Source organism: Mesorhizobium sp. WSM3224, from assembly GCF_000427725.1.
Classification (GTDB): Bacteria; Pseudomonadota; Alphaproteobacteria; order Rhizobiales; family Rhizobiaceae; genus Mesorhizobium.
In genome coordinates, this window is record NZ_ATYO01000007.1 from 167,648 (window position 1) to 222,963 (window position 55,316).

Sequence of the window (55,316 nt, forward strand, 5' to 3'; positions counted from 1 at the left end):
ATGTCGCGCTCGACGGCAAGCCGCTCAATGTCGGCTCGGCGGCCGACGCGGTGGCGAACGGCATCTTCCTCGTGCCGGAGGACCGCAAGCTCACCGGCATCCTGCTCGACCTGTCGATCGCGCAGAACATCTCGCTGCCCAACCTGCCGGCGCATGCCAGGCGCTCGCTGGTCTCGACCGGCGCCGAACTTGCGACGGCCGAAAAGCAGAAGAAGAACCTCGGCATCAAGGCGCCCTCGGTCCTGACCCGCACCGGCACGCTGTCCGGCGGCAACCAGCAGAAGGTGGTCCTGGCCAAATGGCTGGCGATGAACCCCAAGGTAATGATCCTGGATGAGCCGACGCGCGGCATCGACATCGGCGCCAAGGCCGAAATCTACGGGCTGATGCGGGCGCTGGCCGATGCCGGCGTCGCGGTGCTGATGATCTCCAGCGACATGGAAGAAGTGATCGGCGTGTCGGACCGCATCGCGGTCATGCATGAGGGGCAGATCTCCGGCATCCTCGACAAAGACGATTTCAGCCAGGAAAACGTGCTCTTGCTGGCGGTCGGCAAGAAGCCGAAACTGCTGCAAGCGGCGGGAGGAGTGCAATGAACAAGAAAGATCTCGGCCTGCTGATCCTGATCCTGGTGGTCGGCGCCGTCGTTGCCATCATCAATCCGCGCTTCTTGCTGCCGATCAACCTCGCCAACACCTCGAACCTGATTGGTCTGTTTGGCATCCTGTCGATCGGCCAGGCCTTCGTCATCATCACCGGCGGTATCGAATTGTCGGTCGGCTCGGTTGTCGCGCTGCTCGGCACGCTGTTCATCGACTTCATCGCCGTGCGCGAGGTGGGCTGGCCGCTGGCCTTCGTGCTGATCATCGTGCTCGGCGCTGTCATCGGCTTCGTGCATGGCTGGCTGATCACCAGGCTGAAGCTGCAGCCCTTCGTGGTGACGCTGTGCGGCCTGCTGATCTATCGCGGCGTGGCCCGCTTCTACACCGCCGACGGCACGGCCGGCTTCGCCTTCGGCCAGAATTTCCCAACGCTCGAATTCCTGACCGCCGGCCGCTCGTACGGCGTGCCGAACAGCTTCATCGCGCTGATCGTCATCGCCATCGTCATGTGGGTGGTGCTGCACCGCTCGGTGTTCGGGCGCTACCTCTATGCCATCGGCAAGAACGAGGAAGCCGCGAAATATTCGGGCATCCGCACGGGCCGCATCGTGATCGCCGCCTACGTCATCTGCGGCGTGCTGACGGCGCTGTCGGCGATCTATTTTGCCATGTACACGCGCTCGATCTCGCCGGCGAGCCATGGCCAGTTCTATGAGCTTTATGCCATCGCGGCGGCCGTGCTTGGCGGCTTCTCGCTGCGCGGCGGCGAGGGCTCGCTGGTCGGTGTCATCCTCGGCACCGTGCTGCTGCAGGAGCTGCAGAACCTCGTCAACCTGCTCGGCATCCCGTCCTCGCTCAACTTCGCGGTGATGGGCGGTGTGATCCTGATCGGCGTGCTGGTCGACCAGCAATGGGGCGTCTTCCGCGCCCGCCGCCGCATGATGGAAGCGACGCGCCGCAACGTCGCCGGCGCGCCGGCGGAGTAGCCTCGCTCTTCCGTTTACGGTCCTGATTGGATCAGCTCGCGACGAAGGCCGCGGGCCAAGTCCGGATTCGTGTTCGTATTGCAACAACGCGTGAACCGGAAAACAGCCCTTGTCGGCGAATCGGGGCTGGGCTAAGCAATTGGTATCTGAGGGTTCCAAGAACAAGTAATGGGAGAAACTACCGTGACATCATCACGTTGGATCGCGCTTGCCGCGCTGGCGCTGACCTGCTCGACCCCGGCAATGGCCAAGGACTGGAAGACCGTCACCGTCGCGATGGAGGGCTCCTATGCCCCCTGGAACCAGACGGATGCCAGCGGCAAGATCGTCGGCTTCGAGGTGGACATATTGAACGACGTCTGCGCTCGCGCGAAGCTGGAATGCAACATCGTGGCGCAGGATTGGGACGGCGTCGTTCCCGGCCTGACGGCAGGCAAGTTCGACATCGTGATGGACGGAATGTCGATCACCGAGGAGCGCATGAAGACGATCGACTTCTCGATCCCCTATGCCTCTTCGCCGGTGGCCTTCCTTGCCGACAAGAACGGCCCGCTGGCGCAGCTGTCCAACAGCGGCAAGACGATCGACCTGTCGAAGGACGACGCCGAATCCAAGGCGGCGCTCGACACGCTGCGCAAGGAGCTCGCCGGCAAGAATGTCGGCCTGCAGGTCTCGACCACGGAGGCGACGTTCGCCGACAAATATCTCAAGGACGTCGCCAACGTCCATGAATACAAGACCACCGACGAGCACGACCTCGACCTGATGGCGGGCCGCATCGACGTGGCTTTCGCCGACACCACCTATTTCCTCGGCACGCTGGCCAAGCCCGATGCCAAGGACCTGGAATTCGTCGGGCCGCAATTCAAGGGCGGGCCGATCCTGGGACCGGGCATCGGCGCCGCTTTCCGCAAGACCGACAAGGATCTGCAGGACATCTACAACAAGGCGCTCAAGGCCGCGCTCGATGACGGCTCGGTGTCGAAATACTCCATGCAATGGTTCAAGATCGACATTACCAAGTAATGTCGCAACGGGAGCAGCCAAGGCTGCTCCCGTTTTGCATTGAGTGCATGTCGCCCGAAAGCTAAGCAGCCGTATCTCGTCCCCCGGAGGCAGGCGTAAGTGGAGTTTCTCAACAGTCTGCAGGAACAACTGTCGACGGCCTACGAGCTCCTGGCCGCCGGCTGGGGCGTGCAGCTGCTTTGGGGTATCGCATGGACCCTGGCCGTCACAATGGTCTCGATGCTGATCGGCGCGGTGCTGGGGTCGCTGGTGGCGGCGGCCAAGCTCTCGCATCGCGGCGGATTGAGGTTTATCGGCGAGAGCTACACCACCGTCTTCCGCGGCGAACCGGAACTCTTGATCATTTATCTTTTCTACTATGGCGGCACGCAGGTGCTGACCGGCGTGGCAAGGTCCGCTGGCTCGATCGGCTCGACCGACATTTTGAACATGCCGAGCTTCCTGGGCGGCGTTCTCGCGGTCGGCATCATTTCGGGCGCCTACCAGGCCGAGGTTTTTCGCGGGTCGTTCCTGGCGATCCATCGCGGCGAGCTGGAGGCGGCCCGCGCCTATGGCATGTCGGCGTGGCTGCGCTTTCGTCTTGTCATCATGCCGCAGGTTCTGCGCCTGGCGGTGCCGGGGCTGGGCAATGTCTGGCAATTGACCATCAAGGATTCGGCGCTGATCTCGGTCACCGGCGTCGCCGAGTTGATGCTCACCGCGAACAAGGCCGCGCGTTCGACGCATCATTCGCTGCTTTTCTACACGCTCGCCGGCATCCTCTATCTGGTGATGACCTCAATCTCGACGCCGATCTTCGACAAGGCCGAGCGTTACACTTCGCGCAGTTTCTTGCGGCCGAAATGAGGGGTCGCGGTGGATTTTGATTTCTACCTCTCGACCATGTGGAGCGTGCTGAAGGCGCTGCCGCTGACGCTCGAGATCTGGTTCTTCGGCATCGCCTTCGGGCTCATCATCGCCACCGGCCTGACCTGGCTGCGGGCCTCCGGCCACAGATTGGGCGAATATTTCACTCGCGGCTATGTCTTCATCTTCCGCGGCTCGCCGCTGCTGGTGCAGCTCTACCTGATCTATTTCGGCCTCTCGCAGTTCGATTTTGTCCGCCACAGCCCGATCCTGTGGCCGATCCTGCGCGATCCGATGTATTGCACCATCGTCGCCATGGCCTTGAACACAGCCGCCTATGAGAGCGAGATTTTCCGCGGCGCGCTGCGGGCGGTGCCGGTCGGCCAGATCGAGGCTGCCAAGGCGTTCGGCATGTCGGCGTTCACGCGCTTCCGCCTTGTCACGCTGCCGATCGCGCTACGGCTCGCCCTGCCGGCCTATTCGACCGAGATCATTCTCATGACCAAGGCGACCGCGCTCGCTTCCGTGGTCACCATCATGGAGATGATGGGGACGGCGCAGAAGATCCAGCACGACACGTTCCGGCCGATCGAGGTGCTTACCTGCGCCGGCGTTATCTATCTTCTGCTCAACCTGTCGATCGCCCGGTTGTTTGCCTGGGTCGAATACCTGCTTTCACCCCACCTGCGCCCCGCGCCCGAACAATCCCAGCAGGTCAAACCCGTCCCGGAGGTGTTGTGATGCCGGCAAGTTCTGCCGCTGCCGCGAAAGCAGCATCGTCCCCGGATGACAAGGCAGCCATCAGCGTCAAGGACATGCGCAAGTGTTTTGGCGACCACGAGGTGCTCAAGGGCATTTCGCTCGAGGCTCACAAGGGCGATGTGATCTCGATCCTCGGCTCCTCGGGCTCCGGCAAGAGCACGTTGCTGCGCTGTATCAATCTCCTGGAGACCCCGGATTCCGGCGAAGTGCGGGTGGATGGCGAGCTCATCCGGATGAAGCAGGGCCGCGACGGGCATCAAACGCCAGCCGACACCCGCCAGGTGGAACGGATCCGCGCCAACCTCGCCATGGTTTTCCAGAGCTTCAATCTCTGGTCGCACATGACCGTGCTCGAGAACCTCGTCGCCGCGCCGACGCATGTGCTCAAGCGCCCGCGCGCGGAGTGCCTGGAGCAGGCCGAGGCGTTGCTGAAGCGCGTCGGGATATGGGAGCGCCGCAACTACTATCCGCCCCACATGTCGGGCGGCCAGCAGCAGCGCGCGGCAATCGCGCGGGCTCTGGCGATGAATCCCAAGGTGATGCTGTTCGACGAGCCGACATCCGCGCTCGATCCGGAACTGGTCGGCGAGGTGCTGCGCGTCATGCGCTCGCTTGCCGAAGAAGGGCGCACCATGCTGGTCGTGACGCATGAAATGGGTTTTGCCCGAGACGTGTCGAGCCAGGTGATGTTTCTTCACAAGGGCGAGGTGGATTCGGTCGGCGAACCGAAGGAAATGTTCGCCAGGCCGCCGACGCAGCAGTTCAAGCAGTTCATCGCCAACTTCAACAAGTGAAGCGCTGCCCTCCTTCTCCCCTTGTGGGAGACGGTGGATCGGCGCGAAGCGCCGAGACGGATGAGGGGTGTTGGAAGGATCGCTGCCTCCGAACCTTAAGCGCTTCAAGTTCTTCGATTTTCCACGCCTCGCTCCGTCCAGCACCCCTCATCCGGCCGCTTCGCGGCCACCTTCTCCCACAAGGGGAGAAGGGAAAGGCGCTAAATCATGTCCGACAGATCCGAGCAGGCCATCGCCTTGCGCAGCACCTCGGCGAAGCGTTCGCCGGCGGTTTCCTTGTCGCCGCTGTTGTCGATCGACGTGACGTCCGGTCCTGTCAGCTTGACGCTCGTGCTGCGCGCCAGGCGGGCAAGCACTTCGCCGCGCGATTCACGGCCGCGCGCCGCGAGCCGCTCCGCGAGGATCTCCGGCGCCGCGGTGATCTCGACCACAGCCATATTGGCGTAGCGTTCGCGCAGCGCCGGGATGACCGCGCGGGAGACATTCGCCACGGCGACATGGCCGTTCGCCACGGCCCAGTCGACATCGGCCGGCAGGCCGTAGCGCAGGCCGTGCGCGTCCCAGCACAGCGAGAAGGCGCCGTCGGCCTCCGCCTCGGCAAAGGCGGCATCGGCCAGCGTGTCGTGGTCTTCGCTTGCCGCGTCGCTGGCTCGGGTGATGACACGGCGCACGAACTCCAGCCGCGTCTCGCCGGCAAAGCGCGCCTTGGCATAGCCGATCACCGTATCCTTGCCGGCACCGCTCGGGCCGACGACCGCGACGAAGACGCCGTTGCGGATCGGCAGGCTCTCGGCCAGCTCGCGCTCGATCAGGGCCGAGACCATCATGCGACCCGGCTGCCTTGGCGCCACACTGTCCGCACCACCGGCACATGGTCGTCGACGCGCACGCGAACCAGGTCGGCGCGGCGGCCGGGCTCGATGACGCCGCGATCGGCGAGGCCGACCGCTTCGGCCGGGTTCTTGGACACCATGGCGACAGCCTGCGGCAGCGTGATGCCTTCGACGACATCGCCGAGGAAGAAGGCCGACTGGATCAGGCTGAAGGGAATATAGTCGGACGACAGGATGTCGAGCAGGCCGTCGGCGGCAAGCGTGCGCGCCGAGACGTTGCCGGAATGCGATGCGCCGCGCATGACGTTCGGCGCGCCCATCAGCACGCCGAGGCCCGCCGCCTTCGAGGCCTTGGCCGCCTCTTGCGTCGTCGGGAACTCGGCGACGCGCACACCTTGCTCGATCGCTTCGTCGACATGGCCGGAGGTCGCGTCGTCGTGGCTCGCAAGCACGATGCCGCGCTCATGGCAGGCGGCCGAGATGAAGACCCGGTTCGGACCGGAATTGCGGGCCGATTCCGCCATCCGTTTCTCGCAGAATTTCTGGAAGTCGCGGTCCGTCAGCTTGAGCTTGCGCTGGTAGTAATAGGCATAGGTTTCGAGGTTGACGAACTGGCGCTGTCCAGGCGCGTGATCCATCAGCGAGGCGAGCTTCACCCTCTCGTCGGTCTCGAAATTGGCAAAGGCCTCGAGGCAGTCCGGCGCCGAGACCTCGCAGCGCAGGTGAATGAAATGGTCGGCCCTGAGCCGATCTTGGCGCACGCTGTCCTCGATCGCGTCGGCCAGCTTGCGAACGTCGTCGGCCTTCAAGTCGGCATCCTCGTCCATGCCGACGCGCAAGGCGTCGAGAACCGTGGTGATGCCCGCGGTCGCGACCTGGGCGTCGTGGGCAAGCACGGCGGCGATCGGGTTCCAGCGCACCTTCGGGCGTGGCGCGTAGTGGCCTTCGAGGTGATCGGTGTGAAGCTCGACCAGGCCGGGAATGATGTAGTCGCCGCCCATATCCTCGCCGGTGCGGGCAGCACCGGGTTCGACGGCGGCAATCAGGCCGTCGCGCAGCAGCAGCGAGCCCTCGACGATTTCGTCGGCCAGCACGATGCGGGCATTGGTGAGGACGGTTTCGGTGGTCATCTCAGGCGGTCCTATCTCGAACGGTCAATCAAGCGGTCTTGCGGGCCGGGCCACGGCCAAGCGCATGCTGCGAAAGCGCCATGAACGGGGCGCCGGGCTCGCTTTCGACGAACAATGTCAGCGCATCCACCGGCACCGGCTGCCGCAGCACCTCGGCGAACAGGCTGTCGATCGCTGCACGAAGACGTGGGCTTTCCTGTGGCCCGACGCGCCCCGAAAGCGTCATGTGGAAGCGGAAAGTGTCGAAAACGTAAGGGTAGCCCCACTGGCAGAGGTTGCGGAACTCGTCTGGCCTCAGCGAATCGGGACTGCGGCGCTCGATCTCGGCCTCGGTCAGCGGCGCCCTGAAGCTGTCGAAGACGCGCACGACCTCGTCGGCGAAATCGTTGAGCGGCGCAAACTGCGCTTCCGGCACCAGCGCGAAGAAGCCGTCGATCTGGCCGAGGGCGAGGCGCGGGATGACGACCGGCGGTGTCGCCTCGGCAAAACTGTCGAGCGCGGCGCGTAGCGACGCTTCCGTCTCGCTGGACGCGAGCCGGAACGGCGCCTTCAGCGTGGCATGGAACCCGTAACGCCTGGCGGAGGCGGTGTGGAAGGCGACTTCCGCCGCCGACAGATCGCCAACGGCCTCGACCGGGCGCGTCGCCGCGCCAAACGGGTCGCGGCCCAGCCAGTTGGCGGCGATGCGCGCCAACTTCTCGTCCTGCCTTGGGGTGAAATAAATAGCGTAGCGCATGATCGTTCCTCAACAAAGCGCGCTGCGCCCGAAGGATTATGCGACGCGCTCAAGTCCCTGTTTTTGGCAAGTCGTGTTCCAAAAACGCCCAGGCGCTCGCGGCGACGTGCATCAGACCCGCTGCCATAGGTGATTTCCATGACGGATTGACGAAGCTTTCATGGGTTTTCGAAGGCAAGTCCAGCATCGAGGTGCTTAGCCGACGATTTTTCCCGAGCTGGACCAACGGCTTTGCCGACCTGCCTATCAGGCTTTCATCAGCCATTCGTGCTCGGCCGCGTTGTGGAATTTCCACGTCCGCTTCGGTCCGGCCATGACATTGAGATAATAGAGGTCGTAGCCGTGGCAGGCCGCGCATGGGTGATATCCCTTCGGCACCAGCACGACGTCGCCGTCCTCGATCGCCATCGCTTCGTCGAACTCGCGCACGCCGTTGCGGTCGGCATCGGTGTAGACGCGCTGGAAGGCAAAACCCTGCGGCGGGTTGAGGCGGTGGTAGTAGGTTTCCTCGAGATAGGACTCCGCCGGCAGATTGTCCTGGTCATGCTTGTGCGGCGGATAGCTGGAGGTGTGGCCGCCGGGCGTGATGACCTCGACCACCAGCAGCGAATCCGCCGGCTTGCCCTCGGGCAGGATATTGGTGACGTAGCGGGTGTTGGTGCCCTTGCCGCGCACTTCCTGGCCGAGATCGTCAGGCCCGATGACGCGCACTGGCAGCCCGCCGCTTAAGCCCGGCGCCGAGCAGACCGCGAGTTCCAGTTCGGTGTCGGCGGTCACCGACCAGTCCGATCCCTGCGGCACATAGACCGACCAGGGCTTGCCTTCGAAGGGCGACATGCGCTCCCCGAGCAGGCCGAGTTCCTTGCCGCCTGCCGACGCCTTGCCCTTGCCGGTAACGAAGACCAGGCAGACCTCGCGGTCGCCGGTCTTGCCGGACGCCGCCTCGCCTGGATGAAGCCGATGCAGATCGAAACCGACATAGGTCCAGCCGGCGCTTTGCGGCGTGACATGCGCGACGTGGCCGTGGCCCTTGTCGGCCTTGACGAGCAGTTTCGACATGCGGAGCTCCTAGATTATTCCTTCGGTTCGGCTGGAGGCTTGTTCTCCTCGGCCGGATTGTAGAGGTAGAAGAACTGCCACACCGCGTAGCCGGCGAAGCCGAGCGCGATGACGCCCCAGAATGGCGTGCCGGAAGCGAACTCGATCACCGACCAGACCAGGCAGACGACGACGATGGCGATGCGGCGCCATAGCGGCCGGAAGAAGGGATGCTCATAGTCTTTCATCGCGCCAATCCATCCAAAGCGCATCAGATAGACCGAGCGCCCGGACTAATCCACCGTTCAGGCTGGAAAACCCTGCGTCTCGACCGTATAGCCGGCGGCCGTCATCACCCGCATCAGCTCCTTGTGGCCGACCTCAGCCATCTTCAGCGGCGGGTTCGTCTTCGGATCCTGCTCGGCTTCCACCACGAACCAGCCTTCATAGCCGTGATCGGCGAAGCGCTGGACGATGGCGCCGAAGTCGAGCGAGCCGTCGCCCGGCACCGTGAAGGCGCCGAGCGCCACGGCGTCGAGGAAAGACTGCTTGGAGCGGTCGAGGCTGTCGATGACGCCCATGCGCACGTCCTTCACATGGACGTGGTTGATGCGCTTGTGGTGGTTGTCGATGGCGCGCAGCACGTTGCCGCCGGCAAATGCGAGGTGGCCGGCGTCGAGCAGCAGCGGGATGCCTTCGCCCGAATGGCGCATGAAGGCGTCGAGCTCCGGCTCGGTCTCGACCACCGCCGCCATGTGATGGTGGTAGGAAAGCGGCATGCCCTGTTCGGCGCACCATTCGCCGAATTCGGTGACGCGCCGGCCATAGGCCTTCATCTCGTCCCCGGAGAGTTTCGGCTTGGTGGCCAAAGGCTTCGAGCGGTCGCCCTGGATGGAGCGGCCAACCTCGCCATAGACGATGCAGGGCGCGTTGACCGCCTTGAACAGGTCGATCATCGGCTGGATGCGATCCTTGTTGCTGGCCAAGTCCTCATTGACCAGTGTGCCGGAGAACCAGCCGCCGCAAAGCGTGACATCGGCCTCTTTCAGGATCGGCAGCATCACTTTCGGATCGTTGGGGAAGCGGCGGCCCATCTCCATGCCGGTGAAGCCGGCCGAGCGTGATTGCCGCAGGCACTCCTCGAGCGACACGTCATCGCTCAACTCCACGAGATCGTCGTTCCACCACGCGATGGGGGACATGCCCAGTCTGGCTTTCAAGTCGTCACTCCAATGTCGGTTCGTTTCCACCTTCCCCTTGTGGGGAGGGTCGCTGCGAAGCAGCGGGGAGGGGCAGCGCCAACCCCCAGCCGGACCTTCGGTCCGACCTCCCCACAAGAGGGAGGGTGGGGTTTTGGCCTTGCCGGCATCAATTTCCGACGTTCTGCATCTGCTTTTTGTCCTCATACGCCTTGCGCGCGGCGTTGACTTCGCGTCGCGCCGAGACTTCCGGCACGGCAACGTCCCACCAATGGCCGCCGGCCTCGGTCGAAACCAGCGGATCGGTGTCGATGACCAGCACCGTGGTCTTGTCGTTCCTTTTGGCCTTGGCCAGCGCCGTCTCCAGCTCGGCGATCGACGCCACCTTCTCGGCGACCGCGCCCAGGCTTGCCGCATGGGCGGCGAAGTCGACGTCGGGCATCACCTCGTGGCGGGCGTCCTTCAGGAGATTGTTGAAGTTGGCGCCGCCGGTCGCCATCTGCAGCCGGTTGATGCAGCCATAGCCGCGATTGTCGAGCAGCACGATGGTGAGCTTGAGGCCGAGCATCACCGAGGTGGCGATCTCGGAATTGAGCATCAGATAGGAGCCGTCGCCGATCATGACGACGACCTCCTGGTCGGGCTTCGCCATCTTGACGCCGAGCCCGCCGGCGATCTCGTAGCCCATGGTCGAGAAGCCGTATTCGGCATGGTAGGAGCCCGGCGCGCCGGCCTGCCACAGCTTGTGCAGTTCGCCGGGCAGACCGCCCGCGGCATGCAGCAGGGTGACGCCCGAGCCCATCGCCCGCTGCACGGCGCCGATCACCTGCGCGTCGGAAGGATAGGTGGCGTTGGTCGAGGCGGTCACCTTCGCGGCGGCGGCCTGCCACTCCTTCTTGCCCTTCAGCGCATTGTCGGTCCAGGCGGCAGGCGTCTTCCAGCCCTTCAGCGCGGCGGCGAGCTCGGCGAGGCCTTCGGCGGCGTCGGCGACCAGCGGCATCGCCCAATGCTTGCCGGCATCGAAGACCTGGGAATTCAGCCCGATAATGGTGCGGCCGGCATTCTTGAACAGCGCCCAGGACCCGGTGGTGAAATCCTGCAGCCTGGTGCCGACGGCGAGCACGACATCGGCCTCTTCGGCCAGCCGGTTGGCGGCGGAGGTGCCGGTGACGCCGACCGCGGCCATGTTGAGCGGATGGTCGTCGGGCAGCGAGGATTTGCCGCCTTGCGTTTCGCAGACCGGAATGCCGGCGCCTTGCACCAGCTTGGCGAGCTCGTCCGAGGCCTGCGAATACAGCACCCCGCCGCCGGCAATCACCAGCGGTTTCTTCGCGCCCTTCAGCGCCGCGACGGCGGCGGCCAGTTCATTGCGGTCCGGGCGCGGCCGGCGCGGCGTCCAGACACGCTCGGCAAACAGGCTTTCGGGATAATCATAGGCCTCGGCCTGCACGTCCTGGCAGAGCGACAGCGTCACCGGCCCGCATTCGGCCGGATCGGTCAGCACCTGCATGGCGCGGTTGAGCGCCGGGATGATCTGCTCCGGCCGCGTGATGCGGTCGAAATAGCGCGATACCGGGCGGAAGCAGTCGTTGACGCTCGCCGTGCCGTCGGAGAAATCCTCGGCCTGCTGCAGCACCGGATCCGGCAGGCGATTGGCGAAGATGTCGCCCGGTAAAAACAGGACGGGCAACCGGTTTACATGCGCGAGTGCCGCCGCCGTCACCATGTTGAGCGCACCGGGGCCGATCGAAGAGGTCGCGGCCATGAAGCGGCGGCGGAAATTCGCCTTGGCGTAAGCGATCGCCGCATGCGCCATCGCCTGTTCGTTATGGGCGCGGAAGGTCGGCAGCTCGTCGCGCACCTGGTAGAGCGCCTCGCCGACGCCGGCGACGTTGCCGTGGCCGAAGATCGCCCAGACGCCGCCGAAGATCGGCACCTTTTTGCCGTCGATCTCGGTCATTTGCCGGCTGAGAAAGCGCGTCAGCGCCTGCGCCATGGTCAGGCGAATTGTCTTGCTCATCGCATTTCCTCCGCAGTCCTTCCGCCGTCTCGTTATGCCGCCTTGCGGCCGCGCGCGGCAAGCCACGCCTCGGTCAGCTGCTCGAAGCGCACGGCCATGTCGGCGATCGCCTCCTCATCCGACATCTTGCCGGCCAGCCATCGTTCGGCGGCGTTGATGAAGATCGTTCGACCGACGGCGAAGCCTTTGACGATTGGCGCGTTGCTCGTTGCGGCAAATGCAGCGACCAGTTCGTCCTGGGGCGCTTCCAGCCCCAGCAGCACGACGCCCCGGCACCAGGGATCGTTCTTGACGATCACCTGTTCGATCTTCGCCCAGGCACCTGCCGAAGCCTGCGGCTCGAGCTTCCACCAGTCCGGCTTGATGCCCAGCGCATAGAGTTCCGCCAGCGCACGCGCAATGGTGGTGTCGTCGAGCTTGCCGTGCTTGCCGGCGATGATCTCGACCAGCAATTCCCGGCCGACTTTTCGCGCGGCCTCGAACAGCGCGCGCAGCTTCTGCTGCTGCTCGATCTTCAGCGCTTCCGGGTCGTCCGGGTGGTAGAAGCACAGGCATTTGATGCAGTGGTCGACCGGCCATTCGGTGAGTTGCGAGCCGATGTCCTGCGAGAATTCGAAGCGCAGCGGCCGCGATCCGGGCAATTCGACTGGACGGCCGAGCCAGGCAAACGGATGGCGAGCGAATTCGAACATCGCGTCGCGGCCGTATTTCTCGTCGATCAGCATGCCGTAGCCGTCGCGGCCAGCGGCGACTTTAGCGGCCGCCTTGACCGTCAGCACCTTGAAGTCGGGGATGCGCGCGGCATCGGCGCCGACCCTCGCGGCAACATCCTCGAGCTGGACGCGATGGTCACAGGCTAAAGCCATCAGCGAGGGGACGTCGCGCCGGCGCGTCGTCGCCCAATGGATGTGGTTGATCGCCTCGTCCTTGCGCAGCGCCAGGTGCTTGCTGCCGTGCTTCAGGAAGAATTGCAGCTCCTCGAAGGTCGGATATTCCGGCGCGCAGAGCAGGCGCGAGACGGCAAAGGCGCCGCAGGCATTGGCCCAGGTGGCGGCCGTGGCAAAGCTTTCGCCGCCGAGCCAGCCGCGCAGGAAGCCCGACATGAAGGCGTCGCCGGCGCCCAGCACATTGTAGATCTCAATCGGAAAACCCTTTCCGACGATGCCGTCCTCGAGGTCGTCGCTGATCGGCCCGTCATAGACGATGCAGCCCTGCGCGCCGCGCTTCAGGACGATGGTGGCCGAGGACAGCGCGCGGATCGCCTTCAGCGCGCTCAGGCAATCGTCGGCGCCCGAGGCGATCATGATCTCTTCCTCGGTGCCGACGATCAGGTCGCAATCGGGCAGCACGGTCTTAAGCTGCGCCGAGACGCGGTCCGACTTGACGTAGCGCTCGAAGCCTTCGGCATGGCCGGCAAGACCCCACAGGTTCGGGCGGTAGTCGATATCGAACACCACCTTGCCGCCCTTGGCCTTCATCAGGCGGATCGCCTTGCGCTGCGCGGCATCCGAATTGGGTCGTGAGAAATGCGTGCCGGTGACGACGACCGAGCGGGCCGAGGCGATGAAAGCCTCGTCGATATCTTCTTCGGCGAGCGCCATGTCGGCGCAGTCGGAGCGGTAGAAGATCATCGGCGAGACGCCTTCGTCCTCGACCGAGAGCAGCACCAGCGCCGTCAGCCGTTCCTTGTCGGTCTTCAGGCCGTCGACCGAGACGCCCTCGCGCCGAAGCTGCTCGCGGATGAAGCGGCCCATCTGCTCGTCACCGACGCGCGTCAGTAGCGCCGAGCGCAGGCCGAGCCTTGCCGTGCCGACCGAAATATTGGCCGGGCAGCCGCCGACCGACTTGGCGAAGGAGGTGATATCCTCCAGCCGCGAGCCGATCTGCTGCCCATAGAGATCGACCGAGGCGCGGCCGATGGTGATGACGTCGAGCGGCGGGTATTTCCCTTCCACGGCTTCGCCCATTCGAACCTCCCATCGGCCTTGTTGTGCAGAGCAGCGTCGTTTTGGACAGCACGCGCAAACGGCGGCGTGGCGTCGTCAATATGAAATATTAATTCCAATCTACAGTCAATATGGAATGAGCATTCCCAAGGCAAAAAGCGTTTCGTCGGCGAGGCTCAGCCCTTCCGCCTGCGCCCGGCTTCGCGGCGCTTCTCGCCGACGGCGACAGTCAGCGCCATGGCTAAAGCCATTGTCGCGGAGATCGAACGGAAGCCGCCGAAATCAGCCTCGGCGACCTCGAACCAGACCTTGGCGAATTGCGCGAGCGGCGAGAAGGATGAGTCGGTGATCGCCACGATCGGCACGCCCTGTTCCGCGATCGAGCGGGTCTCCTCGATGGTCGCGGGCGCATAGGGCGAGAAGCTGATGGCGATGACGGCGTCGCGCGGCGTGGCGAAGCCGATCATCTCGGCATTGAGGCCGGCGGCCGATTCCACCAGCTGGTTGCGGATCTTGAGCTTGCCCAGCGCATAGGCGATGTAGGAAGCGACCGGATAGGAGCGGCGCTTGGCCAGCACATAAATGGTCTCGGCCTTTGCCAAGAGCGCAACCGCCTCTTCGAAATGCGCATCGTTGAGCGAGCGCGAAATATCGCCCAGCGAGGTGCTGGCGGCGGCGACGAAGCCGTCGAAGATCGCCCGGTGCCCGCCGCCGTCCTCGGCCTTGGCGCGCAATGCCGCCAGCCGCTCGTCATAGGAGGAGTTGCGTTCGCGCAGGCGCTCGCGGAAAACCTGCTGCAGGCTGGTGAAGCCGTCGAAGCCGAGCTGCTGGGCAAAGCGGATCAGCGTCGAGGGCTGGACCCCGGCCGAAGCCGCAATGCTCGCCGCCGTTCCGAAAGCGATGTCGTCGGGGTTGTCGAGCGCGTAAGCGGCGATCTGCGCGATGCGCTTGGGCAGGCTCTGGCGCCTGTCCAGGATCGTCGCGCGCAGCGTCTCGAAATCGCGAGGCACAAGTTCGTCCATCGTCGCTCCGTCCGCGCCCATAATGTTTGTCCCTCTCCTGCCTCATCATAGCGAGTCCGCGCAAGAACACCATTAAAAATGATTTGGATGTTCCATTCCTTGCCAAAATAGACTAATTCATCCACATCAATATTTCCCCGGAGCGATTCCGCTTTCACGGAACCGCTCCATCTGTTTGTTGACGCAATTCCGGACGGAAAACCGCCTGACACTTTTCCTGGAATTGCTCGGGCGCGGAGACATCGACATGGTCGGAGTGGGCCTCATCGGCACGGGCTTCATGGGCAAGTGCCACGCCATCGCCTGGAATGCGGTGGGCACCGTCTTTCCCGATGTCGACAAGCCGAGGCTGGTGCATCTGGGCGAGGTGAATGACGAGCTTGCCAAGCGCAAGGCCGGCGAGTTCGGCTTCGCAAAAGGCTCCGGCGACTGGCGCGCCGTGGTCAACGATCCGGAAGTCGAAATCGTCTCGCTGACCACGCCCAACCAGTTCCATCCGGAAATGGCGATCGCCATCCTCGAAGCAGGCAAGCATCTGTGGTGCGAGAAGCCGATGGCGCCGAGCTTTGCCGAGGCCGAGGCGATGGCGAAGGCCGCCAAGGCATCCGGCAAGGTCGCCGTGCTTGGTTATAACTACATCCAGAACCCCGCCATCCGCCATATCGGCGCGCTGCTCGATGAAAAGATCATCGGCGACGTCAACCTCGTGCGCATCGAGATGGACGAGGATTTCATGGCCGACCCGGAAGCGCTGTTCTTCTGGAAGCACGAGGCGGCTTCCGGCTACGGCGCGCTCGACGATTTCGCCGTGCATCCGCTGTCGCTGATCAAGGTGCTGTTCGGCCGTGTCAGCCGTGTCATGTGCGACATGGTGAAACCCTATGCCGATCGCAAAGTCGCTTCCGGCGGCCGCCGCGCGGTCGAGACCTACGATATCGCCAACGTGCTCATGCATCTCGAAAACGGCGTCGCCGGCACGCTGCTGGTCAACCGTTCGGCCTGGGGCCGCAAGGGCCGCATCGCCATCCAGATTTTCGGCTCGAAGGGATCGATCCTCTACGACCAGGAGCGGATGAACGAATTCCAGCTCTACCTCACCGCCGACCGGCCGACCGAGCAGGGCTACCGCACCGTCCTGGTGGCGCCGCACCACAAGCCCTATGATTCGTTCCTGCCCGCGCCCGGCCATGGCCTCGGCTTCAACGACCTCAAGATGATCGAATGCCGCGAGCTGTTGATGCGCATCGCCGGCAAGCCGGCCCGCATCATCGACTTCGACGAGGGGCTGGAGATCGAGCGCACCGTGCATGCGATGGCGCGCTCGTTCCAGGAGCAGCGCTGGGTCGATGTGAGATAATTCAGCCGAACGCCGGAACCGGCGCAACGGCCAGCGCCGGTGGCGGCTGCCTGCAGCATGTCGCCATGGGTGCGGGCAGCTCGGCATTCGTCGCTTCGGACTGGCCCCCTTCAAGCAAGGTTGATGGCGACGTTGCGCAGCAACGCCACGGATTTGCGCATGCCTTCCATCGGCGAAAGCATCATGTCCTCGTGCTCGATCGAGAGCACATCGTCGTAGCCAGCCTGTTTCAGCGCGGTGCAGAACTGCCGCCACCAGGTCTCGCCGTGACCGTAGCCCAGCGTGATGTAATTCCAGGCCCTGTCGGCATAGTGGTTCGGCGGGCGCGCATCGAGCACGCCGTCGATGCCGGCCGGCACCGGCTCGACGCGCGTATCCTTGGCATGGACATAGTAGATCGCCGAGCCGAGCTTGCGCACCGCGGCTATCGGGTCGGCACCCATCCACATCGGATGGCTCGGATCATAATTCGCGCCAACCGTGTCGCCGACGGCATCGCGCAGCCGCAACAGCGTCTGGACGTTGTAGACGGCCTGATGACCGTGCAATTCCAGGCAAAGTTTACTGATGCCGAGATTGTTCGCGTATGCGACGAGATCGCGCCAGTAGGGAATGATGCAATCGTCCCACTGGTAGCGCTGGATGTCGGCGCATTCGGGCGGCCAGTCGGTGATGATCCAGTTGGGGTTGGCATCGCCAGGGCCGCCGGGCAACCCGGACATCATGACCACGCGATCGATCCCCATCAGGCTCGCCAGCCGGATCGTGTCCTCGGTCACCTGACGGTGCTGCTTGCCCTGCGGCCCTGGATGCAGCGGATTGCCCGAGCAGTTGAGCGCCGCGATCGTCAGCCCGTGGTCGCGGACCTTGGCGACGAATTCGGCACGGGTCGCCGCGCTGTCCAGCATGGCCGCGAGATCGATGTGCGGCGCGGACGACCAGTTGCCGCAGGCGAACTCCAAGGTCTCCAGTCCGAGTTCGGCGGAGGCGCGCAGCATCTCGTCAAAGGACAGGTTGCCCAGGCTGTCGGTGATCATGCCGATCTTCATTTCGGAACTCCTGGTTGACTTCAGACCATCCGCTTACGGCATCACGGGTTCGAACCTGCCGGAGCGGGCCGACGCGAGAGCCGCCTCGCAAAGGATCATGGCCTTGCGGCCGTCGCTCGCGGTGACGGCGGGTTTCCTGCCCGTTTCGACGCAATCGATGAAGTGATCGATCTCGGCGGCGTAGGATTCAGCGTAGCGCTCGACGAAGAAATAGTAGGGCTTGTCGCGCGATATGCCGTTGCCGCCATACAATTCCACCGAGGTCGGCAGCCGGTTGCCGGCCTGCAGCATGCCTTCGGCGCCATGCACCTCGATGCGCTGATCGTAGCCATAGGCAGCCCTGACGCTGTTGTTGATGTGGCATTGCCGGCCGGACGCTGTTCGCAGGATGAACATCGCGGTGTCGTAGTCGCCGAGCTTCCTGTATTGCGGCGCCACCAGCGAGGAGCCGGTCGCGAAAAGTTCGACCGGCTCTTCGTCGAGCAGGTTCCGGGCCATATCGAAGTCGTGGATGGTCATCTCGCGAAAGACGCCCCCGCCTCCGGCCAGTGCTTCCTCGGTTTCGGGTTCGGGGTCGCGGCTGGTGATGATAACTTGCTCGACGGCGCCGATCTCACCGCCGTCGAGGCGCTCTTTCAGTGCCCGGAAGCTCGGATCGAAGCGGCGATTGAAGCCGATCTGGAACGGCACGCCCGCTTTCGCGACCGCGGCCAAGCACTCGTCCGTGCGCTTGAGATCGAGATCGATCGGCTTTTCGCAGAAGATCGCCTTGCCTTTCGCCGCCGCGGCCATGGCGAGCTCGGCGTGGGTGCGCGTCGCCGAAGCGATGAACACCATCTTCACCGACGGATCGTTCATCACCGTCTCGGTGTCGGCAATCTCGGCGCCGGTCGCGGCGGCAATCGGGCCCGCCGCCTCGCGATTGGGATCGACGATGTAGCGCAGCCTCACCTTCGGGTGGCGCGCGAGATTGCCCGCGTGCACACGGCCGATCAGCCCCACCCCGAACAGACAAACATCCATCATGCGTTCGACTTTCCTATCGGGCCGCGCCAACGCGGAACGGCCGGTTCAACATGCGCGGCCGGCGCTCATTTCACCGCGCCCATGGTCAGCCCGCGCACCAGATGGCGCTGCACCAGGAGCGCGAAGAAGACGATCGGCAGCGCGCCGATGACGCCGGCGGCCGACATCGAGGCCCAGTCGGTATCTATGCGGCCGATCAGCGTCGCGGTGCCGCGCGGCATGGTCATGGCCCGCGGCGTCGCCGTCAGCGCCAGCGCGAAGAGGAACTCGTTGAAAGTGACCAGCACCGCGAAAATGGCGGTGGCCGCGAGCCCGGGCGCCGCCAGCGGCAGCGTGATGCGGCGGAAAGCGCCGAAGCGCGAATCGCCGTCGACCATCGCGGCTTCCTCGAGGTCGACGGGGATCTCGCGAAAGAAGCTCTCCATCATCCAGACGCAAAAGGTGATGTTGAAGGCGGTGTAGGTGGCGATCAGGCCGAGCCAGCTGTCGAGCAGGCCGAGGTGGAGCATCAACAGGTAGACGGGGATCAGGATGACGACCGGCGGGATGATGCGCAGCGTCAAAAGGAACAGGCCGACCTTGCGCTCCGCGGCGAAAGGCAGGCGGAACCTGGCGATCGCATAGGCGCCCATCGCGCCGACGATCAGCGCGATGGCGACGGAGAAGAATGTCACCACCAGGGAATTCGTCAGGTAGGAACCGAACTGCTTTTCGGTGAACAGCCGCACGTAGTTGTCGAGCGTCGGAACATGTGGGTAGAGCGTGCCTTCCTGGGTGATCTCGCGGTTGGACTTGAGCGAGGTCGAGACCAGCCAGTAGATCGGCAGGAGCACGACAGCCAGCACGAAGGTGGTGGTGAGGATGCGCGCCAGACGGGTGCTCATGACGCGTCGATCCTGCGCAAGAGCCTGATGGCGCTGAAGGCGAGCGCGAGCACGACGAGGCCGATCGTCACGAACAGCGCCGCCGCATATCCGGTCTGCTGGAACTTGAACGCGGTGTCGTAGCCGTAGATCGAGATCAGCCTCGTCGCTTCGCCCGGCCCGCCACGGGTCAGCACGAAAACCTGGTCGAACGTGCCGAAGGCGTCGATGGTGCGCAGCACGATCGCCACCGCCAGCACCGGCCGCATCATCGGAAAGGTGAGATCGGCAAACACGCGCCAGGCGCCGGCGCCGTCGACGCGCGCTGCCTCGAACGGCTCGTGCGGCAGCGATTGCAACCCCGCGAGCAGGATCAGGAACATCAGCGGCGTCCATTCCCAGACGTCCAGCACGACCAGTCCGATGAAGGCGTTGAGCGGATTGCCGAGGATTTGCACTGCGCCGCCGCCCATCGCCGCCGACAGCGCCGTCAGCATGCCGGCGTCGCTGGCGTAGATCAGGCGGAAGACGATGGCGACCACGACCGGCGTGACCACCATGGGAATGATGAGCACGGTCCGCAGCAGGCGGATGCCGCGAAACTCGTGCAGGCAAAACAGCGCCAGCGCGAAGCCGAGCACCGCCTCGAAAGACACCGACAACGCAACGAACTTCACCGTGACCCAGAGCGAGTTCAGGAACTGCGCGTCGCTCCAAAGATGCAGATAGTTCTGCAGGCCGACATTGGAGATCGGCGAGCCATAGCGGTAGGCCCTGGTGCTGGCCCTGAGACCATCCCAGAGCGGATAGATGAGCACTCCGAGCACGATCAGCAGGCCCGGCGCCAGCATGAGATAGGGGAGGGCGAGGTCGAGCCCCGCCCCCTGCAGGCGATATTTGCGTGCCTGCATGCCGCTTTGCATCAGTAGTAACCGGCCGTGGTCAGATAGTCCTTGACCTGCTTGGCGGCCGTGTCCAGCGCCGCGCCGCCGCCGGAGCCGGCCTGCAGCGCCTTGTTGAGCTCGATGCCGAGCAGTTCCTCGACCTTCGCCCAGTCCGGCGTGCGCGGCCGCGGCAGCGCGCCGGCGTCGAGCTGCTGCAGGGCGACCGGGATTAGCCGATTGCCCGGCTTGGCGATGCCGAAGGCGCTGCGCTTGACCGGGATCGAGCCGGCTTCCGACAGCTTGGCCTGGGCTTCGGCGCTGACATACCACTTCAGGAACTCGATCGAGTTCGCCTTGTTGGGCGCCGATTTCGGCACGCCGGCGATGAAGATGCCCATCTGGGCGATCGCCTTTTCCTGCTTCGGCACGACGCCGAAATCGAGCTTGCCGGCGACCTTGGTCTGCGCCGGATCGTCCGCCTTCAGCGCGTTGCCGGAATACTGGATGATGGCGCCCGCGTCGCCGCCCAGGATCGCCGCGCCCTCCTGGTCGGAGTCGAACTCGACCACGCCGCTCGGCGCGTTCTGCTTCATCGTGCCGACGAAGAAATCGGCCGATGCCTTGCCTTCGGCTGAATTGAAGATCGGGTTCCACTTGTCGTCGAAGAAGGCGCCGCCGAACGACAGGAAGATCGGATACCAGCTGGTGACGATCGGATTGCCGGAGACGCCGCGGAAGACGACCGGGTATTTGATCTTGCCGGCAGCCACCCCTTCCTTGCCCTTGGCGATCACCTCGTCCCAGGTCTTGGGCGCGCCGCCGGTGAAGACGTCGTTGCGGTAGGTGAGCGTCTGCAAATCGCCGACGAAGGGCACGCAGATCAACGTCGGCTTGGCGTTCTCGAAGCCCTTGACGCGCGGCCCCTGCTGCGGCGGCCAGTAGCCCATGTCGATCATCGAGCCGATCCAGTCCTTATCGGCGCCATCGATGCCGCCGGCGCCCAGATCCTCGAGCACGTTGGCGGCGCCGAACTGCGGCACCCATGGATCGTCGAGCAGATAGAGGTCGTACTGGCCGGCGCCGCTCTGGGCGTCGGCGAACCACTTCTCCAGGGTCACGCCATATTCGTCCTCGAGGAACTCGATGTCGAAGCCCTTTTCCTTCGCCAGCGGGATGATCTTCTGCTTGAACGGCGTCAGGCCGCCATCGGCGAAGGCGCCGATGATGACTTTCTTGCCGGCTGCCCTGGCCGGCATCGGCAAGCCGAGCGTGGTGAGGGCCGTGCTGGCCAAAGCCAGGCCAAGCCCGCCCTTGATGACGGAGCGGCGAGTAAGTCTGCTGGAATGCATCATTTCACTCTCCCATTGTTGTTGACCCTGTGGACGGCGGTGAGGCCGGCCGAATTGAAGAAACAGGCGTTCGCCGGGTCGAAGGCGACGCCGATGCTTTCACCCACCACACCCCGGAAATCGCGCCCGGCCCGTACCGAGACGTTGCCGCCGTCCAGGCGGACATGGACCAGCGTCTCGTTGCCCATCGGCTCGACGACATAGATTTCACCCGGCAGCGCGTTCGGCGCGTCGGATTGGGCGACGCTGCAATCTTCCGGTCTGAGCCCGATCTCGACGATCTCGGCAAGGCGGCACTCGGTGAGCCGCGTCCGCTCCAGCGCGACGATCTTTCCGCCCGCCATCACGCCTTGCTCGGAGAGCGCGACCGGCAGGATGTTCATCGGCGGATTGCCGACGAAGGTGGCGACGAAACGGTTTGCCGGGCGGTCGTATATCTCGATCGGCGGCGCCATCTGCTGCAACTCGCCGCCATGCATGACGGCGACGAAATCGGCCATCGTCAGGGCCTCGACCTGGTCGTGGGTGACGTAGATCGTGGTGGCGCTGAGGCGCTGGCAGAGCCGCTTGATCTCGCCGCGCATGGTGAGCCGCAGCCGTGCGTCGAGGTTGGACAGCGGCTCGTCCATGAGGAAGGCGGCCGGGTCGCGCACGATAGCGCGGGCCAGCGCCACGCGCTGGCGCTGGCCGCCCGAGAGCTGGCGTGGTCGGCGCTCGAGCAGATGGCCAATCTCGAGGATGGCGGCGACCTCGCCGATCTTGGCCTTGCGCCCGGCGTCGGGCGTGCCGCGGATCCACAGCGGATAGCCGATGTTCTCGGCGACCGTCATCTGCGGGTAGAGCGCATAGCTCTGGAACACCATGGCGATGTCGCGGTCGCGCGGCTGCAGCCGGGTGACGTCGCGCTCGCCGATGAAGACCTTGCCGGCGCTCGGCATGTCGAGCCCCGCCAGGATGCGCAATGCCGTCGTCTTGCCGCAACCCGATGGGCCGAGCAGCGCGAGGAATTTGTGGTCGGGCACGGCAAGGTCCAGCGATCGCAGCACGTTGAGCGCGCCGAAATTCTTGACCACGTTCTGGTACAGGACCGAACTCATTACCCTCGCCTGCGCCCCATTTGTGTCTTCAGCCCTTGCGCTCGTGCACGTAGAACCCCGCATCTTGCGCCAGTTTCTTCAGGTTGCGGTAGCCCATCGTGGCATAGGTCAGCGGATGCGCCTTGGCCGGGTCCTGCTCAGCCTCCACCACCAGCCAGCCCGAGTAGCCCTGGCCGGCGAGGATCTTGAGCAGCGTGGCGTAGTCGATCGCGCCGTCGCCGGGCACGGTGAAGATGCCTTCCATCACCGCGCCCATGAAGCTCATGTCGATGTCGCGCGCCTTCTTCAGCATCGCCGGGCGCACATCCTTGCAATGCACATGCACGACGCGCTCGACATGCCGGCGCAATAGCTGCTCCGGGTCGCCGCCGGAAAACGCGCAATGCCCGGTATCGTAGAGCAGCCCGACCGCCTCGCCGGTGCTATGCATCAGCCGGTCGATCTCTGTGTCGGTCTCGACGATCGTGCCCATGTGATGGTGGAAGGCCATGCCGACGCCGAAATCGGCGAAACGTTCGGCAAGCCGCGTGATCTTGGCGCCGTAGGCCTTCCATTCCCCGTCCATCAGCTTCGGCCGCTGCGAGATCGGATCGTGGATGGCGCCGTGCCGGCCGCGCGAGGTGTCGGCATAGACGACACGCCTGGCGCCGAGGTCGCGCAACAAGGTCAGATGCGGCCGGATCGCCTCGAATTCTTCCTCCACCTCCTTGTCGCAGATGCGGCCGTCATACCAGCCGGAGACCAGCGCCAGCCCGTGATGGTCGAGGATAGGCCTCAGCGTGCGCGCCTCGCGCGGGAACTTGCCGCCCAGCTCGGTGCCGGCATAGCCCGCTTCCGCGGTCTCGCTAAGGCACGTCTCGAGCGGCGTGTCGCCGCCCAGTTCCGGCACGTCGTCATTGCTCCAGGTGATCGGATTGATGCCAAGTCGTACTGTCGTCATTGCTCGCTTTCCGCCCCGCAGCCGGGTTGCTGCGGGGTGTCTGGTCTCGGGAGGAGATGGCTGCGGTTTCTGCTTGGCCGGGTGGAAAGCCCTGCCGTTCTTGGTCGGCCGGACGCCCTCCCAGCACCTTGCCCGACATGTCTTGGTCGACGTCTTACCCCAACGTCAGTCGCAGAAGTCTATCCCGCTCTGTCTCCATCGCGAGGTCCAGTTTTCGGGAAAATGAAGGAACCAGTTTGTGTTGGTTGGCGGCTGTGGCAGGATGGGGAGGATGGACAATCTCGAAATCATTGACCCTCGGCGCGAGGCCCCCCTCTCTGCCCTGCCGGGCATCTCCCCCTCAAGGGGGGAGATTGGCAGTTCAGGCGCCCCGCTTGCCTTTGCCACGTCGGCGATTGGCGAAAGCCGGCGTGACATCCAATCTCCCCCCTTGAGGGGGAGATGTCCGGCAGGACAGAGAGGGGGGCGAAGGAACTCGACGATGCCAGGCAAGCGTGTCTCGGCACGCCATTACCCCTATGGCGCAAGGTAAGATATGCGCCCCCAGCCCAAACCCCAGGCGTTCCCGCTCGACATGCTCGCGGTGAACCGCGCCAGCCCCGAGCACCTCTCGCGCCAGCTCTACCATGGCCTCGTCGCCATCATCCGCAACCGTGCGCTGCCCCCTGGCTCGGAACTGCCCTCCACCCGCGCTTTGGCCGCCGAGCTCGGCCTTGGCCGCAACACCATCGTCACCGCTTACGACCAGCTCGTCACCGAAGGCTACCTCGCCAACCGCCAGGGCGCCCGCCCGGTGATCGTCGACCTGCCCGACGGCCCGCGCGAGGCGCCGGCTGAGGAACCGCCCGTGCCGCTGCGCGCGCCTTCGCTGCGCGGCCAGCAACTGCTCAGCCAGCCCTATCACCACGGCAGGCCGGGGCACGTCGCCTTCCACCCCGGCATGCCGGATGCGCAGAGCTTTCCCTTCGGCGTCTGGGGCCGGCTGGTGGCGCGCCGCGCCAGCCATGGCGGCGAGACGCTGTTCGGCACCTATGACGTCACCGGCCATCCGGCGCTTAAAACGGCGATCGCCGGCTATCTCCTGTCGGCGCGCGGCGTGCGCTGCCGTTCCGAGCAGATCGTCGTCACCACCGGCGCGCAAGCCGCCTTCGATCTTCTGGCGCGCCTGCTGCTCGACCCCGGCGACACGGTGTGGATGGAGGAGCCCGGCTATTACGGCGCCAAGGCCGCCTTCACCGTGGCCGGCGCCAAAATCCTGCCCATCCCGGTCGACCAGGAGCGCGGCTGGCGCCTGGAGCATGATCCTGAAAAGTGGGAACCGGTTTTCGGCGAAAGATCATGCTCCACCAAAGAGTCAGCGCATGATCCCGAACCGAAGGTCAGCGGAAGCAAAAAGTGGGAACCGGTTTTCGGAGAACGATCATGCTCCAACAAAGAGCTGGACCGTGGCGGCGATTCAACGAAACGCCATCACGGTCCAGACGCGCCGGACTTCTCGCCTCGCCTCATCTATGTGACGCCGGCCTGCCAGCATCCCCTCGGCATCACCATGCGCATGGAGGAGCGGCTGCGCCTGCTCGACATCGCCGAGACCGCGAATTCATGGGTGATCGAGGACGATTTCGACGGCGAATACCGCTTTCAAGGCCGGCCGGTGCCGGCGATCCAGAGCATGGACCGCTCCGGCCGCGTCATCTATGTCGGCACCTTCGCCAAGCTCTTGTTCCCGGCGCTGCGTCTCGGCTTCATGGTGCTGCCGCCTGACCTTGCCGGCCGCATCGTCAACGCGCTCTCCACCACCGGCCAGTTCGCGCCGCTGCTGCTACAGGCCGCCTTGGCCGATTTCATCACCGAAGGCCATATGAGCCGGCACCTGAAGCGCATGCGCCGCATCTACGCCCAGCGCCGCCAGCTCTTCCGCGAGATCGTGACCGAGCGCCTGCGCGACGAGATCACCCTCTCCCCAGCCGAAGCCGGCATCCAGGTGGTGGGCTATCTGAGGGAGGGCATAGACGACATCGAGGTCAGCCAGGCCGCCGCAAGGCGGGCGATCAACGTCTCGCCGCTGTCGAAATATTTCCAGAACACGGCGCCGACCCAGGGGCTGGTGCTGGGCTATGCGGCCTGTGATGCGGCGCAGACGAGGGACGGCGTGGAGAGGCTGGCGCAGGCGATAGGTGAGGTGCTCGGGTGGGGGTGACTACGACAGTTTGTGCACAAAGGGATGCCTCGACTGGTCTAGTTCCAACCAATCTGACAAGGTGTATCAAGGAGCCTAAGTCCTTAGCTGAAATCGTGAATCAGTCGCGCCGGTCGCGTTCCGCCGCCATCTGGTCCCCAATTCTCCGGCGAAGCCTTGTCCTGCAGCGACATGCAGCAATGTCGTTCTTTTTTCAAACCGATCAAACGGTGAACTTTCATGCCGCCTAGAACCCAAAAGACGACAGCATAAAAATGGCTCGGATTGACGACATCGTCGCGCAGATTCCGGACAAGGCACTAAGACAAAGGCTCGAAAGCGCGCTTTCAGACATGAAACGCCGTCAGCGCTTCGGTCTTGTTTACGAAGAGCATATGCCGGAAACAACTGCACTTTTGGACTTTCCGATTCGGCCTGGCGCAACCGTCCAACGCCGAAGCGACGCGGAAGGAAGGCGCTATCAGGTCATATCGGTGAACCGCCGTTCTGCTCGATTGGCGGCCGAGGGTGGCGGCGATGAGGAAACGGCTGCCCTTAGCGACCTCCTTGTCGTAAAGCGGTTCGGAGATCCTATCTTTCCCGCTCTGACTTAAGTTGGAGTTGTAAGGAATGGTCCGGAAAGTAAGCCTTATCATGCCGTCATTAACGGTGAAAACTTCCATACTTTACAGTTACTTGTATACCTGTACGAATCGCAGGTCGACTGCATCTACATTGATCCACCATACAACACGGGAGCGCGCGATTGGAAGTACAACAACCGATATGTCGACTCGAATGATACTTGGAGCCACAGCAAATGGCTCGGCTTTATGGAAAAGCGCCTGTGGCTCGCAAAGCGCTTGCTTAAGCCCGATGGCGTGCTGATCGTCACGATTGACGAGCATGAGGTCCATCATCTCGGAATGTTGCTCGAGAAGGTGTTCAAAGAATACCTTCGTTACACCATCACTGCAGTTATAAACCCCAAGGGTACGTATAAGCTGAATTTCGGGCGAGTTGACGAACAAGTATTCTTCGTCGTTCCCGACGTCGGCCGAGATGTGATTGTCCCTCGCCCGAGAAACGCTAAGGACGGGAATGCTGATCAACTTGGGTTAGGCTTACTGCGTAAGATGGTTGGGCAGGGGCTGATTACGAGATCAATGCTTGATGACGGGCTCTTTGACCCGAGCGAGCTCGATTTGATTGAGGCGAGTTTTGAGGACGACACGCTTAGCGATGATGATGAACTCGAGATGGATAACAGCGACGATACTCCGCCGGAGTACGAGGACTGGTTCCTGCGTCGCCGTGGCCAGGAATCGAGCTACCGTCACCAGAGGCCCAACCAATTCTTCGCCATCTACATTGATCCCGTCAGAAAGATGGTTGAGGGAATCGGTCCATTGTTGGGCAAAGACGAGCCCTATCAGAAAATCTCGAAGTCGAATTATCTAAGTGTATACCCCATTGACAACGATGGGCATGAGCGAGTTTGGCGCTATTCGCGCGAAACCATGCAGCGATATATTGATGCTGGCGAGATTGTGGTTGGCTCGTTCAATAAGAAAGCCAAATCATGGACACTTAATCATAGGAAACTCAAGAAGGAATTTCTGCGCAACAAAACGGTTTGGTGGGAAAAGCGGCATGACGCCGGCGTTCATGGCACAAACGTGGTCAACAACCTGTTGGGGAAGCGGGGTCTCTTCCCGTTCCCAAAATCCGTCTATGCTGTTCAAGACGCGCTGGCGACCGTCGTACGCAACCGCCCGAATGCCTTGATCCTCGATTTCTTCGCAGGTTCCGGCACCACGTTTCATGCCACATGCCTGTTGAATGCGGCGGACGACGGGAAAAGGCGCAGCGTTCTGGTGACGAACAATGAGGTCGAGGAAAAGCTCGTAAAAAGGCTCATTTCGCAAGGGATATACCGTGGCGAGCCAGAGTTTGAGGCACAGGGGATTTTTTCACTGGTGACCCGCCCTCGATGCGAAGCCGTCGTAACGGGGAAACGTCCAGACGGGAAGCCCGTGCCAGGCCGACATATCGATGGTCGTCCTCTCGCGCGCGGATTCGAGGAAAACATAGAGTTCTTTCGGGTCGATTATCTGGATCCTGACGATGTGGACTTAGGGACGCAATTCCAAGCCATATTTCCGTCGCTGTGGTTGGCAGCGGGCGGTCTTGGAGAGAGACCGAAGTCTCCGGCCGAGGCTGAGATGTTGGTGCCCCCAGAAGGCTGTTTTGCCATCCTCTTGCAAGAGGAAAAGTTCCGTGCGTTTAGCAAGGCAATCCACGATCGCAACGACATCACTCATGTCTGGATTGTCACAGATTCTGAGGACGCGTTCGCTGAAATGCGCGCAGCACTCCCAGGAAGATTAATCACGTCGATGCTATATCGAGATTATCTACGCAACTTCAGGATTAATACGCGGCGTAATTTATGAAGATCATCCTCAAGGATTTCCAAGAAGCTGCCGTAAGCAAGCTTGTTCGGCATCTTCGCGGCGCATCGAGAGACTCGCTTTCTGGCGATCGACAATCCGTTTGTCTGTCATCAACGACTGGCTCCGGAAAGACGGTAATGCTGACGCGTGCTATCGAACTCATCCTCGACGGCGACGACGAGCATGTGCCGATAAAGGACGCAACGTTCCTTTGGGTCACGGATGACCCGCAACTCAATGAGCAAACCAGAAAGAAGATGGTTGCAACTAGCTCGATCCTGAAGAGCGAGCAGCTGGTTGTTGTCGATGCATCGTTCGATGAGGAAACACTCATACCTGGTGCCGTGCACTTCATAAATATTCAGAAGCTCGGGAAAGAAAAGAATCTCATCACACCAGGCGATAAACGAACATACAGCTTTTGGGAGACGATCAGGAACACGATCGATATGCTCCCTGGTAAATTCTTCGTCGTGATCGACGAAGCTCATCGCGGCATGATCGAGGAAACGGCACAGGAAGAAGCTGCGACAATCGTTCAAAAGTTCATTAAAGGCTCACCAGGCGAGGTCCCAGCTGTTCCAATCGTGGTTGGCATCTCTGCCACTCCCGAGCGCTTTAATCGACTGATTGTCGGAACCAGTAGAGCCAATAGGCCCGTCGATGTCGATGTGGCGGACGTCCGCGAGTCGGGGCTTATTAAAGATACAATCGTCCTGCATCATCCCAAGCGTGAACAGCCTGCCGACATGACGCTGCTGCGTGAGGCAGCGAGCGCGCTCAAGAGGTTTACAGCACAATGGGCCGGATACTGCGCAGCGCAGGAAGAGTTCACCGTCCAGCCGCTTTTAATAGTCCAAGTAGAGGATTCCGGGAGCAAGGGGGCAATCTCTGAAACTGATATAGCGGAAGCTATCCGCATGCTTCGAAACGAGCTGGGCGATTTTGTTAGTTCAGCGTTTGCACACTCTTTTCAAGAAGGTACCACGCTTACGATCGGTGCCGACGAGGTCCGCTATATCGCGCCGTCGGAGATTCAGAATGATTTCGATGTCCGTGTTATCTTTTTTAAGAGCAGCTTGAATACTGGGTGGGATTGCCCGCGAGCAGAAGTCATGATGTCGTTCCGCACGGCCGCTGACTTTACTTACATCGCTCAACTGGTCGGCCGAATGGTGCGGGCGCCGCTTGCCCGGCGCATCGTCGATAACGAGTTGCTTAATACCGTTCCCCTGTATCTTCCGCATTACGACTCCAAGGCGCTCCAACGGATCATCTCGAAGTTGTCGAAACCGGACGACGGAGCTCCGCCAATCGACATCGAGAAGAGCGATGATGTTGTCGAATTGCAGCGAGCACTTGAGTCGGACAGATATTTTGCCGCTCTCTCGGCTCTGCCGAGCTATGTCGTCCCGAGACGTCGCAAAGCGAACCAGGTACGACGTCTTATGAAGTTTGCCCGTTTGCTTACAAACGACGGCATTGATGTGAATGCCGTAGCGACCGCTAGAGATACGCTGACCGGTGTTCTTAACGCTGAATATGAACGGCAAAAGAACGATCCGCGTTTCAAAGAAATGATTGAGGGTAAGCGCCGCATCGCGATTGAGGCTATAAATTGGGACGTGGGAGCGCTGGCTGGAAGGACGGGAAGCTCGACCGAAATCGACATAGCTGCTGAGAATGTCGAAGATCTGTTTGAAGCTACAGGCAGAAGACTCAATGAGGGGTTGCACAAAATCTGGTGGCGCGACCGAGTGAATAACGGCTCAGTTGATCGGGAGAAGGCCAAGCTTGAGTTGTTTGCTCTTTGCACCGATCCTAGTCTCATAAAACGCGTTGAGTCCTCCGCCCAGGAGCGAGTGCAGTCTTGGCTATCAGCCCATCGGACAGCAATTTCTGGCCTCGATGAAGGTAGCCGCGCACAATATACCGAGATCAGAAATCTGGCAGCCAGCCCGGAGCTGTCCCCTCTTGTCTATCCGGCTGCCCTGCAAGCACGGGCATCGGACGGACGTTGGGCGAAACATCTGTACGTGTCTGCGGACGGTGATTACCAAGCCGATTTTAACAACGTTGAGAGGGCCGTGCTCAACCAGGAAATCGGACGGAGCGATGTTTCAGCTTGGCTGCGTAATGTCGATCGTAAACCTTGGGCGCTTTGCGTCCCATACGATGTCGACGGCGAAGATCGGGCGATGTATCCGGACTTCCTCGTAGTTCGGGACAAAGACGGCCAATTGATCGTCGACATCATTGACCCTCACGCGATCAGCCTTGCCGACGCGCCGGCGAAGGCGGCAGGCTTGGCGAAATTCGCGGCCAAGCACGCTGATAGGTTCGGGCGAATTGAACTAATCATGGTCGACGGCAGTACGACCAAGACCTTCGACCTTACAAGTGAGACGGTGCGTAACAGGGTTAGAGGATTGAAGCTTCACAACGAGATGAAACGTCTGTTCGATGAGGCGCCATAACTCTCAGCGAGAGTGGCCCAGTCGGCTTGGTAGAGTTATTGGCGCACCCGACAGGATTCGAACCTGTGACCTCTGCCTTCGGAGGGCAGCGCTCTATCCAGCTGAGCTACGGGTGCTTCCCGGGAACCGGCCGGTGAGCCGGCCAGCCACGGCTTCTTAGCGGAAGCCGCACCGGGCTTCAACGGGGCAATTGGCGATTATGCGGCGCTCCCCCTCTCCGTCTCGGCTTCGCCGAGCCACCATCCCGGGGCGAGCCGCCGGTCTCGCTCGTCCTTCGGACCCCCATCGCGGGGGCGAGGAACCCAGGCTTCTCATCCCTCCGCCTTCGCCGTCTTCCGCCTCACCGTGCCTGTAACCCGCTTCTGCTTCTTCGCGCCGGCCAGTTCGTGCATGGCATCGAGCTGCATCTGCTGCATTTCGGCCAGGCGCTGCCATTGGCGCGAGATCAGATAGTCGAGCTTTTCGTGCAGGTGGCGCACTTCCAGCTCGGCCTTCAGGTTCACCCGGTAGTCGTTGAAGGAGCGCAGCCGGTCTTTGGCTTCCTGGCGCTTCTGGCTCATCATGATCACCGGCGCCTGGATGGCGGCGATGCAGGAGAGCAGGAGGTTGAGCAGGATGAACGGGTAGGGGTCGAAGGCGTGCCCAAGGCCGGCGATCAGGTTGATGCCGATCCAGACCAGCAGCACGCCGCCGAACGAGATCAGGAACCACCAGCTGCCGCCGAACTCGGCCATATTGTCGGAGACGCGGTCGGCGAAGGAGCGGTGCTCCTCGAACTCCTCTTCCGAGTTCTCCGAGATCGTGTCTTGTCTCGCGATCGATTCCACCACCTGGCGGTCGAGCTCGGAGAATTCGCCGTGCTCCTGCTGCAGCAATTCCTCCATGTAGCGCATGCGGTAGCGGCCAAGCTCCTCGCGGCTGATGCGGGCGCCGCGCGGCAGGTCGGGATGGTCGGAGCGGATGCGGTCGGCGAGGCTCGGCCGCAAATCGTCGATGCGCACCAGGTCGCGCTTGCGGAATTTTCGCCCCGATATCGCCGAGGGTTTCTTCTTCGGCTTGATCCGGCCGGGGATATGCGGCTCGGAATCCGGCACTTCCGGCGCTTCGAGGATCTCGTCCAACGCGTCGTGCGCGTCCTCCGCCACGGTCTCCGCCTCGAGATACTCGCCGGCGACGTCGTTCTCGTTGTCTGCCTGCTTCTGCGCCTTGGGGTCGCCGGCCATGCTCAGTGCTCCTGTTCCAGGCTTTGCGATACGATACGCCAAGCCGGCGGCATATCCATGGTGAGTGTGAATGTCGTGTGACGGAACAAGTTCTTGTGATTGGCTGGGGGAGCGAGCGGGGCGCCGCGCGATGCGCGTGCAATGGCATTGGGCAGCGCCGCCCCCCACTCCGTCTCGGCTTCGCCAAGCCACCTCTCCCCCGCTCCGCGAGGGAGAGGAAAGGCTAATCGCCGTGGCCGCGCCTTCGCAGGCTTGGGTTCCTCGCCCCGCAAAGCGGCGGGACGATCGCATATGAGTTTTTACGAAGAGGACCCCCACCCCTAACCCCTCCCCACAAGGGGGAGGGAGACTTGGTAGGCGCTGATCCCCGCAAACCGCAGAGGTTTCGACACCAAAAGAATGGCATGCGGCAGCGTTCCCTCCCCCTTGTGGGGAGGGTTAGGGTGGGGGTCCTCTTCTTAAAACTCATGTGCGATCGTCCTGCGCAAAGCGGGGGAGAGGTGGCTCGGCGAAGCCGACACGGGGAGCGCCGTCGGCGGTTTCTCGCCCAACTGCTGGAGCAATCATCCGTCCCGGCTGGCCTTGATCCATATCAAGCCGACCCCTGTGGTTGGCCCGATAGGGAAATTATATCGGGATCAGGCCTGATCGCTCGCAGCGCTTGACCAGGCTCCCGCCACCAGGGGCGCGCGTCGTCCCGCAAAAAGAGGGATCGCCACCATGTACAAGAAAATCCTGATCGCCACCGATGGCTCGGAACTCGCCGGCAAGGGCGTCGCCCACGGGCTGGAACTGGCCAAGGGCCTCGGCGCCGCCGTCACCTTCGTCACCGTTTCCGAGCCGTTCCCGACGTTGGCCTGGGGCGGCGCCATGGCCGGTTATGTCGCCGCCGACGAGCTCACCAATTACGAGGAAAGCGCGCGCAAATATGGCCGCGAGGTGCTCGACAAATGCAAGGCCGAGGCCGATGCGAAGGGCGTAGGCTCCAAGGGCATCCATGTCGAGAACAAGGCGCCCGCCGAAGCGATCCTCGAGGTCGCCGGCGCGGAAGGCAGCGACCTGATCGTCATGGCCTCGCATGGCCGCCGCGGCATCGGCCGCCTGGTGCTCGGCAGCCAGACGGCGGAAGTGGTGTCGCTGACACAGATCCCGGTGCTGGTGGTTCGATAGGGCACATTGATATTCAGGTGAGGCCGGTCTGCGAACGAAGCTTTCCTGCGCTTCCGGTGCTCACGTACTTCAAGTACGCTCCGCTCCGGTTCTCGGAAACCATCGTTCTCGACTCGGCCTGACCTGAATCTCAACGCGCCCTGGAGCGATCCGACAAGCAGGTCGGCGCAACGCTAAGGATACGAACCCCCCGCGACCCGCCTACTGCGCCGGCAGCAGCGGCGAACTCGGCGAGGCCAGGTCCGGCGACGGGAAATCGGACGCCGGCAGGCCGGGCAGTCCCGACGCGGGCGACCCAGGCGCCGGCAGGCCCGGAAGCGGCGAGGCGGCCTGCGGCTGCTGGGCGTACATCAGCCGCGGCTGGGCATCGGCGCTCACCGGCCCCAAACTCCGCTGGATCAGCGCCTCGACATGGTCGTTGCGCTGGCGCGCGCTGACGGCGCCCATCACCACCACGATCAGGTGCCGTCCGTCGGCATTGTAGGAGGTGACGATGTTGTAGCCGGAGGCGCGGATATAACCGGTCTTGATGCCGTCGACGCCGCGCACGCGTCCCAGCATGTCGTTATGGCCGCGCACCAGCCGGCCGCGGAACATGAAGTCGCTTTCGGAGAAATAGTGGAAATGCTGCGGGAAGCGGTGCTCGAGCGCCAGACCCAGCACCGCCATGTCGCGCGCGCTCGTCACCTGGCCGTCGTCGGGCAGGCCGCAGGCGTTGCGGAAGCTTGTGCTGGTCATGCCGAGCTGGCGCGCCTTGGCGGTCATCATGGCGGCGAACTGGTCCTCGCTGCCGCCGCCCAGATATTCGCCCACCGCCACCGCCACGTCGTTCGCCGACTTCACCACCATGGCGCGGATGGCGGAATCGACGTCGATCGTCTCGCCGCGCCGGAAACGCAGCTTCGTCGGCGGCTGCGAGGCGGCGTGGTCGGAAACCGGGATCAGCGTCTGCTTGGTGACGCGGCCGCTGTCCAGCGCTTCGAACAGCATGTAGAGCGTCATCATCTTGGTCAGCGAAGCCGGATAGCGCTGCGCCGTCGAATTGACCTCGAACAGCGTCTTGCCGGTCGAGGCATCGACCACGATCGCCGCGTATTTCTGCGGCTGCGCCGGCACGCTCAGCACGCTTTCGGGCGGCGCGGCTGTGGTGCAGCCGGCGACCAGGAGCAAAACCGCGAGCGCGGCGATCAGTTTTCGGAGGAGCGCAAAGGGATGGGGCAAGACTGTTCTAAAGCTGTTGCTGAGATGCGGCGAAGCTAACGTAACGCATAGGCTGCGTCCAACCGGTTAACGGCGACATCAAGGCATTTGCCCAGGTTTTGTGGGTTAGCGCTGCCGGCGACGCTGCCAATCTCCCCCCTTGCGGGGGAGATGCCCGGCAGGGCAGAGGGGGGTGCTGTCCCGCCGGCGTAGCCGCCATGTCCCTAGACGACGCCCTGACTGAATGTCGCTCATGCTGCAGTGCCGCGATCCTTCACACCCCCTCTGTCCTGCCGGACATCTCCCCCGCAAGGGCAGGACGATCGCATATGAGTTTTTACGAAGAGGACCCCCACCCCTAACCCCTCCCCACAAGGGGGAGGGGAACTTGGTAGGCGCTGATCTCCGCAAACCGCCGACGTTTCGACACCAAAAGGATGGCATGCGGCAGCGTTCCCTCCCCCTTGTGGGGAGGGTTAGAGTGGGGGTCCTCTTCGTAAAAACCCCCGCAGGGGGGGAGATCGGATGTCGCGCAGGCTTTCGCCAATAGCCAGCGTTGCAGCGCGCCATTTCATCGCTTTTGCCTTCCCCACCCCCTTGCCGCTATGATGCGTGCGGCTTGGATTCTGGGGGGATCGGCATGTCGGAAATCGCCACGGGTACGACCTCGCTGCTGCGGGCGTCGCTGAGCCGCACCGGCAAATGGGCGGCGAGCTTTGCCTTTATCAGCGGCGCGGTCGGCGACGTGCTCAACCCGCTCGGACCCTTTGCCGCCCACATCGCGCTGGTCGCGGCAATCGCTGCCATCATCATCGCCGTCACCATCGTGCTGCGCCTGGTGCTGGCCGCCAAAGCCATGCCGGCGCTGATCTTCGCCACCAGCGCTGCGGCGATCGCCGGCGGCGTCTATGGCATCCAGCAGGAGACGAATTCGCAGAACGGCGTCATCGCCACGCTGGTGCCGGCAGTCGCGCAATTGCAGCAGTCGCTGGGCATCGTCTCCGAGAAGGTGGCGAAGATCGAAAAGACCGTCACCGAAACCCAAAAGACCGTCGAACAGGTCAAGACGTCCACCGACATGGTGGCGAAGACGACGGACGAGATCGCGCAGGCGCAGAAGCTGCAGGCGACGACCGAGCAGATCGCCGCATCGATCGACGCAATAGCCAAGGGCTTTGCGCAGCTGTCGGCGCAAGGCGGCGCGATCGCCGATCCGAAGCGCCCGGACGAGTTCTACCACAATGCCCGCGTCTACGAGCTGGCCGGCGATATGCTCAATGCCCGCCGCTCCTACCTCGCCTTCGCCGGCTTCGATGTCGACGCCATCGACCCTTATACGCGCTTTGCCACGCTGCTTAGGGTCCAGGACGGCAAGGCCGGCGCCCGCGAAGTGTTCGGCCAGCTCACCGAAAAGGCCAAGGCGCCGTCGATCAAGCTCGTCCATCTCTTGCAGTTCGACGATGCCCAGCGGCTCGACAAGCTCAACGCCTTCATCGCGGCCAATTCGGATTACGCGCCGGCTTACTTCCTCCTGGCGCAGGAATTTTCCGAGGATCGCCTCGGCAGCCAGACGCTCGCCGACAAGCGCAGCGAGGCTGAGGCGCTGACCAAATTCGTTTCCTATGAGAAGGATGGCGGCCTGCTCAAATATTTCGTCGACCAGACCCAACTGGCCGATTGGCTCGACCGCAGCCGCAGCCGGCTGGCCGCGATCGGCGACGTGCTCGACCCGTCGCGCTTTGCCCCGACCTTGACGCCGACGCGCTCGAATGCCGGCTGGTCGATGACGATCTCGCTGCCCGAGCCGGCGACGGCGATTTCCTGGCGGCTCGGCGACTCTGGCCCGTTCACCGACACCGGCCTGCTTGCCTTGAACGACCAGCGCACCGGCAAGCCGATGCCCAATCCGAGCTTCGAATTGCCCGACAGCACCGCGGCCACCTCGATCGGCATCAAATATCTCGACACAAGGGGCCGCGAGACCGGCCCGTTCGACATCCGTTTCGATCCGGATTCCGCCCTGCAGGAGGGCAACAAGCAGATCCTCGACCAGTTCTGGACCTCGTGGATCGCCTTCGACGCCGGCGGCAATCGCGGCCTGGTCTATTTCACCCAGATGCTCTCCTTCCGCTGCGCCATCAGAGAGGTTCACTACAGCCTGAACGGCACCGCGCTCGACAAGGAGATCAAGATGCCGCCCTGCGACGCCAAGGACCCCTACGCCATCCCCGCCGACTACCAGCCCTACTTCAAGGTGAAGGACGAGGTGAAGTCGATGGCGGTGCAGGTGACCTATACCGACGGCACCAAGTCGCCGGTCAGGGAATATAAAAGGCAGTAGCGCTCCGACCCTCCCCACAAGGGGGAGGTGGAGCTGATGCAAAATGCCGATCGCCCTGCTTGCATACCCAACATCAGGCAGGCTTTGCTGGCCTTGAAAGATTCGGGGGGAGGGCATTCATGGACACGGTCACGATCGGCGCAAAGGGCATCTCCGTTTCGCTCGATCTCGCCGTCGGCCATGTCGCCGCCATGCAGGTCGAGGCCGAAGGCCGCATCCTGCAGCCGCTGCACCGCGCGCCCTGGGTTGGCTCGCCGCGCGAGTCGCTGCCGGAAAACCTGTCCGAAGGCACGGTGCGCCTGTCCGGCGACTTCCTCTGCGCGCCGTTTTCAGCCAGCGACGTCGAGGCGGCGCCCCTGCATGGCTGGCCGGCGAACAGCGAATGGGACATCGTCGAGCGCGGTGCCATCGCTGACGGCTGGCGCGCCGTCTTCCGGCTGCGCCGCAAGGTGATGGGTGCGGCTGTCGACAAGGTCTTCACGCTGCGCGACGGCCACCCCTTCCTCTACCAGGAGCACATCTTTTCCGGCGGCTCCGGCGCCATCTCCGTCGCCCATCATCCGATGACGGGGATGCAAGGCGGTGGCCGGCTTGCCTTCTCACGAAAGCGCGTGGCGGTGACGCCCGCTACGCCGCTGGAGCCCGATCCGGCGCGCGGCCGCTTCATGCTGGCTTATCCCGCCCGCGCCACCGACCTTGCTCAGTTCCCGCTCGCCGCCGGCGGCATCACCGACCTCACCGACTACCGCATGGAGGACAAGCGCGAGGACTTCATCACCCTGATCGAGGCCGATCATGGCGGCCCGGGCTGGACGGCGATCGCCCGCCGCGCCGAACAGGACCTGGTGCTGGTGCTGAAGAACCCGGCCGAGCTACCGGTCACCATGCTTTGGTTCAGCAATGGCGGCCGCGATTACGCGCCGTGGAGCGGCCGCCATCTCGGCGTGCTCGGCATCGAGGACGGCCGCGCCGCAATCGGCCACGCCGCTTCGCTCGGCGACAACTGGCTGAAGCATGAAGGTGTCGCCACGGCCTTCACGCTGGGCGAGGGGCGGTCGGTCTCGTTCCGCCATGTCATTGGCGCGGTTCCGTTGGCCCAGGCCGAACCGCCGGCAAGCGTCGAAACCCACCGCGACCGGATGCGCATCCTCAGCGCCGGCGCCGCCGCGAAGGACGTCCCCTTCGACGGCGAGTTCCTGCGCATCGGGCGTTCGGTTCCGGCGTGAGGGTTCAGGCCAAGACGCCTGAGGAGTTCGTCATTCCAGGGCGGAGCTCCAAGGGTGGGATGATGAAGGAAGTTACTGTGGCGCCGCGTTCCGTCACACCCCCCTCTGGCCTGCCGGCCATCTCCCCCGCAAGGGAGGAGATTGGCAGCTTGGACGCTGCGCTCTTCTTCTTCGACGTCGATAATTGGCGAAAGCCGCGCAACATCCAATCTCCCCCCCTTGCGGGGGAGATGTCCGGCAGGACAGAGGGGGGTGCTGTCCCGCCAGCATTTCGGATTTCTGCGCCGCTGCGGCGGCATGCGACTGCTAGCTCGCCGTCCAGGTTTGAAATTTCCGCCGACAGTCGCCAAAATACACCCGAGATTGCCACCGGGAAGCCGCCGATGTCCGACCTAGCCCATATCACTGCCGCCATTTTCAAGCGCGCCGGCAAAGCCAAGCGGTTCGTCGTTGCCATTGCCGGCCCGCCGGGAGCCGGCAAGTCGACCATATCGGGCAGGTTGCATGAATTGCTGCCGGAAGGCACATCCGAAATCGTGCCGATGGACGGCTTTCATTATGACGACATCATTCTCAACCGCCGCGGCCTGCGTCCCCGCAAGGGCGCGCCCGAAACGTTCGATTTTGCCGGTTTCGAGACGCTGTTGAAGCGCATCCGCTCCGGCGAGCCCGATATCGCCATCCCGGTGTTCGATCGCGACATCGAACTGTCGCGCGCGGCGGCCGAGATCGTTTCCGCCGACACCAAATTCATCCTGGTCGAGGGCAATTACCTGCTGCTCGACGAGGAACCGTGGTCGCGGCTGGCGCCGTTGTTCGATTTCACCATCTTTGTCGACGTGCCGCGCAATGAACTCGAGCGCCGGCTGATGGAGCGCTGGCGCGGCCATGGCAAGTCCGATGAGGACGCGCTCGCCTGGATCGCATCCAATGACATGCCCAACATCGAGCGGGTGCTGGCACGGCGCCGGCCGGCGGACATGGTCATTGGTTAATGACGGGCCATTGGTCAACGACCCTGGTGATTGGTTAACCTGCTCAATTTTCGATATTTTCCGGCTGGAACTTTAAGGTTTCCAGGCCGTTATGACGCCATTCCGAATTGTCCGGCGCCGGAGCAATTCCAGGAAAGCGTGCAACCGCTTCCGTCCGGAGTTGCGAAAAGAACATTGCAGGAGCCGTCAGATGGCAACCAACAGCAGAAAACCCGCGCCCAAGAAAAACCGGGCCGCCCAGTCCAGGGCGACGCAGGCCAAGGCCACCGCCGGCCCGGCGATCGCCGAGCGTTCGAAAGATGCCAAGCCGGCTTTCGGCAAGGCGGCACCGAAGAAAGTGACGCCTGGCGCGGCTCACAAGGTTGCGGCCAAGAGCGCGACGCACCCCAAGCCGGCGGCAAAGAAGTCGGGACCGATCCGCACCGCGGCAAGCGTTGCGACAGGAGCGGTCGTCGCCACCGCGCGGCTCGCGGCCTCCATGTTCGGCCGCGGTGGCGCCAAGGCCAAGGCGAAATAAGCGGTTTAGAGCTTACACAATCCGACGGAAGGCTACGGCGAAGTCACCAGGCCCGGCCACCGCACACTTTGGCTGGAATTGCGTTCAACCCTTCGCCGGGATGGTGAGGCCCCTCTTCACCGCAGGCCGCGCCAGGCCGCGCTCCAGCCAATCGGCAACGGTCGGGAAATCGTCGAAGCCGACCAGTTCGCGCGCCTCGTAGAAGCCGATCAGGTTGCGCACCCAGCCCAGCATCGACACATCGGCGATGGTGTAGTCGTCATCCATGATCCACTTGCGGCCCTTGAGGCGCGTTTCCAGGACGCCGATCAACCGCCGCGACTCGTCGCGGTAGCGCTCCAGCGGCCGCTTGTCGGCGATTTCGCGTCCGGCGAATTTGTGGAAGAAGCCGACCTGCCCGAAGATCGGGCCGATCGCCGCCATCTGGAAGAACACCCATTGGATCGTCTCGTAGCGCCGTGCCGGATCGGCGGGAATGAGCTTGTCGGTCTTGTCGGCCAGGTAGAGCAGGATGGCGCCGGATTCGAACAGGCCGATCGGCTCGCCGCCCGGACCGTCCGGGTCGATGATCGCCGGTATCTTGCCGTTCGGATTGAGCGACAGGAATTCCGGCGTCCAGCTCTCGTTCTTGCCGATATCGATGTAATGCGGCTCATAGGGCAGGCCGATCTCCTCCAGCGCGATCGACGCCTTCACGCCATTGGGCGTCGTGGCGGAATAAAGCTGCAGACGGTCGGGGTGCTTGGCCGGCCAGCGCTTGGCGATCGGAAAGGCGGACAGGTCGGTCATCGGAACTCCGGATGCGGATCGGCGCCGGGCGGCGCTCATGGCGGGTGAGGAAGAATTAGGACCCTCGCCGGCCTGGATCAATACACCGGCAGCCGGCTTGCCGTGCACACAGTCAACCGGGGCGGTTTACCCGGACGCAATTCCAAACGGAAAACCGCTCCACGCTTTTCCTGGAATTGCTTTGCGATCAGACCGCCTTGAAGGCCAGCACCGCATTGGTTCCGCCGAAGGCAAAGCTGTTGCTGAGCGCGGCGCGCACCTTGCGCTCGCGCGCCACGTTCGGTGTCACGTCGAGGTCGCATTCCGGATCGGGCTCGCGGTAGTTGGCGGTCGGCGGCACGATGCCGTCGCGTATCGCCATGACGCAGGCGATCATCTCCAGCCCGCCGGAAGCACCGAGGCAATGCGCATGCATCGACTTGGTCGAGGACACCGAAAGCGAAGCGGCATGTTCGCCGAAAACCCGCTTGATCGCCGCTGTCTCGATCTGATCGTTGGCCTTGGTGCCGGTGCCGTGCGCGTTGAGGTAATCGACATCTTCCGGATTGAGCCCGGCATCCGCCAGGCAAAAACGCATGGCCGCTTCCGGTCCCTCGACGGTCGGCGCGACGATGTCGGAGGCGTCGGCCGAAAGCCCGATGCCGGCAATCTCGGCCAAGATGGTGGCGCCGCGCGCCATCGCGTGATCGTAGCTTTCGAGCACCGCCATACCGGCGCCTTCGCCGAGCGAAAGGCCCTGGCGGTCGGCCGAGAACGGCCGGCACGTATCGGGCGAAAGCACCCTGAGCGCCTCCCAGCCCTTGAGCACGCCCCACACCAGCGGCGCCTCGGTGCCGCCGGCAAGCATGACATCGGCGCGGCCGAGCCGGATCTGGTCGACCGCCGTGGAAATCGCATGGTTGGCCGACGAGCAGGCCGAAGTGGCGCCGAAAACGGGGCCGCGCAGCCCGAGATTCATGCTGACCTGGCCGGCGGCCGCGCCCGGCATCACTTTCGGCACGGTGAAGATGGCGGCGCGGCTGCGTCCCTCGATCAGGATCGCGCGGTAATTCTCCTCGATGGTCTCGAAGCCCGCGACGCCGATGCCGACGATTGCGCCCATCCGGTAGGTGTTGTCGGCATGCGCAACCAGGCCCGCCTGCTGCATGGCTTCCCGCGCCGCGATCACCGCCAGCAAGCTGAAGCGGTCCATCGACACGACCTGCTTGCGGTCGATGCCGTGGTCCGGCAGCTGCTTGATCTCGCAGCCGACCTTGACCTTGAGGTCATGCAGCGACGGATTGTCGATCGGGCCGATGGCTGAGCGGCCGGCGCGCATGGCGTCCCACATCGCCGGCACGTCGTTGCCGAGCCCGCAAATCCCGCCAACGCCGGTGATGACGACGCGCTTTTGCATGCGGTCAGGCTTTTTTCGCGATCAGTTCGCGAACCGCCTCGACCATGTCGCCGACGTTCTTGAGATTGCTCCAGGCGTCGACCGTGTTCATCTCGATCTCGATGCCGTACTTTTCCTCGAGATCGAAGATGATCTCGGTCAGCTCCAGCGAATGGATGCCGAGCGTGCTGAGATCGGTGCTGGTGGTGATTTCCTCACCGCCCGTGTCGGCATGCGCTTTGATCTTTTCGATGATCTCGGTCGTCAGCTGGTCAGCCATTCGGTTCCTTCCCTGTCGTTCCCGACGCCAACTGATCAGCGCCCTTTTTGGTCCCCGGATCCCAACAAACGCCGTTGCCTTCCCTCGCCAGGCACCGCGCGACCGCTCCAGCGTGGCTTCCCTCTATAGAAACCGAAACGATGTCAAGCAACAAGCGATATATCGACAAAGCCGCAGGAGTGCTTAACCTGGGGTCGTGGACATGATCGAGAACATTTTGCCATCCCTGCCCGCCCCTCCTTTGGCCGCCGCTCCCATGCCCGCCGCGCAACGTGTTGCCGGGCTAGGCAGGCTTTTGTGCGGCAAGAGCGATGACCGCACGCGCCTGCGGCGGCTTTACCAGGACGGATCGGCCAAGATCCGGCTGCCGGCGGTGCAAGGCGATCCCCTCGAGGCGGTGCTGATCAACACCGCCGGCGGCCTGACCGGTGGCGACCGCCTCGGCTGGACGATCGAGGTTGGCGCCGACGCCTCCGCCTCCATCACCACCCAGGCCTGCGAGAAGGTCTATCGCGCCGCCGCCGACAGGGCCGAGACAAGCGTCGGCCTGCGGGTCGGTCCGGGCGGCCGCATCGCCTGGCTGCCGCAGGAAACCATCGTCTTCGATCGTGCCGCCTTCGCCCGCACGCTGGATGTCGATCTCGCCGAGGATGCCGAGGCCCTGGTGCTCGAAGCCACGCTGTTCGGCCGGCTCGCGATGGGCGAGCGGACGGTTCAAGGCAGTTTCCATGACCGCTGGCGGGTCCGCCAGGGCGGCGCGCTGATCCATGCGGAGGATTTCCGCGTCGGCCCGGATATCGCCGCGATGCTTCGGCGGCCGGCGGCGACCGGCGGCGCGCTTGCCGTCGCCACATTGCTGCTCGTTTCGCCGCAAGCGGAAAGCCTGCTTGAGCCGGCCCGCGCCATCATCGGCGGCCCCGTTGACAGCGCCCCCGTCGTCGGTGATTGGGGCGGCGCCAGTTTCTGGAGCGTCGGCCGATCTGGCAAGCTTCTTGCGAGGCTCTGTGCCGGCGATGGCTACCAGCTCCGCAAGCGGCTGGTTCCGCTCGTCGAACTGCTCAATGGGCGGGCGGGCCTGCCTAAATTGTGGTCACTCTGATTTCGATTGCCGGGACATTGCATGAACCTGACGCCGCGTGAAAAAGACAAGCTGCTCATCGCCATGGCGGCGATCGTGGCGCGCAAGCGGTTGGAGCGTGGCGTTAAGCTCAACCATCCGGAGGCCATCGCCTTGATCACCGACTTCGTCGTCGAAGGCGCGCGCGACGGCCGCCCGGTCGCCGAACTGATGGAGGCGGGAGCGCATGTCATCACCCGCGCCCAGGTCATGGACGGCATCGCCGAGATGATCCACGACGTCCAGGTCGAAGCGACGTTTCCTGACGGCACCAAGCTGGTGACCGTGCACGAACCCATAAGGTGAGACCGATGCTGGAGCTCAGGCCCAATTGCGAATGCTGCGACAAGGATCTGCCGCCGGAGGCGACCGATGCGCTGATCTGCACCTTCGAATGCACCTTCTGCGCCGACTGCGTGGACAATGTGCTGGGCGGCGCCTGTCCGAATTGCGGCGGCAATTTTGCGCCGCGGCCGATCCGTCCGGCAGCCGAGCTGACGAAATATCCGCCATCGACCAGGCGCGTGCTCAAGGCCGAAGGCTGCGGTCCGCGCAAGGCCGCTTAACCGGGTCAATTGGAAAGGGCAGAAAGATGATCTCCGCTTCGACGAAACGCAGTACGCTCGCCGTCATCTTGTCGCTGGCCGCGGCGATGCCGGCCGAAGCCCATGTCGGCATAGGCACGACCTCTTCCTTCGCGGCCGGTTTCGCGCATCCGCTGTCCGGGCTCGACCATATGACGGTCATGGTCGCCGTCGGCCTGTGGGCGGCGATGAAGGGCGGCAAGGCGGTCTGGGCATGGCCGCTCGCCTTCGTCGGCGTGATGCTGGTCGGTGGCGCGCTCGGCATGCTGCATGTGCCGGTGCCTTTCGTCGAGCCGGGCATCCTCGCATCCGTCGTGGCGCTCGGCCTGCTGGTGGCGCTGGCGATCGACCTGCCGGTCTCCGCCGGTGCCGCTGTCATCGGCTTGTTCGCGCTGTTCCACGGCCACGCCCACGGCACCGAAGTGCCGGAAATTGCCGGCGGTCTCGAATATATGGCGGGCTTTGCCGTTGCGACGGCGCTGCTCCATGCTGCGGGCATCGCAGCCGCCCTCGCGCTTGGCCCACGCTTCCGCAGCCTGGCGCGCGCCGCCGGTGCCGCCTGCGCGGCGGTCGGCGTCGGCCTGGCCTTCGGCGTTTTGTGAGGGCGCGATGATCCCCGGCGAAGTCATTGCGGCCAAAGGCGAGATCGAGCTCAACAAGGGCCGGCCGACCGTCACGCTCAAGGTCGCCAACAGCGGCGATCGTCCGATCCAGGTCGGCAGCCACTATCACTTCTTCGAGGCCAATGAGGGCCTGAAATTCGACCGCGAACGCGCGCGCGGCATGCGGCTCGATATCGCTGCCGGCACCGCCACGCGCTTCGAGCCGGGGCAGGAGCGCGATGTCACGCTGGTGCCGCTGGGCGGCAAGCGCGAGGTCTATGGCTTCCAGCAGAAGGTGATGGGCAAGCTGTGACGTCCGGCAAGATGAGGTCTTGGGCGCTCAAATCACTTCGGGGGCTTGGCGGCGGCGTAGATGACGATCTTGCCGGGATTGTCGAACTCCACCGCAAGCACGTCCTCGGCCATCACGCGCCGCGAATCGATCGCGTTGAAGAGCAAGGCGTTCGCCTCGATCTCCTGGCGCAGTTCGGCCACATCGTCCTGATGCTGCTTCACCTTGTTCTCGATGGCCGGCGGCGGCCCGCCTTCGCTGCGCGCCGCATCGGTCAGGAACACGATGTCGACCGTGTCGAGCTTGGTGGTCTTGCGCACCGTGCCGATATTCTCGCGGGTGCGGTCGATGGCCGTGATCACCTTTCCGGCTTCCGTCCTGGCGAGCGTCTCCTCCTGACGGATGTCGGAATCGACGATTGCCGCGTCCGGCCTGTCGTTGTTCAGCGGCTGCGCAGCGGACGCGGCATGAGGCGCGGCCGTGAAAAGCGTGACGGCAACCACAGAACTCCATCTTGCAAGACGCGGGGCATTCGCCATCACTCGCTCCTGGCTGAATTTGTGGCGGGGCGAAAACAGCAAAACGACCCGGCTTGGCCGGAGGTTCCCTTCAAAAGCTGGCCGGCGGACCGCAAGGCGGCCCGCCTTGGCGGGCAATCAGCTTGCCTTCTTGGTGATCAGTGTCAGCGCGCCATTGGGCTGCATGCTGGCGGCGATCACCTGCGCCGAAGTCACGCCCTTGGCCTCGAGCGCGGATTTCACCTTGGGTGTCGCGTCGATGGACTTGCGCAACGTCTGCAGGCCTGCATCGCCGCGTTGCGCCACGATCTGGTTGACCTGGGTCTGCGTATCCTTCGGCAGTTCGGTGATATCGACGACGTTGACGCTCTGGATTGCCGGCGCGGCAGTCTGGGACTTCGGCGCGGGCTGCGCGGGTGCCGCCGGCGCCGGATTGGGCTGCGGCGTTGGCTGCTGCTGAGCGCTCGCCGCCCCCGCCATCATCAGGGTAGCGGCTGCGGCGACAAGTATCGCTGTGCGCATGGATATTCCTTCCATCGGCTTGGGAGTGATGCCGCCCGCCTCAACGGTCCGATGGGAACGCCCAAATGGGCACTCAAAGTGTCGCCGAGCGGGTCATTGCGTGACCATTGGATGGCGACAATGTGCACCTCGCACTCTTTCAACCTGAATTTAGGGAGCAATCGCTGATGGCCAGGATAACCCGCGCCGCCTATGCGCAGATGTACGGCCCGACCGTTGGCGACAAGGTGCGGCTTGCCGACACCGAGCTCTTCATTGAGGTCGAGAAGGATTTCACCGTCCATGGCGAGGAAGTAAAATTCGGCGGCGGCAAGGTCATCCGCGACGGCATGGGCCAGAGCCAGGTGACGCGGGCGGGCGGTGCCGTCGATACCGTTATCACCAATGCGCTGGTCGTCGACGCGCTCACCGGCATCGTCAAGGCCGATGTCGGCCTGAAGGACGGCCGCATCGCCGCAATTGGCAAGGCGGGCAACCCCGACACGCAGGACGGCGTCACCATCATCATCGGCCCGGGCACCGAGATCATCGCCGGCGAAGGCAAGATACTCACAGCCGGCGGCTTCGACGCGCACATCCATTTCATCTGCCCGCAGCAGATCGAGGAAGCGCTGATGAGCGGCATCACAACGATGCTCGGCGGCGGCACGGGTCCTGCGCATGGCACTTTGGCCACCACCTGCACGCCCGGCCCCTGGCACATGGCGCGCATGATCCAGTCCTTCGACGCCTTCCCGATGAATATCGGCCTGTCGGGCAAGGGCAATGCCTCGCGGCCGGCGGCGCTTGAAGAGATGGTGCTGGCCGGCGCCTGCTCGCTGAAGCTGCATGAGGACTGGGGCACGACGCCTGCCGCCATCGACTGCTGCCTGTCAGTGGCCGATGAGTACGACGTGCAGGTGATGATCCACACCGACACGCTGAACGAGTCAGGCTTCGTCGAGAACACCGTGGCGGCGATCAAGGGCCGCACCATCCATGCCTTCCACACCGAAGGCGCCGGCGGCGGCCACGCCCCCGACATCATCAAGGTCTGCGGCCTGCCCAACGTCATCCCGTCCTCGACCAACCCGACCCGGCCCTACACGGTCAACACGCTGGCCGAGCATCTCGACATGCTGATGGTCTGCCATCATCTGTCGCCGTCGATCCCCGAGGACATCGCCTTCGCCGAAAGCCGCATCCGCAAGGAGACGATCGCGGCCGAGGACATTTTGCACGACATCGGCGCCTTCTCGATCATTTCTTCCGACAGCCAGGCCATGGGCCGCGTCGGCGAGGTGGCGATCCGGTGCTGGCAGACCGCCGACAAGATGAAGCGCCAGCGCGGAGCGCTGCCCGGCGAGACCGGCGACAACGACAATTTCCGCGTCCGCCGCTACATCGCCAAATACACGATCAATCCGGCGATCGCGCATGGCTTGTCGAAGGAGATCGGCTCGATCACCGCCGGAAAGCGGGCCGATCTGGTGCTGTGGAACCCGGCCTTCTTCGGCGTCAAGCCGGAGATGGTGCTGGTCGGCGGCACGATCGCGGCGGCTCCGATGGGTGATCCGAATGCCTCGATTCCGACGCCACAGCCGATGCACTACCGGCCGATGTTCGGCGCCTATGGCAAGGCGCTGACCAATTCATCGGTGACCTTCGTCTCCAAGGCTGCCTTCGATGCCGGCCTGCAATCGAGGCTGGGCGTCGACAAGGCGATGGTCGCGGTCGAGAACACCCGCGGCGGCATCGGCAAGCATTCCATGGTGCTCAACGACGCCACGCCGCATGTCGAGGTCGATCCCGAAACCTACGAGGTGCGCGCCGACGGCGAGCTGCTGACCTGTGAGCCGGCAACGGTGCTGCCGATGGCGCAGAGGTATTTTCTATTTTAGGATCGGTGCGCCCACCAAATATCGGACGCATCCATGAATGAGCAAAAGAAGCTGGCTTTGATTTCCAGGATGGGCGCGCTGCGAAAATACAATGGCGGCGTCACCCCGCTCACCATGCCGCTTGTTACGCTGGAAGAATATTTTGATGGGGCTGAAGGTGAAGCCGGATTGCTCTGCAACAGTGCGGAGGCGCCTGACAATGATACGATTCTGGCGACATTTCAGTCGATACGGAAAAAGCCCGAAGTTCACGACGTTCGGATAGCGATCGTGCAGTGTGATGATGGAGAATGGCCGTTCTCGGACAAGGTCGTCGTCACAACGCGCGCCGCTGAAGAGGATGTCATTGGCTGGCTGCCTTCAGGGTTTGAACCGGATGAAACTTGGGAAGGCGATGTAAATCACCTACCGACTGAGCAAGTTGAAGTTCCGGTGGGTTACCGAAAGCTATGGCTCTGGTATGACTGACCTCAAGGATCGAGTCTGTTCGTAGATGCCCACCGAAATCGCCTCCCCGCACGACATCTTCCCGCATATCCGCATCGTCATGGGCATGGTGATCGGCCTTGGCGTCACCCGGCTGCTTTCGGGAACCGCCCGCATCGTCCAGCATCCTGGCCAGTATCGGCTCTATGCGGTGCATCTGGCCTGGGTCGCCTCGGTGCTGTTGATGCTGGTGCATTTCTGGTGGTGGGAGTTCGGCCTCTACGCCATCGAAAACTGGACCTTCGGCAAATACCTGTTCATCATCTTCTACGCGATCACGCTGTTCCTGCTTTGCGCATTGCTGTTCCCGGATTCGATGCTCGATTACACCGGCTACGAGGATTATTTTTACTCGCGCCGCGCCTGGTTCTTCGGGCTGCTCGGCTTCACCTATCTGCTCGACGTGATCGACACGCTGCTCAAGGGTCCGGAGCATTTCGCCCGCTTCGGCAACGAGTATCTGTTCCGCACGCCGGTCTTCGTGGCGCTCTGCCTGGTGGCTATCCTGGTGCGCGACCGCCGCTTCCATATCGCCTTCGTCGCGGCGGCGTTGATCTACCAGATATCCTTCATCCTGCGGCTCTTCGACACGATCGTATGATTATGGCGGATGGTCTAGAGTCCGGCGAAAGGCAGGATTCAACTATGTATAAGGCCGTCGGGTCGCGCGGGTCGCGGGTCAGCCGGGTGCTCTGGATGCTCGAGGAACTCGGGCAGCGCTACGAGTTCGTCGAGGTCAAATTGCGCTCGGCCGAGGCCTATGCGCTCAATCCCTCCGGCAAGGTTCCGATCCTGATCGACGGCGATCTCAGGATCACGGATTCGGCGGCGATCTGCGTCTATCTGGCGGACAAGCACGCGGACAAGGGCTTGGGCGCCAATCCTGGTCTCGCCGGCCGCGCCGAGATGGATTCCTGGATGCATTTCGCCCAGAGCGAGCTCGAAGCGCCGCTGTGGAACAAGCTGCGCCACCGTTTCCTTTTGCCCAAGGACGTCCGCGTCGATGTCGGCCCGGCCACGGCTTATGATTTCGCATCCGAAATAAAGGCGTTGGACCGCCGGCTCGGTGACAGGCTCTTCGCGCTCGGCGACCGCTTTTCGGCTGTCGACGTCCTGCTCGGCGACATGGGTGGCTGGGCCCGCGCCGGCCGTTTCCCTATCGAATCCGAACGGATAAACGCCTATTTCGATCGTGTTCTCGGTCGCCCCGCCCGTGCAAGGGCGCAAGCTAATGGCGGAGCCATGAAATGAAGCTCAACATCAATACCGATTTCACCAAATTCCCGCGCGCTGTCTCGGTTCTTCCAGCGGGCGAAGCCGGCTCGACGGCACCCTATGACAAGGCCGTGCTGCCGCATGACGAGCGGCATCTGCGCCGCCGCGCCATCGAGACGGCGGCCGGCGACAAGGTGCTGGTCGACCTGCCCGAACCAGTGGCGCTCGACAATGGCGACCGGCTGGTTCTGGAAGACGGCCGTCAGCTCGAGATTGTCGCGGCACCGGAGGAGGTCTACGACATCCGCGCCCGCAATGCTGTTCATCTCGCCGAGCTTGCCTGGCACATCGGCAACCGCCATCTTGCCGCGAGCATCGAGCCAGACCGCATCCTCATCCTGCGCGACCATGTCATCAAGGCGATGCTCGAAGGTCTCGGCGCCACGGTAAGCGAGGTCTCGCAACCGTTCAGTCCGGTGCGCGGCGCCTATTCCGGGCATGACCACGATCACGGCCGTTCGCATGACCATCATGATCATGACCACCACCATGACCACGATCATGACGATCATGACCACCACGACCATGGCCACCACCATCACCATGACTGAGCAGCTTTCCACCGTCGCGCTGCTGCGGTTGATGGCCTGGCTGTCGCCGGCCTTTCCGGTCGGCGGCTTCTCCTACAGCCACGGCCTCGAGCGCGCCGTGCAGGATGGGCTGATCGCCGATCGCGAAGATCTCGCCTCCTGGTTGGAAACGCTGGTCGAGATGGGTTCCGGCTGGAACGATGCCGTGCTCTTCGCTGAAAGTTGGCGGCGCGCGCGTGATGGTGGCGACATGGCGGAAGTCGCCGCGCTGGCCGAGGCGCTCGCCGGATCCCGGGAGCGCCATCTCGAAACCATGCTGCAGGGCACAGCCTTTCTCCAGGCCGCCGCCGCCTGGCCGTCTCCGGCGTTGGAGCGTTTGCCGGCCGATTGCCCCTATTGCGTTGCAGTCGGTGCTGTTGCAGGCAGCGGCGGCATCGGCCTCCCTGAGGCACTGTCCGCCTTCCTGCAAGCTTTCTTCTCCAATCTGGTGCAGGCGGCGATCAGGCTAGGCGTCGTCGGCCAGGTCGATGCCGTCGCATTGTTAGCCGGCTTCGAACCTCTGGCGCTGGCGAATGCATCGCGCGCCGCCGCTTCCAGCCTGGACGATCTGGGCGGCGCGGCCTTTGTCTCAGACATCATGGCGATGAAGCACGAAACACAATATTCGCGGCTGTTCCGGTCATGATCGCCCTCGCTGTCATCCTCTCCTTCGTGCTGCTCCTGATCACCACGCTGCATGTCTATTGGGGCATAGGCGGCATCTGGCCCGGCACGGATCAAGCATCCTGCGCGCGCGCCGTCGTCGGCTTCCGCGGCGTCGACGAGATGCCGTCGTCGCTGGCGAGTTTTGCTGTCGCCGCTTGCCTCGCGCTCGCGACGCTCTGGCCTCTGGCGCTGGCCGATGTTTTTGCCACGCCCTTTCCCAGAGAGGGGCTTGTTGCCACGGCTTTGATGATCGGCCTCGTCTTCCTCGGCCGCGGCATCGCCGGCTTCACGCCCTGGTGGCGCCGGCTTGCGCCCGAGCAGCCTTTCGCGCGGCTCGACCAAAGCCTTTATTCGCCGCTCTGCCTGTTGATTGGGCTGGGCTTCGCAATCCTTGCCATCACGGAGTTTCCGGCATGACTTCGAAAAACGGTCCTCTTCGCATCGGCATTGGCGGCCCGGTCGGCTCCGGCAAGACGACGCTCACCGAAAAGCTCTGCAAGGCGCTGCGCGACGATTTTTCAATCGCCGTCGTCACCAACGACATCTACACCAAGGAAGATGCAATGATGCTGGCGCGCCTGCAGGCGCTGCCGGAGGAGCGCATCGTCGGCGTCGAGACCGGCGGCTGCCCGCACACCGCCATCCGCGAGGATGCCTCGATCAATTTGCGGGCGATCGCGGAGCTGAACAAGAAATTCCCGGACCTCGACATCATCTTCATCGAGTCCGGTGGCGACAATCTCGCCGCCACCTTCTCGCCCGACCTTGCCGATCTGACGCTTTATGTGATCTCGGTCTGCCAGGGCGAGGAGATCCCGCGCAAGGGCGGCCCGGCCATCACCCGCTCGGATTTCCTGGTCATCAACAAGAGCGATCTGGCGCCCTATGTGAACGTCAATCTCGACGTCATGGAGAGCGATGCCGGCCGCATGCGCGGCAAGCGGCCCTTCGGCTTCACCGACCTGTCGCGCGGCAAGGGGTTGCAGGAAGTGATCGACTTCATCGTCGAGCAGGGCGGGCTGCAGTCGGCGCGCACGGCGGCTTGATCCGCTGAGCCACCAATTATCGGTTGCTGGCGGCCACCACGCGCGGCATTCTGGTAAAACAAAACCCAAGCGGAGGATTTCGATGAGCCTTGCCCGCCTGCACAAGGAACCGCTGAGCAACCTGCCCTACTACGAGGAGCGGGTCGACCTCGCCGCCGCCTTCCGCTGGACCGCCCGGCTGAACATGCATGAGGCGGTCGCGAACCACTTTTCGCTGTCCGTCAACGAGGACGGCACGAAGTTCCTGATGAATCCCAACCAGGTGCATTTCTCGCGCATCAAGGCGAGCGACCTGCTTCTGATCGACGCCAACGATCCCGAAACGCTGTCCGGTCCCAATGCGCCCGATCCGACCGCCTGGGGCCTGCACGGCGCCATCCATCGCAACGTTCCGCATGCGCGCTGCGCCATGCATGTGCATTCGATCCACGCCACCGTGCTTGCCTCGCTGGCCGACTCGACCCTGCCACCGGTCGACCAGAACTCGGCCATGTTCTTCAACCGCCATGTCGTCGACGCCAATTATGGCGGTCTGGCTTTCGAGGAAGAGGGCGAGCGCTGCTCGCAGCTTCTGACCGACCCCAAGGTCAAGGTGATGGTCATGGGCAATCACGGCGTGATGGTCATCGGCGACAGTGTCGCCGATGCCTTCAACCGCATGTTCTATTTCGAGCGCGCCGCCGAGACCTACATCAAGGCGCTATGGACCGGCCGCCCGCTGCGCACGCTTTCCGACGAAATTGCCGAGAAGGCTGCGCGCGAAATGGACGACTATCCCGGCCAGGCCGAGCGCCATCTTGCCGAGCTGAAGGCGATCCTCGACGAGGAAGAGCCGGTCTACCGGAACTGACCCGGCTCTTCCTTCGCCCCCGGTTACGCTACGCTACGAACTCATGTTCTTTGGCTAGCGTGACGGATCAGGCCGAGGCTTGATTGCCACGTGGTTCCCCCAATCCGTCGCTGCTTCGCAGCGCCACCTTTCCCCCTCCGGAGGGAAAGGAAGGGAGCGTTGACGGCAAAAGCTTGGCGCGCCTTTCCTCTACCGTCGATCGGGGGAGAGCGACTATCTGGGGTGTCAAGTTGCAATTGCGAGCTCGTTGCGCGCATCGCGTGCTTTTGCATTGAGGATGACCAGGAGTTTTCTGGCGAGTGCGATGCGGATGAGCATTTTTGGCTTTCCCGCCTGTTGCAACCGTTGCGCGAAAGCTTTGAGATGAGGATCGAATTTGGCCACGATGGCTGCGACGATGAAGAGGATGCCGCGCGGCCCGGCGCGTCCGCCTCGCACATGCCTGTTGCCGGTGCGCTTGCCGCTATCGTTGGCGAAGGGAGCGAGGCCTGCCAGCTTGGCGATGGCCTTGTTGGAGATGAGGCCGATCTCGGGCAGTTCGGCCATCAGGCGGGCGACGGTGCGTGCGGCCACGCCCTTGAGCGAACGAAAGGCCCGCTCCAGCCTGGCCCACAGCGGATCGTCATCGATCATCGAGGCAATCTCGCCTTCCAGGCGCCGTTGCTCGCGCTTGAGGAAGGCCAGCATCGCCTCGATGCTGGCGCATACCTCGGCGTCGCGTGCGGCACTTCTGCGCTGCTTGTTGATGGTCGCATCGCCGACAATCTGGCAAAGCCGGCCAACCAACGCGGCAAGCCGCTGCTGGGCAGCGCTTGGCGGTGGCGTCGGCACCGTGTTCTTGACTGCGCCGTAGTGGGCGATGACAGCGGCGTCGATCCTGTCGGTCTTCTCAAGATAGCCCATCGCCTCGGCGAAACGGCGCACGCTCTTGGCATTGACCACGCCGCACGGCATGTCGTGCGCCCACAACAGCATGAACCCCAGCCGTTCATAGCCGCCCGATGCCTCCATCACCGCAAGGGCTGCGCCATGGCTGCGGCAGAACAGCCAAAGAGCTGCGATCCCCGCCGCGTCGTTGGCGAAGCGCGCTGCCGCTCCGCCAGGCCAGACATGCGCGTCCAGCCAATCTTTCGAAACATCAACTCCACAAATAATCCTGTTCACGGTAACCTGCCTTGTGCGTACGGTTGGAACCAAGCGACTGTTCGGTCGTGCGTGATGAAGGCGAAGATCCCAAGCTCTCCCGCGGCTGTAACCTCAGGTGGTACGGGCGACTTCGCCAAGCCAAGGTCGCCCGGACCTTGGCTCAATCGCTCTAATCCCACGAAAGCTCTCTCGTGTAGATACAAGGTGGCTCGGCGAAGCCGAGACGGAGTGGGGGTCGACCAGCGCTACATTGGATAATGCATGCGCCAAGCTGCCCGAAGGTCCAATGAGGGGCGGCGCCGACCTTGGTGGTCAGAGTCCGAGTTCTCGGCGCAATTCCTCGGCACTGTTGATCACGATCGCTCCGTCCGGGCCTTCCATCGGCGCTTCCGGCCAGAAGATCGTCTTCATGCCGGCTGCCAGCCCGGCCGTGGCGCCGGTCACGCTGTCGTCGACCGCGACTGCATCCGCCGGGTCGACGCCGGCCAGATAGGCCGCGCGCAGGAAAGGCTCGGGGAAAGGCTTGCCTTCGATCACGTCGTTGCGGCTCACCGTGCGCATGCCGGGATAGATAAGCCCTACGGCGTTTAGATTGGCGTCGACGATCAGTCGGTCGGAATTGGACACAACCGCCTGCTCGACGCCGAGCGCGCGCAATTCGTTGAACACCTCGATCGCGCCGGGGCGTGGCTTCAGCGTTTCGGCCAGCGGCAGATAGTGATCGTATTTGCGCACGATCCAGTCGTCGAAGGGCAGCGCGAGACCGAACTCGTCGCGCAGCATCTCGTAGACCGGCCATGCGGCGATGCCCAGCACGCGCTGGTGCAGGTCGACCGGCGGCGCGACGCCGACGCTGCGCAGCGCCGCCACCAAAGCGGCCTCGTGCAGCGGCTCGCTGTCGACCAGCGTCCCGTCCATATCCCAGAAAACGGCTTTCGGCGTCATGCGCGGCTCCCTTCGCCGATCCCCTTAGTCGGTTTCCCGATGGAGATAAACCTTCCGGCCGGCAAATGGTTGGACAAGCGACGGATAGATCCTTCGGAAGCCTGCGAGGCTCCCAAGCAATTGCTCTTTCGATAGACAATTGCGCGCGGGCATATTCGCTGTAAGCTAGGGCGCCCGTTTTAGCGTTGAACGGGCTGGGAGGCAGGACGTGAATTCGCGACAGGAACCCGGCAGCACCAGGTTGGACGACGCCGCGCGCGCCGGCTGGCTTTATTATGTTGCCGGCAACACGCAGGACCAGATCGCCGCCAAACTAGGTATTTCCAGGCAGACGGCGCAGCGCCTGGTATCGCTCGCCATGTCGGAGGGTCTGATCAAGGTGCGGGTCGATCATCCGATCGCCAACTGCCTCGACCTTGCCGCGCGGCTGAAGTCGCGCTTCGCGCTCGACCTTGTCGAAGTGGTGCCGAGCGATCCGACCTCGTCCTCGACGACGATCGGCATTGCCGAGGCCGCCGCCGCCGAGATCGAACGCCGGCTGCGATCGTCGTCACCCATCGTGATGGCGATCGGCACCGGGCGCACGCTGAAGGCGGCGATCGAGCAGCTGCCGCCGATGGAATGCCCGCAGCACAAGGTGGTGTCCTTGACCGGCAACATCTCGCCCGATGGCTCGGCCGCCTTCTACAACGTCATCTTCACCATGGCCGACCGCGTCAAGGCAAGGTCCTTCCCGATGCCGCTGCCGGTCATCGCCTCCTCGCCGGAGGAGCGCGAGATGCTGCTCAACCAGCCCATGATCCAGCCGACCCTGGCGCTGGCCGGAGAGGCCGATGTCACCTTCGTCGGCATCGGTGACCTCGGCCCCAGGGCGCCGCTCTATGAGGACGGCTTCATTTCGGAAAGCGAGTTGAAGGCGCTGCAGAAGGCCGGCGGCATCGCCGAGATCGTCGGCTGGGTCTTCGATCGCGAAGGCCGCATGATCGAGGGCATCACCAACGACCGTGTCTCCTCCGCCGCGCTGCCGTCGCGGGAAAAGTCGCTGGTCATCGCTTTGGCCATGGGCGAACGCAAGCTGCCGGGCA

At 63.6% G+C, this 55,316-nt stretch carries 57 protein-coding genes and 1 tRNA gene (2 of these 58 running past the window's edge); 31 read left to right on the top strand and 27 right to left on the bottom strand.

Features of this window, described 5'->3' with window-relative positions:
• From YU3_RS0114860 to YU3_RS0114885, 6 genes are all read left to right on the top strand, one after another.
• Positions 1 to 596: the 3' portion of a sugar ABC transporter ATP-binding protein gene (locus tag YU3_RS0114860; RefSeq protein ID WP_027166998.1), read on the top strand. Its footprint begins 970 nt before the window's first position; the window shows 596 of its 1,566 coding nt (coding positions 971–1,566); its start codon lies off the left edge, out of view; the stop codon is at positions 594 to 596.
• Positions 593 to 1,588 carry an ABC transporter permease gene (locus YU3_RS0114865; protein ID WP_027166999.1) on the top strand — a complete coding sequence of 332 codons (996 nt, stop codon included), beginning with the start codon at positions 593 to 595 and terminating at the stop codon, positions 1,586 to 1,588. The genes YU3_RS0114860 and YU3_RS0114865 overlap by 4 nt, the downstream gene beginning before the upstream one ends.
• Positions 1,589 to 1,771: 183 nt before the next feature.
• Positions 1,772 to 2,614, top strand: a complete 843-nt coding sequence (locus tag YU3_RS0114870) for a transporter substrate-binding domain-containing protein (RefSeq protein WP_036258595.1) — start codon at positions 1,772 to 1,774, stop codon at positions 2,612 to 2,614.
• Positions 2,615 to 2,713: 99 nt separating this feature from the next.
• Positions 2,714 to 3,460 (top strand): ABC transporter permease subunit, encoded by a 747-nt coding sequence (locus tag YU3_RS0114875; protein WP_245273508.1) that lies wholly within the window; start codon positions 2,714 to 2,716, stop codon positions 3,458 to 3,460.
• 9 nt (positions 3,461 to 3,469) lie between these two features.
• Positions 3,470 to 4,201, top strand: coding sequence for an ABC transporter permease (locus tag YU3_RS0114880; RefSeq protein WP_027167002.1), 732 nt, complete (start codon positions 3,470 to 3,472; stop codon positions 4,199 to 4,201).
• Positions 4,201 to 5,016 carry an ATP-binding cassette domain-containing protein gene (locus YU3_RS0114885; RefSeq protein WP_051333949.1) on the top strand — a complete coding sequence of 272 codons (816 nt, stop codon included), beginning with the start codon at positions 4,201 to 4,203 and terminating at the stop codon, positions 5,014 to 5,016. Before YU3_RS0114880 ends, YU3_RS0114885 begins: the two co-directional genes overlap by 1 nt.
• 200 nt (positions 5,017 to 5,216) lie before the next feature.
• On the opposite strand, the gene phnN is transcribed toward YU3_RS0114885, so the two are convergent.
• The 10 genes from phnN to YU3_RS0114930 all read right to left on the bottom strand — a co-directional run bounded on the left by phnN (position 5,217) and on the right by YU3_RS0114930 (position 14,940).
• Positions 5,217 to 5,843, bottom strand: coding sequence for a phosphonate metabolism protein/1,5-bisphosphokinase (PRPP-forming) PhnN (gene phnN, locus YU3_RS0114890; protein ID WP_027167004.1), 627 nt, complete (start codon positions 5,841 to 5,843; stop codon positions 5,217 to 5,219).
• Entirely contained in the window at positions 5,840 to 6,979 is a 1,140-nt protein-coding gene (locus tag YU3_RS0114895) for an alpha-D-ribose 1-methylphosphonate 5-triphosphate diphosphatase (protein ID WP_027167005.1), read from the bottom strand. The genes phnN and YU3_RS0114895 overlap by 4 nt, the downstream gene beginning before the upstream one ends.
• A gap of 28 nt (positions 6,980 to 7,007) precedes the next feature.
• Positions 7,008 to 7,715 carry a DUF1045 domain-containing protein gene (locus YU3_RS0114900; protein WP_027167006.1) on the bottom strand — a complete coding sequence of 236 codons (708 nt, stop codon included), beginning with the start codon at positions 7,713 to 7,715 and terminating at the stop codon, positions 7,008 to 7,010.
• Positions 7,716 to 7,764: 49 nt separating this feature from the next.
• Entirely contained in the window at positions 7,765 to 7,980 is a 216-nt protein-coding gene (locus YU3_RS40575) for a hypothetical protein (protein WP_156913471.1), read from the bottom strand.
• A complete protein-coding gene (gene iolB / locus YU3_RS0114905) occupies positions 7,962 to 8,774 on the bottom strand; it encodes a 5-deoxy-glucuronate isomerase (RefSeq protein WP_027167007.1) in 813 nt (270 codons plus the stop codon). The genes YU3_RS40575 and iolB overlap by 19 nt, the downstream gene beginning before the upstream one ends.
• 14 nt (positions 8,775 to 8,788) lie before the next feature.
• Positions 8,789 to 9,001: a hypothetical protein gene (locus YU3_RS0114910; protein WP_027167008.1), complete on the bottom strand. Its 213-nt coding sequence runs from the start codon at positions 8,999 to 9,001 to the stop codon at positions 8,789 to 8,791.
• A 57-nt stretch (positions 9,002 to 9,058) separates the two neighbouring features.
• Positions 9,059 to 9,973: a myo-inosose-2 dehydratase gene (iolE, locus tag YU3_RS0114915; protein WP_027167009.1), complete on the bottom strand. Its 915-nt coding sequence runs from the start codon at positions 9,971 to 9,973 to the stop codon at positions 9,059 to 9,061.
• Between the two features lie 148 nt (positions 9,974 to 10,121).
• A complete protein-coding gene (iolD, locus tag YU3_RS0114920) occupies positions 10,122 to 11,972 on the bottom strand; it encodes a 3D-(3,5/4)-trihydroxycyclohexane-1,2-dione acylhydrolase (decyclizing) (RefSeq protein WP_027167010.1) in 1,851 nt (616 codons plus the stop codon).
• Positions 11,973 to 12,004: 32 nt separating this feature from the next.
• On the bottom strand, positions 12,005 to 13,939 hold the full coding sequence (iolC, locus tag YU3_RS0114925; RefSeq protein WP_027167011.1) for a 5-dehydro-2-deoxygluconokinase: 1,935 nt from the start codon (positions 13,937 to 13,939) through the stop codon (positions 12,005 to 12,007).
• 155 nt (positions 13,940 to 14,094) lie between these two features.
• Entirely contained in the window at positions 14,095 to 14,940 is an 846-nt protein-coding gene (locus YU3_RS0114930; RefSeq protein ID WP_036258600.1) for a MurR/RpiR family transcriptional regulator, read from the bottom strand.
• A gap of 247 nt (positions 14,941 to 15,187) precedes the next feature.
• Between YU3_RS0114930 and YU3_RS0114935 the strand changes: the two genes are divergently transcribed.
• Entirely contained in the window at positions 15,188 to 16,297 is a 1,110-nt protein-coding gene (locus YU3_RS0114935) for a Gfo/Idh/MocA family oxidoreductase (RefSeq protein ID WP_027167013.1), read from the top strand.
• A 110-nt stretch (positions 16,298 to 16,407) separates the two neighbouring features.
• Here the strand turns inward: YU3_RS0114935 and YU3_RS0114940 are convergent, their stop codons facing one another.
• The 7 genes from YU3_RS0114940 to iolE (YU3_RS0114970) form a co-directional block, all read right to left on the bottom strand.
• Complete coding sequence (locus tag YU3_RS0114940; RefSeq protein WP_027167014.1) at positions 16,408 to 17,346, bottom strand: sugar phosphate isomerase/epimerase; 939 nt, start codon at positions 17,344 to 17,346, stop codon at positions 16,408 to 16,410.
• 33 nt (positions 17,347 to 17,379) lie between these two features.
• On the bottom strand, positions 17,380 to 18,372 hold the full coding sequence (gene iolG, locus YU3_RS0114945; protein ID WP_027167015.1) for an inositol 2-dehydrogenase: 993 nt from the start codon (positions 18,370 to 18,372) through the stop codon (positions 17,380 to 17,382).
• 65 nt (positions 18,373 to 18,437) lie between these two features.
• Positions 18,438 to 19,256 (bottom strand): carbohydrate ABC transporter permease, encoded by an 819-nt coding sequence (locus YU3_RS0114950; RefSeq protein ID WP_036258514.1) that lies wholly within the window; start codon positions 19,254 to 19,256, stop codon positions 18,438 to 18,440.
• Positions 19,253 to 20,146 (bottom strand): sugar ABC transporter permease, encoded by an 894-nt coding sequence (locus YU3_RS36565; RefSeq protein ID WP_198021668.1) that lies wholly within the window; start codon positions 20,144 to 20,146, stop codon positions 19,253 to 19,255. The genes YU3_RS0114950 and YU3_RS36565 overlap by 4 nt, the downstream gene beginning before the upstream one ends.
• A gap of 11 nt (positions 20,147 to 20,157) precedes the next feature.
• Positions 20,158 to 21,471 carry an extracellular solute-binding protein gene (locus YU3_RS0114960; protein ID WP_027167017.1) on the bottom strand — a complete coding sequence of 438 codons (1,314 nt, stop codon included), beginning with the start codon at positions 21,469 to 21,471 and terminating at the stop codon, positions 20,158 to 20,160.
• Positions 21,468 to 22,565 carry an ABC transporter ATP-binding protein gene (locus YU3_RS0114965; RefSeq protein ID WP_027167018.1) on the bottom strand — a complete coding sequence of 366 codons (1,098 nt, stop codon included), beginning with the start codon at positions 22,563 to 22,565 and terminating at the stop codon, positions 21,468 to 21,470. The genes YU3_RS0114960 and YU3_RS0114965 overlap by 4 nt, the downstream gene beginning before the upstream one ends.
• Positions 22,566 to 22,593: 28 nt before the next feature.
• Entirely contained in the window at positions 22,594 to 23,505 is a 912-nt protein-coding gene (iolE, locus tag YU3_RS0114970; RefSeq protein ID WP_027167019.1) for a myo-inosose-2 dehydratase, read from the bottom strand.
• A gap of 535 nt (positions 23,506 to 24,040) precedes the next feature.
• Between iolE (YU3_RS0114970) and YU3_RS41665 the strand changes: the two genes are divergently transcribed.
• The 4 genes from YU3_RS41665 to YU3_RS0114990 all read left to right on the top strand — a co-directional run bounded on the left by YU3_RS41665 (position 24,041) and on the right by YU3_RS0114990 (position 30,617).
• On the top strand, positions 24,041 to 25,705 hold the full coding sequence (locus tag YU3_RS41665; protein WP_027167020.1) for a PLP-dependent aminotransferase family protein: 1,665 nt from the start codon (positions 24,041 to 24,043) through the stop codon (positions 25,703 to 25,705).
• Between the two features lie 254 nt (positions 25,706 to 25,959).
• Positions 25,960 to 26,298: a hypothetical protein gene (locus tag YU3_RS40585; RefSeq protein WP_156913472.1), complete on the top strand. Its 339-nt coding sequence runs from the start codon at positions 25,960 to 25,962 to the stop codon at positions 26,296 to 26,298.
• Between the two features lie 114 nt (positions 26,299 to 26,412).
• Positions 26,413 to 28,140, top strand: a complete 1,728-nt coding sequence (locus YU3_RS0114985) for a DNA methyltransferase (RefSeq protein ID WP_280796557.1) — start codon at positions 26,413 to 26,415, stop codon at positions 28,138 to 28,140.
• The gene (locus YU3_RS0114990; protein ID WP_036258523.1) at positions 28,137 to 30,617 is read left to right on the top strand and encodes a DEAD/DEAH box helicase family protein; all 2,481 of its coding nucleotides are present in this window, start codon (positions 28,137 to 28,139) and stop codon (positions 30,615 to 30,617) included. Before YU3_RS0114985 ends, YU3_RS0114990 begins: the two co-directional genes overlap by 4 nt.
• Before the next feature lie 39 nt (positions 30,618 to 30,656).
• Here YU3_RS0114990 and YU3_RS0114995 read toward each other — a convergent pair.
• Together YU3_RS0114995 and YU3_RS0115000 are read right to left on the bottom strand one after the other, a co-directional pair.
• Positions 30,657 to 30,733, bottom strand: a tRNA-Arg gene (locus tag YU3_RS0114995).
• A 195-nt stretch (positions 30,734 to 30,928) separates the two neighbouring features.
• The gene (locus YU3_RS0115000) at positions 30,929 to 31,840 is read right to left on the bottom strand and encodes a DUF1003 domain-containing protein (RefSeq protein ID WP_027167024.1); all 912 of its coding nucleotides are present in this window, start codon (positions 31,838 to 31,840) and stop codon (positions 30,929 to 30,931) included.
• Positions 31,841 to 32,560: 720 nt separating this feature from the next.
• Here YU3_RS0115000 and YU3_RS0115005 point away from each other — a divergent pair.
• The gene (locus YU3_RS0115005; protein WP_027167025.1) at positions 32,561 to 33,010 is read left to right on the top strand and encodes a universal stress protein; all 450 of its coding nucleotides are present in this window, start codon (positions 32,561 to 32,563) and stop codon (positions 33,008 to 33,010) included.
• A 201-nt stretch (positions 33,011 to 33,211) separates the two neighbouring features.
• Here the strand turns inward: YU3_RS0115005 and YU3_RS36570 are convergent, their stop codons facing one another.
• A complete protein-coding gene (locus tag YU3_RS36570; protein WP_051333950.1) occupies positions 33,212 to 34,231 on the bottom strand; it encodes a D-alanyl-D-alanine carboxypeptidase family protein in 1,020 nt (339 codons plus the stop codon).
• Between the two features lie 619 nt (positions 34,232 to 34,850).
• On the opposite strand from YU3_RS36570, the gene YU3_RS0115015 reads away from it, so the two are divergent.
• The 4 genes from YU3_RS0115015 to YU3_RS0115035 all read left to right on the top strand — a co-directional run bounded on the left by YU3_RS0115015 (position 34,851) and on the right by YU3_RS0115035 (position 39,289).
• Positions 34,851 to 36,551 carry a chemotaxis protein gene (locus YU3_RS0115015; RefSeq protein WP_027167026.1) on the top strand — a complete coding sequence of 567 codons (1,701 nt, stop codon included), beginning with the start codon at positions 34,851 to 34,853 and terminating at the stop codon, positions 36,549 to 36,551.
• A 119-nt stretch (positions 36,552 to 36,670) separates the two neighbouring features.
• A complete protein-coding gene (locus YU3_RS0115020) occupies positions 36,671 to 37,777 on the top strand; it encodes a hypothetical protein (protein ID WP_027167027.1) in 1,107 nt (368 codons plus the stop codon).
• A 383-nt stretch (positions 37,778 to 38,160) separates the two neighbouring features.
• On the top strand, positions 38,161 to 38,772 hold the full coding sequence (locus tag YU3_RS0115030) for a nucleoside triphosphate hydrolase (protein ID WP_027167029.1): 612 nt from the start codon (positions 38,161 to 38,163) through the stop codon (positions 38,770 to 38,772).
• 190 nt (positions 38,773 to 38,962) lie between these two features.
• On the top strand, positions 38,963 to 39,289 hold the full coding sequence (locus tag YU3_RS0115035) for a hypothetical protein (protein WP_027167030.1): 327 nt from the start codon (positions 38,963 to 38,965) through the stop codon (positions 39,287 to 39,289).
• An 84-nt stretch (positions 39,290 to 39,373) separates the two neighbouring features.
• On the opposite strand, the gene YU3_RS0115040 is transcribed toward YU3_RS0115035, so the two are convergent.
• From YU3_RS0115040 to YU3_RS0115050, 3 genes are all read right to left on the bottom strand, one after another.
• The gene (locus YU3_RS0115040; RefSeq protein WP_027167031.1) at positions 39,374 to 40,078 is read right to left on the bottom strand and encodes a glutathione S-transferase N-terminal domain-containing protein; all 705 of its coding nucleotides are present in this window, start codon (positions 40,076 to 40,078) and stop codon (positions 39,374 to 39,376) included.
• 187 nt (positions 40,079 to 40,265) lie between these two features.
• Entirely contained in the window at positions 40,266 to 41,474 is a 1,209-nt protein-coding gene (locus tag YU3_RS0115045) for a beta-ketoacyl-[acyl-carrier-protein] synthase family protein (RefSeq protein WP_027167032.1), read from the bottom strand.
• A 4-nt stretch (positions 41,475 to 41,478) separates the two neighbouring features.
• On the bottom strand, positions 41,479 to 41,733 hold the full coding sequence (locus tag YU3_RS0115050) for an acyl carrier protein (RefSeq protein WP_027167033.1): 255 nt from the start codon (positions 41,731 to 41,733) through the stop codon (positions 41,479 to 41,481).
• A gap of 256 nt (positions 41,734 to 41,989) precedes the next feature.
• Here YU3_RS0115050 and YU3_RS0115055 point away from each other — a divergent pair, with 256 nt between their 5' ends.
• Genes YU3_RS0115055 through YU3_RS0115075 form a run of 5 tightly spaced genes read left to right on the top strand, consistent with a single transcriptional unit; the run spans position 41,990 to position 44,349 of the window.
• The gene (locus YU3_RS0115055) at positions 41,990 to 42,832 is read left to right on the top strand and encodes an urease accessory protein UreD (RefSeq protein WP_036258525.1); all 843 of its coding nucleotides are present in this window, start codon (positions 41,990 to 41,992) and stop codon (positions 42,830 to 42,832) included.
• Positions 42,833 to 42,853: 21 nt separating this feature from the next.
• Positions 42,854 to 43,156 (top strand): urease subunit gamma, encoded by a 303-nt coding sequence (locus YU3_RS0115060; protein ID WP_027167035.1) that lies wholly within the window; start codon positions 42,854 to 42,856, stop codon positions 43,154 to 43,156.
• 5 nt (positions 43,157 to 43,161) lie between these two features.
• Positions 43,162 to 43,416, top strand: coding sequence for a DUF1272 domain-containing protein (locus YU3_RS0115065; protein ID WP_027167036.1), 255 nt, complete (start codon positions 43,162 to 43,164; stop codon positions 43,414 to 43,416).
• Between the two features lie 26 nt (positions 43,417 to 43,442).
• Entirely contained in the window at positions 43,443 to 44,036 is a 594-nt protein-coding gene (locus YU3_RS0115070) for a HupE/UreJ family protein (protein WP_027167037.1), read from the top strand.
• A 7-nt stretch (positions 44,037 to 44,043) separates the two neighbouring features.
• Complete coding sequence (locus YU3_RS0115075; RefSeq protein ID WP_027167038.1) at positions 44,044 to 44,349, top strand: urease subunit beta; 306 nt, start codon at positions 44,044 to 44,046, stop codon at positions 44,347 to 44,349.
• A gap of 32 nt (positions 44,350 to 44,381) precedes the next feature.
• Here YU3_RS0115075 and YU3_RS0115080 read toward each other — a convergent pair whose 3' ends face one another.
• Both YU3_RS0115080 and YU3_RS0115085 read right to left on the bottom strand, forming a co-directional pair.
• Positions 44,382 to 44,867 (bottom strand): hypothetical protein, encoded by a 486-nt coding sequence (locus YU3_RS0115080; protein ID WP_027167039.1) that lies wholly within the window; start codon positions 44,865 to 44,867, stop codon positions 44,382 to 44,384.
• A 117-nt stretch (positions 44,868 to 44,984) separates the two neighbouring features.
• Positions 44,985 to 45,368: a hypothetical protein gene (locus YU3_RS0115085; RefSeq protein WP_027167040.1), complete on the bottom strand. Its 384-nt coding sequence runs from the start codon at positions 45,366 to 45,368 to the stop codon at positions 44,985 to 44,987.
• 164 nt (positions 45,369 to 45,532) lie between these two features.
• Here YU3_RS0115085 and ureC point away from each other — a divergent pair, with 164 nt between their 5' ends.
• The 9 genes from ureC (at position 45,533) to YU3_RS0115130 (ending at position 52,140) form a co-directional block, all read left to right on the top strand.
• Positions 45,533 to 47,248: an urease subunit alpha gene (ureC, locus tag YU3_RS0115090; RefSeq protein ID WP_198021669.1), complete on the top strand. Its 1,716-nt coding sequence runs from the start codon at positions 45,533 to 45,535 to the stop codon at positions 47,246 to 47,248.
• Between the two features lie 33 nt (positions 47,249 to 47,281).
• The gene (locus tag YU3_RS38640; RefSeq protein ID WP_051333951.1) at positions 47,282 to 47,716 is read left to right on the top strand and encodes a hypothetical protein; all 435 of its coding nucleotides are present in this window, start codon (positions 47,282 to 47,284) and stop codon (positions 47,714 to 47,716) included.
• Between the two features lie 25 nt (positions 47,717 to 47,741).
• Entirely contained in the window at positions 47,742 to 48,335 is a 594-nt protein-coding gene (locus YU3_RS0115100) for a hypothetical protein (RefSeq protein WP_027167042.1), read from the top strand.
• A 44-nt stretch (positions 48,336 to 48,379) separates the two neighbouring features.
• A complete protein-coding gene (locus tag YU3_RS0115105) occupies positions 48,380 to 48,985 on the top strand; it encodes a glutathione S-transferase family protein (RefSeq protein ID WP_027167043.1) in 606 nt (201 codons plus the stop codon).
• On the top strand, positions 48,982 to 49,560 hold the full coding sequence (locus YU3_RS0115110) for an urease accessory protein UreE (RefSeq protein ID WP_027167044.1): 579 nt from the start codon (positions 48,982 to 48,984) through the stop codon (positions 49,558 to 49,560). Before YU3_RS0115105 ends, YU3_RS0115110 begins: the two co-directional genes overlap by 4 nt.
• Positions 49,520 to 50,224 (top strand): urease accessory protein UreF, encoded by a 705-nt coding sequence (locus YU3_RS0115115; protein ID WP_027167045.1) that lies wholly within the window; start codon positions 49,520 to 49,522, stop codon positions 50,222 to 50,224. Before YU3_RS0115110 ends, YU3_RS0115115 begins: the two co-directional genes overlap by 41 nt.
• Positions 50,221 to 50,661: a DUF3995 domain-containing protein gene (locus YU3_RS0115120; RefSeq protein WP_027167046.1), complete on the top strand. Its 441-nt coding sequence runs from the start codon at positions 50,221 to 50,223 to the stop codon at positions 50,659 to 50,661. Before YU3_RS0115115 ends, YU3_RS0115120 begins: the two co-directional genes overlap by 4 nt.
• Entirely contained in the window at positions 50,658 to 51,290 is a 633-nt protein-coding gene (gene ureG / locus YU3_RS0115125) for an urease accessory protein UreG (RefSeq protein ID WP_027167047.1), read from the top strand. The genes YU3_RS0115120 and ureG overlap by 4 nt, the downstream gene beginning before the upstream one ends.
• Positions 51,291 to 51,372: 82 nt before the next feature.
• On the top strand, positions 51,373 to 52,140 hold the full coding sequence (locus tag YU3_RS0115130) for a class II aldolase and adducin N-terminal domain-containing protein (RefSeq protein ID WP_027167048.1): 768 nt from the start codon (positions 51,373 to 51,375) through the stop codon (positions 52,138 to 52,140).
• Between the two features lie 225 nt (positions 52,141 to 52,365).
• On the opposite strand, the gene YU3_RS0115135 is transcribed toward YU3_RS0115130, so the two are convergent.
• Together YU3_RS0115135 and YU3_RS0115140 are read right to left on the bottom strand one after the other, a co-directional pair.
• Positions 52,366 to 53,304, bottom strand: coding sequence for an IS110 family transposase (locus YU3_RS0115135; protein ID WP_027167049.1), 939 nt, complete (start codon positions 53,302 to 53,304; stop codon positions 52,366 to 52,368).
• A gap of 294 nt (positions 53,305 to 53,598) precedes the next feature.
• The gene (locus YU3_RS0115140; protein WP_027167050.1) at positions 53,599 to 54,231 is read right to left on the bottom strand and encodes an HAD family phosphatase; all 633 of its coding nucleotides are present in this window, start codon (positions 54,229 to 54,231) and stop codon (positions 53,599 to 53,601) included.
• A gap of 208 nt (positions 54,232 to 54,439) precedes the next feature.
• Between YU3_RS0115140 and YU3_RS0115145 the strand changes: the two genes are divergently transcribed.
• A protein-coding gene (locus tag YU3_RS0115145) for a sugar-binding transcriptional regulator (protein WP_027167051.1) crosses the window boundary here: on the top strand, positions 54,440 to 55,316 show its 5' portion. The gene runs 80 nt beyond the window's last position; 877 of the gene's 957 nt are visible here — the first part of the coding sequence; it begins with the start codon at positions 54,440 to 54,442; the stop codon falls past the right edge of the window.

Bases quoted from the DNA above. Each gene is read 5' to 3' on its own strand.
- YU3_RS0115110 (WP_027167044.1), top strand. From the start codon at position 48,982: ATGAAGCTCAACATCAATACCGATTTCACCAAATTCCCGCGCGCTGTC.
- YU3_RS0114930 (WP_036258600.1), bottom strand. From the start codon at position 14,940: ATGGACGAACTTGTGCCTCGCGATTTCGAGACGCTGCGCGCGACGATC.
- YU3_RS0115130 (WP_027167048.1), top strand. From the start codon at position 51,373: ATGAGCCTTGCCCGCCTGCACAAGGAACCGCTGAGCAACCTGCCCTAC.
- YU3_RS0114910 (WP_027167008.1), bottom strand. From the start codon at position 9,001: ATGAAAGACTATGAGCATCCCTTCTTCCGGCCGCTATGGCGCCGCATC.
- iolC (WP_027167011.1), bottom strand. From the start codon at position 13,939: ATGGGCGAAGCCGTGGAAGGGAAATACCCGCCGCTCGACGTCATCACC.
- YU3_RS40575 (WP_156913471.1), bottom strand. From the start codon at position 7,980: ATGGCTGATGAAAGCCTGATAGGCAGGTCGGCAAAGCCGTTGGTCCAG.
- YU3_RS36565 (WP_198021668.1), bottom strand. From the start codon at position 20,146: ATGCAGGCACGCAAATATCGCCTGCAGGGGGCGGGGCTCGACCTCGCC.
- YU3_RS0115050 (WP_027167033.1), bottom strand. From the start codon at position 41,733: ATGGCTGACCAGCTGACGACCGAGATCATCGAAAAGATCAAAGCGCAT.
- YU3_RS0115085 (WP_027167040.1), bottom strand. From the start codon at position 45,368: ATGCGCACAGCGATACTTGTCGCCGCAGCCGCTACCCTGATGATGGCG.
- YU3_RS0115000 (WP_027167024.1), bottom strand. From the start codon at position 31,840: ATGGCCGGCGACCCCAAGGCGCAGAAGCAGGCAGACAACGAGAACGAC.
- ureG (WP_027167047.1), top strand. From the start codon at position 50,658: ATGACTTCGAAAAACGGTCCTCTTCGCATCGGCATTGGCGGCCCGGTC.
- iolG (WP_027167015.1), bottom strand. From the start codon at position 18,372: ATGATGGATGTTTGTCTGTTCGGGGTGGGGCTGATCGGCCGTGTGCAC.
- YU3_RS0115045 (WP_027167032.1), bottom strand. From the start codon at position 41,474: ATGCAAAAGCGCGTCGTCATCACCGGCGTTGGCGGGATTTGCGGGCTC.
- YU3_RS0115030 (WP_027167029.1), top strand. From the start codon at position 38,161: ATGTCCGACCTAGCCCATATCACTGCCGCCATTTTCAAGCGCGCCGGC.
- YU3_RS0114990 (WP_036258523.1), top strand. From the start codon at position 28,137: ATGAAGATCATCCTCAAGGATTTCCAAGAAGCTGCCGTAAGCAAGCTT.
- YU3_RS0115020 (WP_027167027.1), top strand. From the start codon at position 36,671: ATGGACACGGTCACGATCGGCGCAAAGGGCATCTCCGTTTCGCTCGAT.
- YU3_RS0115070 (WP_027167037.1), top strand. From the start codon at position 43,443: ATGATCTCCGCTTCGACGAAACGCAGTACGCTCGCCGTCATCTTGTCG.
- YU3_RS0115120 (WP_027167046.1), top strand. From the start codon at position 50,221: ATGATCGCCCTCGCTGTCATCCTCTCCTTCGTGCTGCTCCTGATCACC.
- YU3_RS0115015 (WP_027167026.1), top strand. From the start codon at position 34,851: ATGTCGGAAATCGCCACGGGTACGACCTCGCTGCTGCGGGCGTCGCTG.
- YU3_RS0114940 (WP_027167014.1), bottom strand. From the start codon at position 17,346: ATGAAGATCGGCATGATCACCGACAGCCTGGGCAACCTGTCCTTTGAC.
- YU3_RS0114950 (WP_036258514.1), bottom strand. From the start codon at position 19,256: ATGAGCACCCGTCTGGCGCGCATCCTCACCACCACCTTCGTGCTGGCT.
- YU3_RS0114900 (WP_027167006.1), bottom strand. From the start codon at position 7,715: ATGCGCTACGCTATTTATTTCACCCCAAGGCAGGACGAGAAGTTGGCG.
- YU3_RS0115060 (WP_027167035.1), top strand. From the start codon at position 42,854: ATGAACCTGACGCCGCGTGAAAAAGACAAGCTGCTCATCGCCATGGCG.
- iolE (WP_027167019.1), bottom strand. From the start codon at position 23,505: ATGACGACAGTACGACTTGGCATCAATCCGATCACCTGGAGCAATGAC.
- YU3_RS0114960 (WP_027167017.1), bottom strand. From the start codon at position 21,471: ATGATGCATTCCAGCAGACTTACTCGCCGCTCCGTCATCAAGGGCGGG.
- YU3_RS0115080 (WP_027167039.1), bottom strand. From the start codon at position 44,867: ATGGCGAATGCCCCGCGTCTTGCAAGATGGAGTTCTGTGGTTGCCGTC.
- YU3_RS0115055 (WP_036258525.1), top strand. From the start codon at position 41,990: ATGCCCGCCGCGCAACGTGTTGCCGGGCTAGGCAGGCTTTTGTGCGGC.
- YU3_RS0115040 (WP_027167031.1), bottom strand. From the start codon at position 40,078: ATGACCGACCTGTCCGCCTTTCCGATCGCCAAGCGCTGGCCGGCCAAG.
- YU3_RS0115105 (WP_027167043.1), top strand. From the start codon at position 48,380: ATGTATAAGGCCGTCGGGTCGCGCGGGTCGCGGGTCAGCCGGGTGCTC.
- phnN (WP_027167004.1), bottom strand. From the start codon at position 5,843: ATGATGGTCTCGGCCCTGATCGAGCGCGAGCTGGCCGAGAGCCTGCCG.
- YU3_RS0114895 (WP_027167005.1), bottom strand. From the start codon at position 6,979: ATGACCACCGAAACCGTCCTCACCAATGCCCGCATCGTGCTGGCCGAC.
- YU3_RS0115140 (WP_027167050.1), bottom strand. From the start codon at position 54,231: ATGACGCCGAAAGCCGTTTTCTGGGATATGGACGGGACGCTGGTCGAC.
- YU3_RS0115100 (WP_027167042.1), top strand. From the start codon at position 47,742: ATGCCCACCGAAATCGCCTCCCCGCACGACATCTTCCCGCATATCCGC.
- iolB (WP_027167007.1), bottom strand. From the start codon at position 8,774: ATGTCGAAACTGCTCGTCAAGGCCGACAAGGGCCACGGCCACGTCGCG.
- YU3_RS0115035 (WP_027167030.1), top strand. From the start codon at position 38,963: ATGGCAACCAACAGCAGAAAACCCGCGCCCAAGAAAAACCGGGCCGCC.
- iolD (WP_027167010.1), bottom strand. From the start codon at position 11,972: ATGAGCAAGACAATTCGCCTGACCATGGCGCAGGCGCTGACGCGCTTT.
- YU3_RS0114865 (WP_027166999.1), top strand. From the start codon at position 593: ATGAACAAGAAAGATCTCGGCCTGCTGATCCTGATCCTGGTGGTCGGC.
- YU3_RS41665 (WP_027167020.1), top strand. From the start codon at position 24,041: ATGCGCCCCCAGCCCAAACCCCAGGCGTTCCCGCTCGACATGCTCGCG.
- YU3_RS0115115 (WP_027167045.1), top strand. From the start codon at position 49,520: ATGACCACCACGACCATGGCCACCACCATCACCATGACTGAGCAGCTT.
- YU3_RS0115005 (WP_027167025.1), top strand. From the start codon at position 32,561: ATGTACAAGAAAATCCTGATCGCCACCGATGGCTCGGAACTCGCCGGC.
- YU3_RS38640 (WP_051333951.1), top strand. From the start codon at position 47,282: ATGAATGAGCAAAAGAAGCTGGCTTTGATTTCCAGGATGGGCGCGCTG.
- YU3_RS0114885 (WP_051333949.1), top strand. From the start codon at position 4,201: ATGCCGGCAAGTTCTGCCGCTGCCGCGAAAGCAGCATCGTCCCCGGAT.
- YU3_RS0114965 (WP_027167018.1), bottom strand. From the start codon at position 22,565: ATGAGTTCGGTCCTGTACCAGAACGTGGTCAAGAATTTCGGCGCGCTC.
- YU3_RS0115075 (WP_027167038.1), top strand. From the start codon at position 44,044: ATGATCCCCGGCGAAGTCATTGCGGCCAAAGGCGAGATCGAGCTCAAC.
- YU3_RS0115065 (WP_027167036.1), top strand. From the start codon at position 43,162: ATGCTGGAGCTCAGGCCCAATTGCGAATGCTGCGACAAGGATCTGCCG.
- YU3_RS0114935 (WP_027167013.1), top strand. From the start codon at position 15,188: ATGGTCGGAGTGGGCCTCATCGGCACGGGCTTCATGGGCAAGTGCCAC.
- YU3_RS40585 (WP_156913472.1), top strand. From the start codon at position 25,960: ATGGCTCGGATTGACGACATCGTCGCGCAGATTCCGGACAAGGCACTA.